Below are 54,414 nucleotides of genomic sequence, written 5' to 3' on the forward strand. Positions count from 1 at the left end.
GCCGACGCCGTCAGTCTGCACGTATGCTGGAGGGATACTAATGTCTCGTGGTATCTGGGTTTCACCAACAGAATTTATTAACTTTTCCGAATCAAAGCAGTCGTTCACTGAACAAATTGCATCGCGTAGCCGTTCCATTGACTTCTACAGTCTGGGGACATATCTACCTAACCCTGATCCTATTCTCAAAGCTCAAGGGCGGGATATTCGTATCTATCGTGAATTACGTACTGATCCTTTGGTTGGTGGATGTATTCGCCGCCGCAAGGCCGGAGTGAAAGCACTAGAACGTGGTGTAGAACGTAGTAATGCCCCTGTACGAGTCTTTAACTTTATTCGTGACATGCTTGCAGATTTGGATATGTCACGCATCATTGGCGAAATGCATGAAGCGGTTCTGTACGGTTATCAGCCTTGTGAATTGATGTGGAGTCAGCATCAATCATGGTCAGTGACGGATATCGTTAGCAAGCCACCTGACTGGTTCCACTATGACCGTGATAACCAACTGCGTTTTCGTGCTCGTGATGCAGGCGTTGAGGGAGAACGGGTTCCTCTCTATAAATTTGTAACGCCACGTCAAGACGCCACTTATGACAACCCTTACGGATTTCCAGACTTATCAATGTGCTTCTGGCCCGTCACCTTTAAGAAAGGCGGCATGAAGTTTTGGGTACGCTTTGCCGAGAAGTATGGTTCACCGTGGGTAATTGGAAAGCATCCACGAGGTACGCCACAAAGTGAAATTGATCTGTTATTGGATTCGATGGAAGCGATGATTGATGATGCAGTTGCCGCCATTCCTGATGATTCCTCTGTTGAGATTAAAGAGGCAGCAGGTAAATCAGACAGCAGTGATATTTATCAGAACTTAATTACCGTTGCTCGCAGTGAGATCTCCATTGCGTTACTGGGACAAAACCAAACGACCGAAGCAAACAGCAATAAAGCCTCTGCACAAGCAGGATTGGAGGTAACGGATGATATTCGTGATGCTGATGTTGACGTTATCACCAGCGCCATTAATCAGGCTATACGCTGGGTCGTAGAATTGAACTTCGGTAACGTTGAATGTCCGGTCTATCGTCTTTGGGAACAGCGGTCGGTTGATGAAACACAGGCTAATCGTGACGTTAAGTTGAGTCAGGCTGGTGTCAGATTTACTCCGCAATACTGGAAACGCGAATATCAATTTCAGGATGGGGATATTGATGAAACAACCCTGTCAACCACGCCTATTCCACCACTCCCACTGGCGTTTTCTGAAGCTGTGAACGCAGATTTAGCAGCACAGGACACCTTAGATGAAGCGCTGGATATTTTGATGAATGAAGGATCATTGAATGAATCGTTGAAATCTCTACTGGCTCCTTTATTCCATCGTGTTCAAAACGGTGCTAATCCCAGCGATCTTATAGGAGAGTTAGCCGAGCTTTATCCACAAATGGACGCAGATGGCTTGCAAGAGCGGCTAGCGCGGGTTTTGTTTGTGTCTAACATTTGGGGGCGCTTGCATGAGCATAACCACGCCTGAACTGGCGTATTGCATGACATTACCTCCCAAGAGAGCCATTGGTTATCTGCAATCTAAGGGCTACAAGATAACGTGGGATTGGGAAGAACTTTGGCAAGAGACTCATTCCCGTGCATTCACGGTGGCGAAAGTCACGCGTCTGGATATTCTGGAAGATATGCGCCAGGCGCTACAGCAGGCACTGGATGAAGGCAAGACTGATCGTTGGTTTCGTCAGGAGCTGGAGCCAACATTAAGACGTAAGGGATGGTGGGGAACGAAAGAAACCGATGACCTCGTTACAGGGGAACGTGTCACTGTTCAACAAGGTAGCCCGTGGCGCCTTGATACTATCTTTCGTACCAACATGTCAGTGTTGTACAGTGCAGGCCGTTGGGCCGAACAAATGGAAAATGTTGATGACCGACCGTACTGGATGTATACAGGGATCAGTGATAACCATACACGCAAGGGCCATCTCGCATTGCATGGTTTGGTATTTCGCTCTGACGACCCATTTTGGCAAGCTTTCTATCCTCCTAATGGTTGGCGTTGCCGTTGCAGTGTGATTGCTCTCAGTCATGATGACGTTCGTGCCAGAGGGATGAAAGTTATGAATTCAGGTAAAGCAATGGGCTGGGAGTTGAAATTGGTTTCACAAAAAACAGGTGAGATGCAGCCCGTTGCTACATTCAACACAGGTATAACAAAAGTGGCGACTGATGTAGGTTGGTCATATTTGCCGGGGACAGCATATCGTCCCGATTTGACCAGATATCAGGGAGAGCTCTCTGGACTGGCCCGCCGCGAACTGAGAGGACAGAATGAGTAATCTTACTATCACCATTAATGATGAAGACCTAAGACGTGGATTACGGGCATTAGAATTGGCTGCTAATGATCTGACACCTGCCATGCGTAAAATTGCTGGGACATTGTCAGCAGAAACCGCCTTTAACTTTGAAGCTGAAGGGCGCCCGGCATGGATACCCTCTGTAGCTGCAAAGGAACGTGGTGGTCAAACGCTGCAAAAAACTGCTCGTTTGATGAGTTCAGTCAGTACCCGCTATGATTCCCATACGGCAGTTGTCGGTACAAACTTAGTCTACGGACGTATTCATCAATTGGGAGGTAAAACTGGCCGTAATCAATCTTTATTGCTACCAGCCCGGCCTTATCTGCCCGTAACAGAACAAGGCGAATTATCACCAGATGCAGCAAGAGCTGTATTAAGCACCATTCAACGACATCTTGAATCAGCGGCGCATCGTTAAACTTTCCCTCCCTATGCGGGTGATTTATCATTGTCATTCGTAAGAGACTTTATAAAGCGTTTACAGACTCAAATTTTCGATATCTAATTGCATGCAGTTCCACTTTCTTATTTCCTTCCCAAGTTTTTTCTAAAGCAGATTAAAAGTCGTTTTTTCTGATCGTGGAGAAACTGCCTCTATTAACGTAATAGAGGCAGTGAAATGAAGTCACTTCACATTTTCAAATCCGGTACACATACCGATATGAATGGCAAACAATTGCCGTTCAGCCCTGCAGATTTGCAAGCTTGTGCAAAGGCTTATGACTCATCGTTGCATGAAGCACCGATTGTGATTGGTCATCCAAAAGACAATTTACCCGCCTATGGTTGGGTTAAATCGCTGACGTCTTCCAGTGATGACTTGATTGCAGAGCCTCAACAGGTTGATGTTCAGTTCGCTGAACTGGTCAATGCAGGCCGCTATAAAAAAATTTCTGCTTCTTTCTATTTACCTGATTCCCCAAACAACCCTAAACCCGGCGTGCTCTATTTGCGTCATGTCGGCTTTTTGGGCGCACAGCCACCCGCCATTAAAGGACTGAAACAGGTTGAATTCAGCGAGCAAGAACATGGTGTCGTGGAGTTCTCTGATTGGAGTGACATCACTAACGCTTCACTTTGGGGGCGTCTGCGAGAATTTTTGATCAGTAAATTCGGTATGGACGAAGCAGACAAAGCGCTTCCTTCTTGGCAAGTGGATTCATTACGTGAAGAAGTTTATAGCGCAACTCAGCCTGCTCCTGCCTTTCATGAACCCAATAACACACATCAACGTGAGGAAAACATCGTGATAAATGAAGAAAAAAAGGCGCTCAAAGATGAAAACACCCGCCTGAAAGAACAGCTTGTTGCCCGTGATGCTGCCGACGCAAAGCGCAAACAAACTGAGCAACAGGCCGGAAACGTGGCATTTGCCGAAAAGCTGGTCGCAGACGGCAAATTGGCGCCTGCTGCCCAATCTGTCGTGGTCGCCTTGCTGGACGCTGTAACTCAAGGAAATTCCCCTGTCGAGTTTGCTGAAGGTGATGTGAAAAAGCCACTGGCTACCGCGTTTAAAGATCTGCTGAGTTCTGCCCAGCCGGTTATTGATTTTGGCGAACATGCAACAAAAGACCGGGTTGACCAAAACACGTCATCAGATATTGCTGAGTTTTCTGATGCAGATCCTGAGCGTCTGGCGCTGCATCAAAAAGCCGTCGCTCTGGCGAAGAAAGAAGGTATCAGTTACGACGTAGCCGTTGCCCGCTGTCTGTAACACTGCGACCGTAACTATTAAGGAGAGATAAATGTCTGATTATTTGAAAGGCAAACGTATTGTTGACCCTGTGCTAACCAGTGTTGCACGTGGTTATAAAAATGCGGCATTCATTGGCGAACATCTTTTCCCTGTCGTCGAAATGGAGAAAGAAGGTGCTAGTGTGCCGACATTTGGTAAAAGTGCTTTTGTGGAATATGACACCAAGCGTGCTGTTGGTGCCAACAGTAACGTTTTGATCCGTGAGAAAGGTTCTTCGTTAGATATCGTGCTCAACGAGCATGATCTAGCTACACCTGTTGATTATCGCGAGAAATCAGAATCTTTATTTAATGAAGAAGCAAAGGCAATCCGTCGTTCCACCAATGGCGTGAATCTCAAACGCGAACTGTATGCAGCTCGATTGGCACAAGACCCTGCGGTTTACCTCAGTGACTCAGTGAAGAGTCTGACAGTTAATGAACGTTGGGTTGGCGGCAAAGGTAGTCCAATCAAAGTCATTGAAGCTGGAATTGATGTTGTTCGTACTGCCATTGGTGTACGTCCAAACCTCATGACTATGTGGGCTAGCGTGATGTCACTGTTGAAGTTTCATCCTGAAATTCAGGCAGCTATTGGAGCCAACGAACGTAAACGTATCACAATAGAAATACTCAAAGATCTTTTCCAAATCCAGAACGTTGTCGTTGGTGAACCAGTTTCTACCCCAAGCATTAAAGAAAATCCCGTTGATATCTGGGCTGATAATTTGATGTTGCATTACGTATCACTTCCGCAGGCAGGAGCAGAAAGCGCCGATGAGTATGAGCCTTCATTTGGTTATATGTTTCGCCGCAAAGGAATGCCTGTAGCGGATAAATATCCGGGTGTTGGCGGCAAGGTGAATTACTGCCGTTATACCGATATTTATAAAGTTGCGGTTGTTGGAGGTGATGCTGGCTATCTGATTACCAATATTGTGAAGTAAGAGGAACAATCATGGCAGTAACACAACAACCCGTATTGACCACGACCATCATCGCCACGGCTAATATCGTACAGCATCGTTTGGTGGGTGCCGATAATGCCCCTTGTCAGGCTGGAGCCGTTGCACTTGGTATAGCGGAAATGGATGCGAAAGCAGGTGATGCTATTCCAGTCAATGTCTTGGGTATTATTGCTGTTGAAGCAGGTGGGCCAATAGCTCGTGGGCAAGTCGTACAGTCGGATAAGAATGCTTGCGCAGTACCACTAAGTTCTGCGGAGAATGCTGCCGGAACATCTATCGGATTTGCGCTGGATGAGGCCACGGCTGCTGGCAATGTTATTCGCATCTTACGTGGTGTATGACATGTATTGCTCATTGGCAGATCTGCAAGGACAGATACCAACGCAATCATTGATATGGCTGTCTAACGAAGAGCCTAATGCCCAGACGATCAATGAAACTGTGGTTAACAGTGTCATTCGCTATGCCGATGAACTTATTGATGCCCATTTACGCGGGCGTTACATCCTGCCTCTGGCGGAGGTTCCCACGGTATTACGCGATGCTGCTATTACGTTAACACGCTATCGGTTGTATGCCCGCCGTCCAGAAGGCTCTGTTCCTGAAGCCGTGATAGATGATTACAAAATTGTTTTGCGCCAACTGGCTGACATTCGTGATGCCAAACTGACACTGGGCCTGATTTCCACAGGAAAAGATGCTCCTGAGCCGGGAGAGTTTCGTGTTCGAGCGCGTCATCCCACCTTTGGGGGAAGTCAAGGGATGTTGGAGAAATACTAATGGATGTTTCGCCGATCATTGATGCCATCGTCATGAGGCTAAAAGAAAAGCTACCTAGCTTACAGGTGGAGTATTTCCCTGAAAAGCCGACTGAATTCAGGCTGAACCATCCCGTGGGAGCCATTTTAATCAGCTATCCCGGCTCTCGCTTTGATAAGCCTGAAGATGTTGGGGCAGTATTGCAGACACAAACTGTCATGCTCAATGCCACTATCGTTTTTCGTCAACTTAATGGACGTCACGGAGCCGTTGCCACACTGGATGATGTACGCCGGGTTCTCGGTGGATTCCAACCACCGAACTGCCAACGTAAATGTTGGCTGGTACGGGATACATTTCTCGGTGAGATAGCTGGCTTGTGGCAATACACGCTGGATTTTGCGACTGAAAGTGTATTTATCGAAGATAGTGAGTCACCGGATGGCCCGCCGTTAGCCCAAATCAATTATGAGGAAACTAAACAATGAAATACCTCTATACAGGCCCAGCAAGCGGCGTCACTTTAGCAGATGGCACAGAAGTCTTGCTCTGGTCAGAAAAAACTGTTGATTTACCAGAACAGCATGATTATGTGAAGACATTGATCGCACTGCGATATCTTCATCCACTATCAGAACAGCAAAAAAGTATCCTGAAGAAAAAAGAAAAGTCTGAGGGGGTCACTGATGGCCACTAATTATTTACATGGCGTCGAAACTATCGAAGTCGAACAAGGCTCCCGTCCGGTCAAGACAGTGAAATCCGCCGTGATCGGCTTAATTGGTACTGCACCGATAGGGCCAGTAAACGCAGTGACACTTTGTCTGTCAGAAAAAGATACAGCTCAATTTGGTGCTCAAATGAATGGTTTTACCATCCCACAAGCACTGGATGCTATTTATGATCATGGTGCGGGTACTGTGCTGGTCATTAATGTTCTTGATCCTGAAATACATAAAGCCAATGTTGCCAGTGAAAGCATTATCTTTGATAAAACCACAGGAACAGCAAAACTGGCTAACCCCGTGGTCAGTAATGTCTTGCTAAAAGCCAACTCTGATAGTGCGCCTTATATAGAAGGACAAGATTATTCTCTGGATGTTCAAACAGGTAGGCTCAAGAACATCGGTAAAAACATCATTGCTGGTACAACCGTAATGGCCAGTTATGACTTTACCGATCCCACGTTGGTAACACCCGCTGACATTATTGGCAGCATCAGTGCAGCGGGTAACCGTACAGGTATGAAGTTGCTGAATGATACTTATAACCTGTATGGATTCTTTGCCAAGATCTTGCTGGCTCCTGTTTACTGTACCCAGCTAAGTGTGGCGACAGAACTGATTGCCCTTGCAACTAAATTGGGTGCCATGACTTATATTGATGCCCCGATAGGTACCACTTTTGCTCAGGCTATCAGTGGCCGAGGCCCGTCTGGCACAATCAATTTTAATACCAGTTCTGATCGTGCCCGGCTGTGTTACCCACATGTCAAAGTCTATGATGCGGAAAGCAATAGCGAGCGCTTGGAACCATTGTCATCTCGTGCAGCAGGGCTGCGTGCCAATATTGATGCAGACAAAGGTTTTTGGTGGTCATCCTCCAATCAAGAAATTAGGGGGATCACCGGGATTGAGCGTCAGCTATCCGCCATGATTGACGATCCACAAAGTGAAGTGAACCAGCTCAATGAACAAGGGATTACTACAGTGTTCAATAATTATGGCTCTGGTTTGCGCTTATGGGGCAACCGTACCGCCGCGTGGCCAACTGTGACACACATGCGTAACTTCGAGAATGTGCGCAGAACAGGAGACGTGATTAATGAATCCCTGCGTTACTTCAGTCAGCAATATATTGATATGCCGATCACGCCGGCTCTGGTAGATGCCCTGACAGAATCTGTGAATGCCTATGGTCGTAAATTGATTGCTGATGGTGCTTTGTTAGGATTCAAATGCTGGTTTGATCCGACCCATAACGAAGAAACAGAGCTGGCATCAGGTCATCTGTTACTCAGTTATAAGTACACACCGCCGCCACCACTGGAACGGCTGACATTTGAGACCGAAATTACCTCTGAATATTTGCTGAATTTAAAGGGGAATAATTAATGGCTGGAAAAATAGAAATTAACCGCATCACCAATGCCAATATTTATATTGACGGCAATAACCTGTTGGGACGGGCGGAGGAAGTGAAACTGCCAGACGTTTCCATGACTATGCAGGAGCATAAGGCGCTGGGGATGGTCGGTAAGGTGGAATTACCGGCAGGCTTCGATAAGCTGGAAGGCGAGATCAAATGGAACAGTTTCTACCGTGACGCTATGTTATCCGCTGCCAATCCCTATAAGTCTCTGGCATTACAGTGCCGTTCCAACGTCCAGAAATTCAGTTCACAGGGGCGCATTGATGAAGTGCCATTGGTGACGTATCTGACCATCTTATTTAAGAAAAATCCGCTGGGCACATTTAAACAACATGAAAATGCTGATTTTTCCAGTAGCTTTACCAGTACCTATATTAAGCAGGTACTGGATGGGGAGGAGCTGTTAGAATTGGATTATCTGGCCAATATCTTCCGTGTTGGCGGCGTTGATCAATTGACCGATTATCGCATCAATATCGGAGGTTAAACTAAATAATGACGGTAGAATTAGTGGATAAAGACCAGAATATTCCCAGTCTTGGATTACCTAATGGTACATGGTTTGCTGTCTTAAACATTCCAGGTGTGGAGACTTTGTTTTCTACTCAGAAAACCAATGATCCTATTGACTGCTCTCGTTCCAAAGCCAGAAAGCTCGCCGACTTGATTGATAGGTGGATTCCACCGGAAGGTTGGTTTTCCGATATCGGTGCAGAGAAAGGGAAAGAATATCTGATAGATTTTTTCTGTAACTGTAAAGGCTTTCGCACTCACTAATGACAGGGGCATCAGCCCCTTTCTTCTTTAATCCCCTTTAATATCTCCGTTTCCATACATGAATGATACTGAATGAAACTTACAGAGGAGTATCATCATGTCAACTACGACTTACCATCTTCAATTTCCCTATACCACGGCTGCTGGCGTTCGCATTGAAGAGCTCCAGCTATCACGTTTGAGAGTTAAAGATATCAAAGCTGTCCGGCGAGCCAGCGAAAACCCTGCTGACTGGGATGATATTTTGTTAGCGCGTTCTACAGGGTTGTTACCGGAAGATATCGAACAGATGGATGTCGCTGATTATCTGGCATTGCAGCAACGATTTCAGCAAGTCATCGGATTGGATCAGGGAAATAAAAACAGTGTGGCAAGCATCGGCGATGTTAGCACGATGGTTCCGGTTCCAGCCGAGCGAGATTGATAATCTGGCACTGGATGAATTTGAATGTTGGCTGGATGAGGCCAACACCCAAATCAAACGCGAGAATGGAGACGGTTAATTGATGCAGGCAAATATTGTCCCTAATAGTGTCTGGAATACTGGAAGTGAATTTTCCATTTTATTTCCCATTTAATGAGAGCTTAATTCGTGTCAGCAAAATTTTCCATTGGTGTCATTATTGGTGGGGCCATCAGTGGTGCGTTCAGTTCTGCCATGTCCGGTACACGTCGTACACTGGGAGCGCTGGGAGAAACGACACGGCGACTTGAGAACAGACAACAAGTACTGAACCGTGCTATTGAACGTTACGGTCAGCTTGGTTCCCGCAGTGCTCAGAGTTTGAATAGTGATCTGTAACGTGTTAGCCGAACGCTGGAGCAGTTGAACCGTCAGCAACAGCGCTTACAGTCTGCTGCTATCATGAGTGATGCAGCCAAAGCGAATCGTATGGCGCTATATGCACAGGGAGCCGAAACTTATGCATTAACTCGCACGATATCCTCTCCCGTTGTTCAGTCCGTAACAAAGTATGCCTCTTTTGAATCAGGATTAAGGGATATAGCTGTCACAGGCAATCTGTCTCCGAAAGAAGAGCAAAAAATCGGAATCATCTTGCGCCAGAACGCCAAGCAAACAAACCAATTACAAGAAACCCTGCTGGAAGGTGTTGGTACATTGGTTGCTGCCGGAAAATCTCCCATGAAATCGACCGATATGAGTGGATTATTGGGCCGCGTCGCCACGGCATCCAAAGCTAATATTAATGACTTAGCCAAAATGGCTCTATCCTTTGAGTCCCTGAAAATTGAAGGTGATCAAGCGCTAAAAGAAGCCTTTAACCGAGCCGTTTTCGGCGCTAAATCGGGTCGTTTTGAATTAAAAGATCTCGCCCAATACTTTCCAGAAATGACGCAGCAATTTGCTGGTAAGGGAATATACGGTCAGGAGGCAGTTTCACAGATTATTGCCAGCTTGGAAGTTGGTCGTGAAGGTGCAGGAACGGAAGGTGAAGCAGCTACCAATATGAGGAACTGGCTAGCTTCAATGGGACGTGGTGATATTGCCAAAAGATACGCTGAAGCTGACGTCGATTATCAAACCTCAATGAGCAGATATGTTTCTTCGGGGTACTCACAATATGAAGCCTCAATCATGATCGCAGACCGCTTTATCAAGAGTAAAGGAGCCGATCTCATGAAAGAGTGGAAAAAAGCGGGAGCCAGAGGTGATGAAGATGCACAGCGTATGCTCATGGAATCCTTCGGGCTATCCTCTATTTTCACCGACGTACAGACAGTCAACCATCTCTTGGCCATGCGGCAACGTTGGGGCGATTATCAGCGTATCAAAACAGGCATGGGGACTGATTCGGCACAAAAATCTGTTGATACCGACTTTGATAAACAGAACGATACCTTAGAAGCGCAATGGCGGCGTACTCAAATTGGGTTTAATGATTCGGCTATTAGCATTGGTCAGTCGCTGCGTCCAGCATTAATACAGTTAGCCGAAACCTTTATTCCATTGATGGACAAGACCGGAAAATGGCTGGCCGCTAATCCTGAACTCATCAGTAATGTTGTCATGCTGGTTGGTGGGTTCCTAGCACTCAAAGCCGCTTCAATCGGTGTAAGATTAGGTCTTAATCTTTTGCTTTCCCCTATAACTGATATCTGGAAAGGCGCAATGTTAATGCGCACACGGTGGTTATTGTTTCGAATGGCTATCGGTAGTGGTGGTAGATTCGGTGTCGTTGCAAATATCTTGGGAAAAATAGCCGGATCAGCTCTCTGGTTGGGCAGAATCCTCGGTAGTGCTCTCTATAAGGGCTTGATGTTAGCTGGCAGAGCTATTTTGTGGATTGGACGCGTACTATTAATGAATCCTATCGGATTGATCATCGCCGGTATTGCAGTGGCCGCTTATCTTATCTATCGCTATTGGAAGCCCATCAGTAATTTCTTTAAACGGCTTTGGGTTTTAGTAAAATTCGCTTTCCAAATGGGATGGCAGGGAATCAAAAATATTTGGTCTAGCGTCAAAGGTTGGTTTACAGCTCGATGGAATGACATTACTAATGCGTTTGATGGCGGAATATTTGAGGTCAGTAAATTAATTTTAAACTGGTCGCCATTGGGGTTGTTTTATAAAACATTTGCTGGCGTTATGAAATGGTTTGGCATTGGTATGCCCAATAATTTTACTAACTTTGGTAAAAACATCGTTAATGGGTTGGTTAATGGTATTTCTAATATGCTGACTACGGCTAAGGACATCATTAAAAACTTTGGCGGCAAAGTTTCTAGCTGGTTTAAAGAAGCGTTAGGTATTCAATCCCCCAGTCAGGTATTTATGGGATTTGGCGATAATATTGATAATATTGTGCAAGGTGTGGTTGTTGGTGTTGATCGTACTACGCCGTTGGCTGCTCGTGCCACTCAACGTCTGGCAGAGGGAATGACGCCTGATGTCCCACAAATCTCACCTCCTGAGATGATGTTGGGCAATCCAGCCAGACGAACAGGTTATAAAGATATCAGCAACAGCAATAATGGTTTTTCTATCTCTTTCGCACCGCAAATATATATTGGCGGTAAACTGCAAACGGCTACATCCGATATTAATAAAGCCTTAAACCTGAGTGTGCGTGAATTAGAGAAACTGCTGGAGCGTATTGTCATTCAGAGAGAACGCCGGAGATACGGATAATGTTTGCGGTATTAGGTGATATTGAATTTGAGCTGATCACATATTGGGATGGTTTTGATGTAACTTTTGGTGTTAATTATGCCGAACATGCACGAATTCAAGGTAAACCCGGCTTGCAGTTCGTGGGGGAAAAACTGGATGAAATTCAAATTAGTCTGGTCTTTCATCAACATTATTGTGCGCCGGATGTTGAATTGAATCGGTTACGTGAAGCAATGCGGAAGCATCAAGCACTCGCGCTAGTATTCGGAAATGGTGATTACCGTGGCTGGTTTGTTATTACTGATGTGACAGCTACCAGTGAACAAACGGATTCAGTAGGTAATATATTTGCCCTCAATGCCTCGGTGACATTACTTGAATATATCGGTGATCCTAAAAAACCGCTGAAACCGCCTGCCATTAAATCTCATGTCCTGAATACAAAGGCGTTGTCTAATGCAATACCGAAACCATCAGGTATGGCTAAAAAAGTCAGGGATGGCGTGAATTATGTCAAACAAGCACAGTCAGCACTGCAAACGACTATCAGTGCGGTACGTATTGCACAGAAGATGAAAGACAAACCGACCGTAGCGTTAACCCGCGTACCAAGTCTTCTTACCGGACTCAACAATATTGCTGGTCCATTAGGGAAAAGCTATCCGGCGTTTCAATCACTCGGTAATTCATTGCCAGATGCGATTCAATTGACCAGAGCAACGGGACAAGCAGCAACATTTGTTAACAATGCTCAATTGTCATTAAGCCGTGCAGATAGCCGTAATATCGCGGCTGCATTGGATTCTGTATCAACTCAACTTGAATCAGCAAGTTCAACATTTACATCAATATCACCCGCGCTCAGTAAGATGGCAGCGCAAATTACCACAAGGACTCTTTGATCATGTTTCTTGAACACATAACGAAAGAGGGAGATAGATGGGATTTATTGGCTCACCATTATTATGGTGACCCTTTAGGTTACGCTCGCATAATTGCTGCCAATCCGCACGTTGCAGTTACACCTGTATTGCCATCTGGGATCGTATTGTTGATCCCTATCATTGACGCTGACAATAATGTAGTAACTGAAGAGGATACACCACCGTGGCTGAGATAATAGATTCCAAGCAAACACCATCTATAACGGGTGTCTCAGAGGTTTTAAGTCCGACATTCACGTTACGATATTTGCAAAAAGATATCACAAATGACATCACTCCTTATGTCACTCGTGTCAGCTATACCGACAACATCAAAAGCGAATCCGATGAAATAGAGGTAGAGTTGGATGATACTGATGGTCGCTGGCTGGATAAATGGTATCCGGGCAAAGGTGATACGTTGACATTGAAGTTGGGCTATTTCGGCGAACGGTTACTGAATTGTGGCTCATTCTATATTGATGAAATTGAAGTCAGCATCCCTCCTTCTATTGTATCTGTTCGAGGTGTAGCAACGTCTATCAATACAGCATTGCGTACCAAATCTAACCGTGGATTTGAGAATACAACTCTAGCAGCTATTGCTAATCGCATTGCCAAGAAACATCAGTTAAAGCTGATCGGCAGTATCGAAATCATCAAGATTGACAGGGTGACGCAATATTCGGAAACCGATGTGGCGTTCCTGAAACGACTGGCCAGTGAATATGGTTATGCCGTTAAGGTTGTCAGTGAACAGCTAATTTTCTCCCACTTAGCCACTTTGCGCAGCCAAGAACCGATAAAAAAATTACACCCTCGCGATGTTGCCCAATTTTCACTGCGGGACACAATTAATAAAGTCTATAAAAAAGCTAAAGTGAAACATCAAAAGGCTGATGATAAAAAATTGATTGTCTATGAAGCTGATGGCACGACCAGTGCAAGTAATCAGTCCAATTCAAAAGGCAAGAGTAGCGGTCAAGAAACCAGCGCAGATACCTTAAAAGTGAACAGCCGAGCTGCTAACAAGGATAGCGCTGAAATAAAGGCCAAATCAGCACTGGATTCACATAATGAGTACCAGCAGCACGGCTCACTTTCATTGATGGGAGCCCCTCAGTTAACCGCCGGAAATAAAATTGAGTTGATTGAATTTGGCAAGTTATCTGGGCAATGGTTAATTACTTCAGCTCACCACTCTTTTGATCGCAACAGCGGATATATGACCGAGCTTGAGATTGCTCGTGGCCCTGTTACATCGGGTAAATCCGAGAAAGGTAAAAAGGGTAAGACTCATAAATGGGTTGTATATAAGCCCGATGGTTCTTCCGACACGATCATCAAGGAGAAATCCAAATGAGCAGTGTAACTCGTCAAGTCGGCACAATTAGCGCCGTAGATCCTGCTACTGTTCGTGCCCGCGTGCGATTGCCTGAATGCGATAATATGCGTACTAACTGGCTGAATGTGTTGCAGCGCAATACCCAGAATAACAAAGACTATTGGTTGCCCGATGTTGGGGAACAGGTTGAAGTGCTATTGGATGCCAATGGTGAAGATGGTGTTATTTTAGGTGCTGTCTATTCCAGTGTTGATAAACCGTCAGCTAACAATAAAGACGTCCGTGGTATGACTTATGCAGATGATGCAGCTTTTTACTATGATCGTACCTCACACACCCTGACTATTAATGGCGGCATTCAGCACATTAAGATCGCGGTGGGAGTCAATGTTGTTATTCAGACACATCAGGCAACTATTGATGCGCCGGAAACAATCGTAACCGGAAATATGTTAGTGAAAGGCCAATTAACTTACCAAAATGGACTGTCGGGCTCTGGTGGTAATGGAGCTGCTGCGACCATTCAGGGCAATGTCAGCGTTAATGGCAACATCCATGCAACGGGCAGCATCATGGATGAAGGTGGTAACTCAAATCATCATCCTCATTAGTTTCTTTAAAAACCTTTAATATCAGATATGCCTACAGGGGATGATACTGTTCCCCATGAATACGAACTCACACTCTGTTTTTTGGCAACCCGCTCTCCAGAACTCAGGCAAAATTGCCTGTGGGCTGGATGACATCTCCCAAGCAATACTCATTATTCTACGTACACCACGTGGTAGTGATCCACATCGACCAGAATTCGGCAGTCACTTGCACCTTTATATTGATTACCCAATAGACCGCGCGATTCCCCACGTTGTCAGGGAATCTGTTGATGCTATTACACGTTGGGAACCTCGTTGCCAGTTGCTCTCCGTGAAACCAACTGTCAATGGAGAACACCTAACTCTGCGTGTGAATTGGACAGCAGTTGATGGCATTACACAATCTATGGAGTTGCTATGGCGCTGACAGAACCTGATTTTATCGAGCGTGATGTAGAGAAAATCACAACCGAAATGATTGCAAAGTATGAGGCTGATGTAGGTAAGACTTTGTACCCAGCACAGGCAGAGCGCCTGCTGATCAATTTATTTGCATATCGTGAAGCACTAACCAGAATGCAAGTTCAGGAAGCCGCCAAGCAGAATCTGGTCGAGTTTGCCCATGCGCCCATTTTGGACTACTTAGGGGAATTGGTCGGAGTATATCGGCTACCCGCCCAACCGGCGCATACAACACTGCAATTTAGTATTGATGATGCGTTAGAGCGAGATGTGCTCATTCCTGTGGGGACGCGTGTTAATGCATCGGACAGTATTACTTTTGCTACTAATACAGATGCTGTTCTGAATGCAGGTACACGTTTCGTTAATGTCACAGCTACTTGTACAGATGCTGGATTATCAGGGAATAGCTGGCAACCAGCACAAGTCAGTACATTGTTGGATGAAATCGACGACATTGACCTGCAAGTGACCAACACAATAGTGAGTAGTGGTGGTTCGGCAGAGGAAAGTGACGAGAGGCTACGTGTACGAATCAAGATGGCCCCTGAATCGTTTACTAATGCGGGCAGTCGTCAGGCTTATCGCTTTCATGCCATGCGTGCTCACCCTAATATTGTTGATGTCGCAGTCAGGTCTCCCATTCCGGGTGTTGTTGAACTGTTTCCACTATTGGCGACGGGGTTGCCAGATGAAAGCATTTTAACGCTGGTGAAAAGTTTTTGTTCTGACGAAAAAATCCGCCCGTTGACTGACACTGTACATGCAAAACCTCCCGTGAAGATTGATTATACCATCAAGGCTAAACTGACCTTGTACAGTGGCGTTAATGCACCCGGTATTCAATCAGCAGCAGAACAGGCCATACAAACATGGGTAGCTGAACGAGCAACAACGTTAGGGAAAGATATTGTTCCCAGCCAAATCATCTCAACATTGTCTGTTTCTGGCGTCTATCAAGTCGTACTGGAGTCTCCTATGTTTCAGATTGTAGGTGAAAATGAATGGGCGAACTGTATCGGTATCACTGTTGTGGTCACTGGATTCGCTGATGGTTAAGTTACATCTACCACCTCCACTGGAAGCTGATATCAGTATGCGTGTATTAGGTCAGTTGGCCTCCCGTTTTGATGATATCGATTTAACCCAATTAATGGTTTATCTCATTGATACTGTTGATAGCAGCGCGTTGCATTGGCTTGCAAATCAATTCTCCCTATTTGGCGATGGCTGGGAGCTTGTCGAATCAGACAAGGCTCGCCGCACGTTACTCAAGTCAGCTATAGAATTGCATCGGTATAAAGGTACACCGTGGTCAATTCGTGAAATTATCCGTCGTTTTGGGTTTGGTGAAATTGATTTAATTGAAGGCACTGGTCAAATTAATTATGACGGTCATGCCAGCCATAACGGTAATTATGTTCATGGAGATTCAACATCCTGGGCAGATTATCGCGTCATACTTCAACAACCTATTACCAATGATCAAGCTTCGCTACTGCGTACCACACTGGCCGCGTTTGCGCCTGCACGCTGCCACCTTGCCAGCTTGGAATATCAGTCTGTATCAATTCGTTACAACAATACTGTCAATTATGACGGTAGTTACAATTATGGGAGCAGTTAAAATGGCTAATTTACCGGAAACCCCACAGTGGTCAGAGGGAGTGTATCAGATAGAAACCTCAGACCCCGTGTTAGGCGGGCCTGATGGTATTTCCAATCGGCAGGCTAAACAGTTGGTCAACCGCACAAGCTATCTTAAACAGAAACTAGAACAAAATGGGAATGAGTTGAGGGAACATTCTGAGGTGCAAGACCCACATACTCAATATGCACCGAAAGCCAGTCCCATTTTCACAGGAACGCCAATTGCCCCCACACCTGCTAAAAACGCTAATAATACTCAGATTGCAACAACAGCATTTGTGCAATCACTGACGAATACGGCGAATCAAAGTGCTGTAGCTGCAAATAACAACGCTAATAGCCGAGTACCATCTATTCGTAAAGTGAATGGAAAAGCGTTGTCATCTGATATTTCATTAAATGCCGGGGATGTGGGAAGTTATACTAAATCTGAGAGCGATAATACTTTCTTGTGCATTTCTAGCGATAAAACTGCAACCGTTGGTAGTTTATTGATTGATAGTAAAACGCCTTTTCCTGAGCTGCGTTTCAAATCGAAAGATGGGTATGTGGTAGGAATTAATGGTTCGGAAGGAAAATTGTTACATGTTTATTCTAACGATCCGAGCAATCAGCGACGTTATAATATATTAATACCTGAGCGAAGCGGTACACTCGCATTACAAAATGCAGCTATAAAATCTGAAAATGGCTGGTGGCAATGTGGGGATACGGGAATCATTATTCAATGGGTTAAAGTGGCATCAAACCAACAGTCATGGGTAAAAATCAATTATCCAATTTCTTTTAAAAATCAGTTTATTGGCTATGTCGCAAGCATGTCGAGTATAAATACATCAACAGGTCACACATTAGTACGTAATGCAACATTATCGACGTTTGAATATCAGGCTGGCACTCCCAACAACAATGAGAATCCAAGCAAAGTTGTTCATATATTATTTTGGGGGGTATAAATGGTTTATTTCTCCAGAAAAGAAGGCGCTTTTTATAGTGAAGCTCATGAAGAATGCATTGAAATAACAGCAGAGAAACACAATGAATTACTTACAGGGCAGTCACACGGTTTGTCAATTGTTAGTAATAAAGAGGGTTATCCAGTGCTTACTGAACGCGCTCCGTCCGTTTATCATAAATACGATGGTGAAAAGTGGATAATATCAGAAAGCAGTGTGATAAAACTCAGGCAGGAACAACAGCAACAAGCAGAACATAAGAAACAGCAACTTATGTTCACTGTAAGTAAACAGATAGCTCCGTTACAAGATGCGGTAGATTTGGGGATGGCGAGTGATGAGGAAAACTCTCGGTTGACCGCTTTGAAAAAATATAGGGTATTGCTAAACCGTGTTGATGCTAGCTTAGCGCCAGATATTTATTGGCCTGAAAAACCCAGAATTACGGAATAAGGGATTAATGGCCCTATTCTTATTTCTGATACGGTAACCAATTCCGTGCAGTTACGGACTATATCGGGGATGATTCCAAAGCAGTATAAGATGTACGTGGATGGCATCCACTTGTAGATCATGGGATTACAAGTGGAAGCGATTAGCATAATGAGCGCTTAGGCTATTTCAGAGTTAAAGGCTGCGTAGCTGAGTTTCTTTATTGGTTTTCTGATACAGAGTAAATAACATCGGCAATAGTGAGCTGATAGCAACCAGACAATGGCCTAACTGACAAAGACTTTCTGGGGTGAATTCTACCACGTCATTAGCGGCAAAAGTAATAAGAGTATCTCCCAGAAAATGTAACCCATGACAGAGCCCAGCACTGTTAGCTTCGCAGGCTTCTTCCAGTAGTTCAATATCTTGCTCACTCATATCCGCCGTATCCAGTACTGACACAACATTCGCCATGTCGGAATAGAAGATATCGCAGTAGTTCTCAATGTCCGAAGTATTCTTAATATTCTTAGTATTAAGCATGGTTCAGTTCCCCTAGTGGTTTGCATGAGGCAAATACCAAAGGAAAGCCTGCTAGCAGAGTACAAACTTCTATTTCCGTGGTAGCTAATATTGAAATCATGCGTAATGGGGGAAGTTTGATTATCAGTCGGTTAGAACGGGCGTTAATAAATATATAGGGCTTTGAATGTGCGCGTATGTTACTATTAGCGTTAGCCATAGCATTAGCTCCAATAATGTTGTGGTCAGAAGCCCGGTTAGTGGTGAGACACTACCGGGCTCCGTTGTTTTTGAAACCCTTTGAATATACACTGGTGTATACAATATACATTAAATCATGGGGTATATACCTTGTCAATGCCAAATAAAAGATCTCCTCAATTTCCGATGAGATTAACAGAGGAATTTCGTCTCCAGCTTGAAGCGGAAATGAAGAAAGATGGTGATACGTCTTTGGCAACATGGATAAAACGAATTTTGCGTAAAGAGCTGCTGGCACGTGGTATTGAACCGAAAGGTTGAATCATTTTGAAATACCAAGAGGCACCCATTCTAAGTGCCTCTTATTTTAAATTATCCTAATAACTTTAATATGCGCGTCTTAACCTACCGTAATCTGAACAGGTTTCCCTATACGGGTTAACATATTAACCAATGCGTCAATGGTGAATTTATTTACTTTTTTATTCACAACATCAGATACTCTTGGACGAGAAATGTGCAATACTGTTGCTACATCAGTTTTTTTTATTTTTTTATCTACAATCCATAGGGTAATTTCTCCTATTAACCGTTCTTTGATTTGCAGTGTGTTTTCTATTTCTCGTAAAGAAGTTGTATGAAGTTGCTGAGCTTCTTGCTCAGTAAAACCTAATTCAGAAAATATATTATGTCCGGCTGGAGTTGCCCTACGAATTTCAGTGTCAATTTTAGTGGTCATTTGATATTTCTCCGTTGCTGGATAACTGCGTTGTATCGCACTTTAGCGATATCCTTGTCCTGTTTATTCGTTTGTTGAGTTTTCTTCTGAAAACTATGTAATACGTAAATAGCTTCATCAAATTTAGCAACATACATAATGCGATAAATACCTGTACTGTCTCTTAGCCGTATTTCTTTTACGCCAAAACCGATGTCAGAAAAGGGTTTCCAGTCTTCAGGATCTATTCCACGCTGTATTCTGTGAAGCTGATAGCCTGCGTCTTTACGTGTGTCTATAGGAAAGGCTAACAAGTCTTCATAAGAAGAACCAATCCAGGCAATTTCTTTCTCTGTACCGCTCCTGATTTTCGTCATAGTTTTCCTTCCTTATTTAATTGTATGCAATGCTGAAATCATGTGTAATGGGCGAAGTTCGATTATCAATCGATAAGAAAGGTACGTTATAAATGTATAGCGTTTTGAATGCGTGCGTATGTTACTATTAGCGTTAGCCATAGCATTAGCTCCAATAATGTTGTGGTTAGAAACCCGATTAGTGGTGAGACACTACCAAGCTCCGTTGTTTTTGAAACTCTTTGAATATACACTGGTATATACAGTAGCATTAAATCATAGGGTATATACCTTGTCAATACAAAATAAAAGATCTCCTCAATTTCCTATGAGGTTAACAGAGGAATTTCGTCTCCAGCTTGAAGCAGAAATGAAGAAAGATGGTGATACATCTTTAGCAACATGGATAAAACGAATTTTGCGCAAAGAGCTGCTGGCACGTGGTATTGAACCGAAAGGTTGAATCATTTTGAAATACCAAGAGGCACCTATTCTAAGTGCCTCCTATTTTGAATTGTTAATATATGTGCTTTAACCCACCGTAATCTGAACAGGTTTCCCTATACGGATTAACATATTAACCAATGCGTCAATGGTGAATTTATTTACTTTTTTATTCACAACGTCAGACACTCTTGGACGAGAAATGTGTAACATCTCTGCTACTTCAGCTTGTTTCATTTTTTCATCCACAATCCATAAAGTAATTTCTTCCATTAACCGTTCTTTAATTTGCAGTGTGTTTTCTATTTCTTGTAAAGAAGTTGTATGAAGTTGTTGAGCCTCTTGCTCAGTAAAACCTAATTCAGAAAATATATTACGTCCGGCTGGAGTTACCCTACGAATTTCAGTGTCAATTTTAGTGGTCATTTGATATTTCCCCGATGCTGGATAACTACGTTGTATCGCACTTTAGCGATATCCTTGTCCTGTTTATTCGTTTGTTAAGTTTTCTTCTAAAAACTATGTAATATGTAAAATAGCTTCATCAAATTTAACAATATACATAATACGATAAATACCTGTACTGTCTCTTAGCCGCATTTCTTTTACACCAGAACCGATGCCAAAAAAGGGTTTCCAGTCTTCAGGATCTATTCCATGCTGTATTCTATGAAACTGATAGCCTGCGTCTTTACGTGCGATCTGTAAGGAAAGGCTAACAAATCTTCACAAGAAGGGCCAATACAGACAATTTCTTTCTCTAGTACCGCTCCTGATTTTTATCATAGTTTCCTTCCTTATTTGGATGTATAAAATTTTATACCATTCCGTAAAAAATTGCAAATGCAGAATTGAAGGAGTTTGAAGCCTGACGAGGAGAAAATGTACGATAGGTATGTTCAGGCCGCTGACAAACTTGGCTATTTCAAACATTACATTGAGATGACTGGTAGCAAGTCGCGTCTCGATATCAAGTTGCCCAACGGTTCGTACTACAGATTCAGAGGAAAAATGGGTAAATTGGATAAACTACAGTCATATCTATAACGATTAGTTATGTAAAAACTTTTCAATAGATGAAACGCAATTACCGCTTCATTTATTGCGCGAATGAGGGAAATTTATCGCGCGCGGCATCATTCTCAGGGCAGCAGGTTGATTGTGTACTACTCACCACTATAATTCAATACTCGTGATTAATAAGGTAACGAGTGCTACGACCACCAGCACCAGTACTTTCTAAACAACCTAGCTCAACCAAATGTGTCAGGTGTCTGGTTGCAGTGGCGCGACTGACCTTCGCTACCTTTTGATATTGGCTGCTACTAATGCCTTGCTCAAAATTGCCATCCAGCATACGGTTTAGCACCTTCGTTTGCTCTGCTGTAAGTTGAATCTGGTCTATCCGGCGCCAAAATTTAGCTTTTTGCACAACCTGATTAATTTCTTTCAATTTATTTGTTAAGGTCTCATTCAGTATTTTCAAAAACCAAACCAACCAATCAGTAATATCCAAACCGCCACGTTGAGTACTTTCAAGGATTTCGTAATACGCTTTACGATGATGACAAATACTTACCGACATTGCATAGAAACGAATTGAACGGTTTTCGGCTTGGGCAAGTGCAAGGTCTGTTAAAAATCGGGTAATGCGCCCGTTTCCGTCGTCTAAAGGATGGATTGTTACAAACCATAAATGGACAATTGCTGCTCTGATGATGGGATCGAGACTAGTATCTGTTCTGGATTGATTGAACCACGTTATAAATTGGGGTACTTCATCGACCATTTTTTCTGGTGGTGGTGCCTCAAGGTGAACGGTTGGCTTATCCAAACGACCGGATACCACTTCTATCATCCCTTCGCGTAATTTGCCTCCTTGTATCGGATTGAACAGGGTATAGCTTTCGGGGAATATCAACTGATGCCACTTGAGTATGCGTTCAAGGGTTAAATCGGAGTGGTTATTTTCTATCACATCAAGAGCAACCTTTGTAATGCCGTCACTCTTTTCTACGATTGGATAAGGTTTTTCTTCCGTAATACCTAATCTGTTTGCCAATGATGAACGTATCGAAGCTGCATTCAGTCTTTCTCCTTCAATTTCACTTGAATAGAGTATGCTAGATAGAAGGCTATCAAGTGTTGCCTGCTTGGTGTCTTCATAATCAGATTTGCCTAATAACAGTCCCTGATTGAAATGCACATCTCGCAGTAATGGTGCAATAGTATTGACATTCCAATGGAATTCCGGCCATTTCGGTTGTTCCCATATCCACATTTGCTTCACCCGTGAGTCAAATAAGGCTTCTATTCTACTCACCAAATGAGGCGAATAGTAATGTTATTTGACTCTTTCTGGGCTTTTTGCCTTGTATCTTGGCCGACATTGGGTGAGTTTTTACCAATCACAAATGTCGAGTAATAAACCCGTTGGAAACCAATTCAGTGCGATTAGTCACTTTTGTTTTGGCAAAGATATTGCGCAGGTGGGTTTTGACGGTAGATAGGGAAATATTAAGTATCTGTGCAATACGTTTGTTACTTGATCCTTCTCTTATTAAATTAATAATTTCTTGCTCTTTAGCTGTCAAAATAGTGGGGGTTTCAGGAAGCAAGTCTCTGACAGCTAATTCAATTAATGGCAGAATAGCACTGAGGCGGTTAAAGTCTTTTGGTGTAAATGGGGTATCTCGTAATAAAGAGACGCCGGCAATAATTCGGTTGTGTTGACGGATAAATATTTCGGCGATGTCCTGTATATTATTTGGCTGCATAAATTCATGATAATATTTGTTATGTTTAGTTAGTGTTTTCTGATCCATGCCAACCATATTGATATCATTTTGTTGATAATTAGCCGGTTTTAATGGATCTAAGTGCTGAAAATGAGTCAGATAATTCTGGTGAGTTTCGTCGGAAATACCATATAGAATGTAATTCTCAGGGCGTAATTCATTATTCACCAAATAGAATGCTGCGGCTGAGATAGGAATCAGATGCGCAATGGTGTTTAAGCAGCTGTGGATTAGAGCATTTTCACGGCTATTCGGTAGTACAGTAGACAAGAAAGTTCTCCCTTTAGAATAATGTCTAACTGGATAAATCAATTCTGACGATTAATCAAATGCTAATTAAAATCCAGAGTCAACACAAAATAAACATATTAATAACGTGATATAGATTGCAATAATTGAAATTTCTCACCGTGATGATCACCTGTTGAGAATAGAGGTTTTGGTATATATCTGAAATAATTTCTTAATGCATTGATTAAGTAATCTATTTTTTATTGATTGATATTTAAGTGATTATTTTTGATTTTTGTTTTTTTCTGGTATTTTTCGTCACACCTTTTCGGCTATGAATCCCCCTTTAGGTATCGTTCTTTAGGACGATAGCCGGTATTCCGTTTCACTTTCTATAGTGTATTTATCCTCAATAAAGTTTACAAAAAATTCACAAATAAATCGCTGTGAGCGTTATTTCTATGACCGGAAGTAAAAGGGAAGATAAATGAAGATGTCAACACGACTGACTTCGCATATTGAAAAGGGAGTGGTGGGGTTTCCTACCACACTGGCAAGTTCTGTCGGGGTGATCATGGCAAGCCCGGTTATTCTGACCGTGACCAGTGGCTTTGGGATTGGCGGTGACACTTTCGTACTGGCAATGCTGATCAGTTTTATCATGATGCAGGCCCAAGTGACGACGTTTGCTGAGGCGGCAGCTATTTTGCCTACCTCCGGCTCTGTCTATGATTATATCTCTTGTGGCATGGGACGGTTCTGGGCAATTACCGGCGCACTTTCGGCTTATTTGATTGTTCATATTTTTGCGGGTACAGCAGAAACGATCCTCTCCGGTATTATGGCATTGGTGAATTTTGACAGCCTTAATACGATGGTGGAAAGTCATAACGCTTCATGGATGGTTGGTGTTGGGCTTGTTATTACGTTCGGATTACTTAATGCGTTGGGTATTGAAGCGTTCGGTAAAGTCGAAATTGTGCTGACATTCTGCATGTGGAGTACTTTGGTTATTTTCAGTATTTGCGGATTATTAATGCCATTTGCTGTGCCGCTGGAGAGTTGGTTTGGTGAAGGGCTTAATCTCGGCGATCCCTTGGCGGTGCTGAGTTTAGTAGGAATGGCAATGTTTATGTTTGTCGGCTGTGAACTAGTGACGCCAATGGCGCCGGAAATTAAAAATTCTGCCAAAGTTTTGCCGCGAGCAATGGTGACGGGCCTGTGTGGGGTGGCGTTCTGTATGGGTCTATATGGAGCGTCAATCAGCCATCAGGTAGAAAATGTGCTGGTGGATGTAGAAAATAACGTTCGCTTACTGGAAACACCAATGGCCATTCCTGCTTTTGCCGGCCAGGTGATGGGGGATTTTGGTAAATATTGGATTGGTATCGGGTTATTACTGGCGGGAGCGGCAACAATTAATACCCTGATGGCGGCGGTACCGCGTATTCTCTATGGTATGGCATTGGATGGCGCATTACCGCGTATTTTTGCTTATTTACATCCACGTTTTAAAACGCCAATATTTGGGATTTTGGTTGCGGTAATGCTCCCCTGTTTACATACCTTTATTATTCAGGGTGACTTGAACCGGATTATGCCTTTGGTATTAGCAGCGGTATGTGCCTGGTGTGTCGCTTATTTGCTGGTGACATGTTCTGTGATATTGCTGCGTATCCGCAGACCTGATTTACATCGTGCTTATAAATCCCCTTTTTTCCCATTACCTCAAATTGTCTCTAGTGTAGGAATTATTTTGGCGATCATTCACATTACACCTCCGGGAATGAATCCCGGTGATGTGTATATTCCATTCGCCATCATGTTGGGCTTGACCGCCAGCTATGCCCTGTTTTGGACGCTCTGTGTGCAACGGGTGAATCCGTTTAAACCCGTACCCGTTGAACAGGTACTTTCACATACTTTCACTAAGGGTGAATTGCCGGAGGTACAACTTGAGCCACTTCGTTCCCTTAATTGATGGTATTTGGCGGCGGTTAAATAAACCCCGCTATCCTACTGGCTATCAGGCAGGTATAACGCTAAGCCGGTTGAAACAGAATTTATCGCCTTATTGTTGTGAGCGTTTATCAGCAGAAAGTTTGCAAGTGACATTACCTGATGGATTGCAGATTGAAGTTTGTGAAAAGCCGAAGACGCTGTTTCTGGCTTATATTGTCAGTTGTTGTTTTCGTTTGCAGGGAATCACGTCACTCAAGGAAAAAATCGTTATTAAAGCCAAGGTAAAGGGGATATTTCGGCGAAAAACCGTGACTTATTACTGTTGTCATGGTGCAGAGTTTGGGCAACAGATTATTGATTTACTTAATCAGTATCCATTAATTGGCGAAACGTTAGCGGAACTGGATTTTCGGGATCTCGTTTTGAATATTCATCAGGGGCAATGGCAATTTGAGGTGGAACATTTTGCCGCTTCTGAGGTTGTTAGTCGATTGCCGGCCAGTCGTCGTTATTTACGTTTGACTTCTGAGCAGCGCCATTTGTTGCTCAGTACGTTGCTGATGTTTAAGCAACTCATGGAAAAGATTTAATATTTTACAGCGCGAGATGTCGTTTGTTTGCTAGTAAAAATGTCGTATGTTTGCTACGCTTATCGATCATGATTTCTGGAGAGTCCCTCATGATTATTAAAGAACGTATTCAGGCGCGTTTGAAGCGATCAAAACGTTATGTGTTCATCCGTGACGACTTTAAAGATATTGCCGGTTACGATCAGGTAGGAAGGATACTGCGTAATTTAGTCAAAGAAGGTCAATTGCTGAAAGTAGGATACGGTGTTTACACCAAGGCTCGGAAAAACAGTATTACTGGGAAAATAATGCCTGCTTCTCCGGGAGGTTCTGATGCGGTTATTCTTGAAGCACTAGAGCGTTTAAAGGTGAAATACCGTTTGGATGGAGCTTCTGCTGCTTATACTGGCGGTAAATCAACACAGATTCCCGCTTATATCCAAATCAAAACCACACTCCGTTTCAAACGAGTGCTATCGGTGGGGAACAGCCGATTAAATGGATGATTTATCAGGTTTATTCGCAGATGTTGCTGATGTGCTAGGTATCGGTGCTGTTTCTATAGTGGAAAGAGATTGCTATTATGGATCGCAAATTAGACTTAAAAAAACCACCGATCTTTATTCAAGAGTCGGTGGTGATGTGAGCGTAATAGACATTTACATTGGCACAGCATTTCTCGCCATATTTAAAGTATCGATAAGCTGATCAATATCTGACTTACTGGATCTAAAGCTGGATATACAAAGGCGCAGGGCTTTTGTATTGGCAAAGGTGGTTATTGAGATCCAACATTTGTTCATCTCTAATACTTTTTCTAAGATTTTATTAACATCAAAATCCCCATTATCGCGGATGCAAATAACAGGTAACGCAGAGGGATTTAATATCTGCCAATCGTTTTTCGCCAGTTGCGATCTTAAATAATCAGCAAGATTGATCTGGTAATCGATCATATTGCTAAATCCAGTTCGGCCCAGGATAGCCAGCGGCATAAATAATTTTAAGCCGTTAAAACGTCGTGACCACTGAATAGAATGGATGTAAGGATCGGAATTAATATCATCACTGATCGGCATATAATTGGTGGAGACAGCAAAAGGTATTGTCAGAATCTGTTTATCTGCACATATAAACATGCCGGTACCCATTGGCGCGGAAAGCCATTTATGAGCATCAATGGTAATAGAATCAGCGTGTTCAATACCCTTGAGATGATGGGAATATTGCTCACTTAACAGGATTGCGCCAGCCCATGCTGCATCAATATGGAAGAATAGCTGATATTTATTTGCTACAGCAGCAAGTTCTGGCAGCGGATCAATAATACCAGCGTTTGTCGTTCCGGCGGTTCCAACAATCATGAAAGGTTTATTGCCATTCGCTATATCATTATCAATAGCTTCGGTTAAACCTGAAATATCTATTCTTCCTGTATCATCGACTGCGATTAATCTTACCGCGTTGTGCCCTAAACCAGATTGTAATGCTATTTTTAACCAGGCAAGATGGCTATCGGAAGAGATATAAAAAACAGGTTGTCCCTTTATTGACTGCAAACCCTGTTGGGCATAATCGGGAAAATGTTTTGTCAGGGCACAAATAAGTGCCGTACAATTTGCTTCTGCACCGCCAGTAGTGAATGCCCCTCCACTATTATCAGGATTAAACCCGGCGAGCACGCCAAAATATTTAATTAACTTTTCCTCTATTTCAACGCAGGCCGGGGCGTGACTCCAGACCGCTAATTGTGGATTATATAGCGCAGTGATGAAATCTGAAATCACGCCCCAGAAAGTTGATGATGGATTAAATAGCCCAAAATAATGTGGGCTGGTGACATGGACAATACCTTTTCCCATAAGGTGTAATACATCATTTAAAACCTCTGTTGGTGAAAAATTGCCATCAAAGGTGTATTTTGATAAAGCATGGTAAATATCGACTTTGGAAAGTGAAGGATTAACTGCCATTGTTGGTAATTCAGTAATATGATTGTTAATTGAATTCTTTAAAAATTCAATAATATCATTACGTTGATGCATATCAGGAAATAGTGTAGAGATGATTTCCTGGCTGATATCCCATTTGTCATTTGTACCTATCATTTAATTCTCCCCTGTAAAGATTAAATAGCGTAATCATCAGTTGTTTTGGTATTTGCTTTAATAGACTCATATATTCTTTCTGCTCTTATCGCGACCGCAGAAAAAGATTGAGCATCGCTAATGCCATGAGTTCGTTCTGAAAGGCCATTGACATAAAGATGAGCGTCACCACAATTTTTTAATTTCACTTTATAGTCATTATCGATGGTAAGCCCATCTGCAAAATCTTTTACTAAAAATTGATCGAATTTTGCCAGTAGATCAGGCAGAGGATTCTGATAATATCCTGTACCTAGTACGATAGCATCACAAATATGGGTAGTCTCTTCGCCAGTAAAAATGTCTTTAATAACAACCTGGTATTCTCCGTGAGAGTAGTTAATAGTCATCATTTCTGAATTGACCATCATGCGGAGACGCTCTTTGCCAATCACTTCATCTTCATACATAATTGAAAATAGCGATTGGCTTTCATCAACATCAATGCCTGAATAGTTGGTGCTTTTAATATGTTCGAAGAATACTTTTTTATTCTCTGGGCTTAAGGATTTAAAGTACTCAATTTTTTCCGGTAAAAATACCAGATTGGGAAATTGGCCTAGTTGTGCGATTTTAAAGCCGATTGAACGATGCAGAGAGAGAATTTCAATATCCTCTTTTTTATTGATTAAATCAGCAATCACTTCGCCGGCGCTTTGACCAGAACCAATAACTATCCATCTTTTAGGTATATTACTCTGGAAATTATTTATTTTTTCTAAATATGCTGAGGTATGAAAAACATGATCACTCAGGAATTTATCAAACATTTTGGGTGTAAATGGCGTTGAGCCACTGGATAATATCAGTTTATTGGTAATATATTCAAAGTTTTCCCCGGAGACACTAAAACCATCCAGTAACCCATTATTGATAACTGGGGATATATGAGTCACGTTTTTTCTATATTGCACATAACTTTCCATTTTATGTGCAACCCAGATCATATAATCTGACCATTCAAAGCGACTTGCGGGACGACCTAATAAGCCAAATTTGAACAAGCGATTTTTGTCTTTCAAATACATGGCAAAACTATAAGGGCTTTGTGGGTTTCTGGGAGTCACTAAATCTCGATAAACATGATGATTAATGTCTGTTCCTGGTAATAATAAATTAGGATGCCAGGCGCAAGAATCTGCTTTTTCAAGCGCTAAGAAATTATGTTGCCATTGAGAATGATGTTCAGTCTTATGTTCATCAAATACGCAAGCCAGTGCGAGGCCGGCGGGGCCAAAGCCAATACTGAGTACATCTATAAATTTTTTATTATTTGAATTCATTGTTAAGCTCTCGAATTAATAGGTAAAATATAGCGTGGCTTCATCGTGGAATTCTCATTCGTCCATAAACATAATTTAGCGGCTGAACACTCCCCTTTAATGAACTTAATGTGGCCGAGGGTTGTCTGAAATGTTTCTCTTTGCAAACGATGCAATAAGTTATCGGACGTCGCTAATTGATGAGCAATCTCCAATGCGGCAAAAGTTTCAAGAAAGAAGATATTAGGGAATTGATCGTATTGTTGGATATAGCGTTGGATACAGGATTCCAGTGGGTTAATGAATTCGACGGGAGCAAACCCGATACCGGTAATTTGTCCATTTTCCACATTTTCTGGCAAATGAAGTTGTTTGCATGCAGCATCATCAGTAAGGATGATTTTTCCATCTCTCTTTTCAGAGAAATAGCTATGAAGAAATTTTTCACTTTTATCGATGGTGCCAATGAAAATAACTTGATCGATATTGTCATTGGATTTTATCTCGGTGTCATTTCTGCCCAACATTCTGAGAATATTTTCTGCCAGATTATTACTATATTTTGAGCCATCGGTTTTTATCTCATAATAGCGATTTTCATCTTCTTTGATTAGTGCAGCGAGTGCATGGGCAATATTTTTATTATTAAAGCAAAGTCTGAATATATTGCTATTTTTTATGGTTAAAGTAGTTTCGGTTGCAGTAGGTAACATAACTGGAATATTATGGTGTGAATAGACTTCCGCCGCACCTATTGCCGCGTTACTTGAGAAATGACCGATGACCATATCGACATTGTTCTCGATATTATAGTGTGCCGCTTTAGCGCCTCCTTCAATTGAGCCATAATCTTCGCTGAAGATAAATTCAAGTGTGCTATTGTTATGTAGATCTTTAAATATCTCAATAGCACGTATGACAGTTAACGCATGTATTGATCTCTTAGGATCTAAAATGGCGGAAATGCCACAAATAAGCTTACTATTCATTTTATTTATCTTAATTGGTGAATCGTGAATAGGAAAAAGTCTGATTTTTCTGTTTGAGAAAATTAGCCGAAAGCTCAGTTGGCAATAAATTTGATGTAATAATCTCAGATACAGCTAAAGCAATTTTATATCCTATGCCACAAAAGCCCGTTGCCACAAAACATTTTTTTTCTTCATCTATAAAGTCGAGAATAGGTCGTTCATCGGGAGTATATGAATCATATCCTTTAATTATAGAGAGAATGTTTTCAGGTTGATGTTTAAAATTAGATTTTATAAGCCTTTCGCTGATATCGTTTTCAATAATATTATCATTGTATTCTATGTTTTCTGGTATCTCGGCGGCATTTCTAATCTTAGAACCTGCTTGATAGTAATATTCATTAAGTGGCACGATGTGTGTGCCGGTTTCGGTATCTATAATTGGCATATTGGTACTGTAGGGGGTACGAATATTTGCCAGAGGAATACTTTTAGCATTAACTGGCAGTTTATATGCCAGTGTTTTTGTCCATGCGCCGATAGCTAAAACAATATAGTCCGCTTCAATGGTTGAGTGAGAAAGCTGAACGATGGCTTTGCCATTTTCGGTTGTTATTGCGTGTACTTTGGTGTTTTCTAATACTAGATTCCTCGTATCTCTAACGATTTGTGCTAAATTTGAGGCGGTATTTCTAATATAGCCAAATCCGCCTTTTGGCTCAAAAAGGATAATTCGGTTGTTATGTTTGGAATAACAGCCATTGGTTAATTCGAAAGCTTTCTCGGCGGATATCAGCTCTAAAGGATAGAGGCTATCGCTATAATCCCTGATACTTGTTTTGATTAATTCAATATTCTTCTGATTGAGTTCGGCGGCATAAATAATTCCTGTCTGTTTGAACGTTTTTTTAAATATTTTTCCGACCTGACTCTCTTGCATTAGCTCGACACTTCTCCGTGTGAGCTTAGCAATTTCATGATCAGGATCATGTACGCGGAATAATGCACCGGAGAATTTAGTTGCCCCATTACCGCCAATAGTTTCTTGCTCAATGAGGGAGACATTGAGTCCTTTCAATGCCAAGTTTGCAGCAACTGTTGCGCCAACTATTCCCCCTCCTATGACAATAATTTGTGTGGTTTTATCTGCTTGCATAATCAAACACCTGGTCTTGACAAATTTAATAATGAACAGAAAGCCTCAATATCATGGTGAGTAATATATTCTTTTAATTTTTGGGATGTTTTTGGTATTATCGGTTCAGACAAAATTGTGAATAAAACCGCAAGATTTTTGTCCAAAATATTGTAATTTAATTTTGCGTTTAATAAATCTAACATTTCCATTAATTCAGCCGCAATTTCCTTAATCGAAAAATTATCGTATCTGGAATAGGTTTGCCATCTTTCGATAATTTTTGTTTCTGATTCTGATAATACGATGGGGTTGGTGATATTATCCGAATCCATTTTTTCCAGATGATCAATTATTTTAGGCAGCAGATAATTAAAGATATGATTTCGCCATGTCCAGAACTCTTCTACGACAAAGTTCTCAGAAGATTGTTCTGGCGATATAAGAGAGATATAGAACCTGACACTATCAGAACAGGCATTTTTGACGATATCTTTTACCCAAATAGCATGATTGCGGCTGGTTGAAAAATCTTTTCCATCCAGTTTTAAGAAGAAGTTGGTATAGAAAGCATGTTTAAAGCGTAATTCCTCGTTCAATAATATTTGGGCCGGGTACGCAAGAATGTGGCTATAAGAACAATCCATGCCTAAAAAATTGACCATACAAGTATTATCATCATAAATAAGGTTATAAGGATTATCCGCATCGGCATTTTTTCCGGAAAGTTCTTTCAATGTTGCTAAATATCCGGCTAACCCCATAAACCAGGTATGAATACGATGATTTTCATCAGAATGGAGCTTCAGCCCTGATTCATAGGGGCGAGTCACGCCCCACTCTTTTATACCATGCGCAAAAACTTCCTCGACCCATTCTGTTAATTGTGGCCTCATAGGAGAACTAAGAATTTTCTCTTTCAGTTTTTCGGCAATCGCCGGCAATAATAGAAATTGACGCTCAACATGCTTATAAACGACTTTTTCATTGCACCAAACGCAGCGCAAATTTGTCATTTCAGATGCGTCCGGCGCCATTGCACAGGATTCACACTGACTTGGATCTGAGCTTTCGCCACAATGGTTACATCCACCTCTGGCGAAGGCTTCATAGCCCCATTTTGCGCACTTTTCACAATAAGGTTCTAAACTCACCTTTGGTGCAATAATGCCTTGGTCTAAACAAGAGTGATAAAGCATCTTGACGGCATCTTCAAAATAGCGGTTACCGTATGACTCCAGCCAATGATCCAGTTTTATATCAATTAAGCTTAATGATTCCTGTATTTTTTCTGAATTCTCTTTCGCCAGAGCCGGTGCGCTTGTACCTGTTTCTTCCGCTTTGCGTTGTAAATAAGATTGATAATCATCTGAATAGGATATCAGGTAACACTTTTCACCTTTTAAACGTTGAGCGCGAGTAAATATATCTGCACTTAGAAATGGTCCGGCTATATGCCCAACATGCAGATCGCCATTTGGCGTTGGTGGTGTGATGGTGACAATATATTTATTCATTATTAAACCTGCTTTAACCTGGTAAGAAAATTCAATGCACTTTCCTTGTCCCACCATATGGTATAAAAGTGGAAATCTTCCTGAGTGTTATTTATTACATGATGTTCAGAGTCTAACGGAATAAGAATTAAATCCCCTTTGGCGACCGGGAAGTCTTCATCATTTATTCTTATAATGGCATTACCTTGGATAACAATAAATAATTCATATTCATTGTGGGAATGGTGGAAACTTTTAGTTTCTGGTCGTACAATACACCATGCACCACCAAATGGCGCATTTAGCCCCTCCCACGGCAACAGCCTTGAACCGTCTAGATCATATTCATGAACCATTGAATTCCAATCCATTTTTCGAATAATAGTCATTGCACACCTTCCTCTAACAGTTGAAATTCATTCATATAGGCTAAAAATGTATTTCGAAGAATCTCTGTGGCTTCTTCAATGGTATCACTACTAACATTGAGTGGCGGAAGAATGCGTAATACCGTATCGTTTCTTCCACCTAACTCTGTTATTAGCCCTTTATTTAAAGCGATTTTTTGAATATGTTTGGCTGTTATTTCACATGCTTTACCTGTTCTGGCGTTAAGAATTTCAACACCGAGCATTAAGCCTTTGCCACGAATTTCACCAATGATATTAAAGTCATTTTTCAATTCGGAAAGATGGTTTTTGATTTGTATTGATCTCTGCTTAACGTTCTCCAGTAAATTATCACGCTTTATTATTTCAATGGCTTTTGCACCGGAGGCGAATGCCAGTTGATTTCCTCTAAAGGTGCCAATGTGAATACCCGGCGTCCAGTTATTGAAATCTTTCTTATAGAACATCAGGGAAGAGGGTAATCCGATTCCACTGGTGCCTTTTGAGGTAACAAATATATCAGGCTCAATACTATACTGTTCAAAAGCATACCAGGTTCCGGTCCTGCCGCAGCCAGTTTGAATTTCGTCAATAATAACCGGAATAGAATGGGCTTTTGAGACACGGATAATACTGTCTACGAATGATTTTTGTGCGGGATAAACGCCACCTTCACCTTGAATAAGTTCCAGAATGATTGCGGCAATATTCCCTAATCCAGAATTTGCATCATTTAAGGCGGATTCAAGATATAACCCGGCATCAATGTGATCTGAATTGAGTACCCAACTTTCTGAGGATTGAGATTCTGAACCATAGGGAAAGAAATGGACGCCAGGCATTCTTCCTAATATATTTTTCTTCATACTTCTATTGCCAGTAACGGCAATGGCGCCATTAGTACATCCATGATAGCCGCCTCTGAAACTAATAATTTCTTCAGCTCCGGTGGATATTTTTGCCAGCTTAATGGCGGCTTCAATGGCATCCGCACCTGTTGGTCCACAAAAATGTATTTTATATTTGTTGCGCAGGTTTTCAGGTAACATACATAAATGCGCTTCGGTAAAAAATTCTTTGGCGGGCGTGGGGAAATCCAAGCCCAGGCAGAGTTTTGATACTTGCGCATTAACTTCGGCAATTAATTCAGGATGAGAGTGCCCCAATGGTAAAGAGCCTGCGCCGGATAAAAAATCGATAAATACATTGCCATCGATATCCTGAACATAACAGCCGTCGCCTTTCTCTAATGAAAACTGAATCCTTTTAGGGTATGACACAGCGCTTGATTCTTGCTCTAATTGTTTTTCCAACGCGACTTTTGAAAATGGGCCTGGTATTGTGGTGTGAATATTAACTTTATTCATTTTAAGCCTCGATTTTATTTTTATTATGAATAGATTTTTGAGTTTTTATATTTTTTTCAATAGAGTCAATAATGTGCTTAGATCTAATAGAAACTAAGCTCAATGATCCAGCATCACCTAAACCGTGTGAAGATTCACATAATCCGTTTAGATAAATGCCTATATTGGTAGAATGAATCAGATTTATCTTGTAATCCCTATTTATTATGATTCCGTTATGGTTATTTTTACTCATTAATGGATAGAGTTCTGCAAGAAGAGGAGGACAGATTTCCTGATATTCTTCTATGCCAATGTCTTTAAAACCTGTGGCGGAGACAACCATATCGACATCTATTTGATATGTTTCTTCTAACCCATGATTTTTTACTATCTGTAATGAAACAATGGAATCTTTCACGCTAGATTCAACAATATCTGCTGAATTATGAATTTTTATCTTATGCTGACCAAAATATTTATCTCTATAGATAGTCCGATAAAGTTCGTCGAGAACATCACCATCGGAAGCAGAGTAGTTTGTCAGATTTAGATCTCTTTTTAATCTCGCTTTATGTTCCTCTTTACTGTTGAAAAATGTATCTACAAATTCAGGAAAATAAACTTCGCCTGTAAATGGAGAGGTATCTTTAAGCCGGTAACCAAATTTCCTTGATACACCGTGAATTTCAAGGTGAGGAAATTTTTCTGCTAAAAATATCATTATTTCGATGGCAGATTGACTGCCTCCGACGACAGCAATACTTTTTATTTTTCCGCTGGAAATATTACCGATAATTTTGTTGAATTCTGCACCATGAATTAAATGGTCATGGCCAAGTTGTCGAAGAGATAAAGGAATATAAGGTGTTCTTCCTGTTCCGACGACCAGATTTTTACATTGATAGGTTTCTCCTCCGTTTGTTTGGACTTCAATGATTTTATTTTCTCCATGATAATTATCAATAATTTTAACGGATGTTATTGATGTTGAATAGCGAACGACTTTATCAAAATGTTTGGCCGCCCATTTGATATAATCACGGTATTCATAACGATATGGAAAATATAACCCTAAGTTTAAATGTTCAAATAACCTGTTATTTTCAAACAGGTAATTGATGAATGAATAGTGACTTTTCGGGTTTCTTGGCGTCGCAAGATCCCGTAAGGGGTGGTTTTGAATATCAGAATTTGCTAATAACAACCCGGCTTGCCATTCGCATGATGGCTCTTTTTCAAAGAACAACACTTTTTTGTTGGGTGATTCTTCCTCCAATGTTATGGCTAATGAGATATTGGATGGCCCAAATCCTACGCCTATAATATCGTATTCCACCTGGTTCATGTAAACTTCCTTAAATATTTAAATTTTTATTAGTAATAATTTTTTTATTTTTTTAAACAAAAGCTGGTAATACTTCTTCGCCGATTTCTTGAATAACCTCTTTAGAGGGCCTTTTGCCATATTGAATTCCAAGAGCCGCGTGATTAACCCCGACTTCTTGCCACTCTTCCAACAATTCAATCAGTCCCAGTCGACCGGTTTTCAGGATAAACCCGCCATTCGTGGGTGTTCTGGGATAATGTTTATCCTCAACTAAATCAATCCATTCATTAGTTAAGTGCGGTTTGAACATATTTCCCGGGATATTTTGTCTAAATTCGCTAATATTCTTACCGAGTCTGGCGACGCCCTCTTTATTATGGGTTTGAATAGGATAGGTAAACCATCCATCCGAATTTTCCGCGATCCATTTGATATCTTGTTGCCCACGCCCGGTGACTATCAGAGGGATAAAATCATTGACCGCTTTGGGTATTAGGCGTAGATTCCCATCAATATAACCTAATGGGCTGTTAATGGTGCGATGGTTGTTATCTAACAGCGCTCTGAACATATTGATTGATTCGACAAACCGCATCCCTTTTTCATTATAAGGTATGTTGTAGGCAGGAAATTCTGACATTCTGTCTCCTGCGGCGACACCCAGTATTAATCGGCCATTTGATAATTGATCAATAGACGTTGCTTTCTTAGCTAAATCAATGGGGTGTCGCAATGTAAATATGGCGCTGCCGAAACCGATGGCGATTTTACTGGTTAATGCGGCTAGCCAGGCGGCATAGATAAATGGATCGAAGCCTTGGCCGATGTCGCCAAAATTGGGATCGAACAGCGGAATATCTCTCAGCCAAATGGCGGAAAAATTTTGTTGTTCGATTTCACGAATAAGATCGATTTCAGGTGTAATATCAGATTCTTGGTTTAATGCTCTGAGAGGTAAAAACATGCCGATACTGATTTTATTCTCTTTGAACAAATTGGTATACGTCTTATGCTTTGAATAATTGAACATGACAAATCCTCAATGTTATTTTAACTTTTAGCTAACTTGAATAATTATTTCAGTTATGAATAATTATCAAGAAACTAGCATTAAAAGTAAGTGAATTAAAGCTATATTATTTAAACGGTTACCGTAGTTTTTCTAAATTTGCGTGTCTTATTCTGTTTACATTTACTATTTTTTCACAAAGGGATTGAAGTTCAGTTTTATATATTGATATCTGTAGTTAGCATGGTAGTATCTTTGTCATATAGAGGATATACAGTGCACACTGGAGAATAAATATGAGCTCTATTTTGCCTCTGTTAGCTCTGAGGGCTTTTACTGAAGTTGGTCGGCGGGGAAGCGTTAAAGCTGCGGCGGCTGCAATGGGTGTATCACCTGGGGCGGTCAGCCAACAGATTCGTATTTTGGAAGATAGAATTGGTTTTGCGCTGTTTTTAAGAACGGCTAAAGGGATAAAGCTTACCGCTAAAGCCGGTCGAGTTTATGAGACATTATTACTTTCGTTTGACAATATCGATAAATCGATTAAGTCTCTTAAGGCCATGCAGTTCGAACATAAAGTTTCTATAAATACGACTTCGTCATTCGCTGCATCCTGGCTTATTCCCAGATTAAGAGATTTCAATAAGAAATATCCTAATATTGAAGTAAATATAGAAGCTTCTAATGAATTGGTCGATCTGAAAAGAAGTTCTACTGATATTGCTGTGCGGCATGGGCTTGGTAATTACCCAGGTTTAATCTCTACCAGATTAATTGCGCCGGTATTAATTCCAGTGGGTACGCCGGAACTTTTAGAATCGGGGCCGCCGATAAAAAATGTTGAAGATTGTCTGAGTTATCCTTTATTACAGGATTCAGATCGATCTGATTGGCATTTGTGGTTAAAAGTGCACGGAATTAACGAAGAGACGAAAGCAAGACAGGGCTCCAGTTTCGAAGATGATTTTTTACTGGCTCGCGCCGCTTTAACCGGTCAGGGTTTAGCATTGGTGCCCGAATTTTGCGTTGAAGAGGAATTGCATTCCGGCCGGCTTAAAATAGCACTAGAAAAGAAATGGCCTTCCCGATTTGCTTATTATGCGGTGACATTACCAGAAACCCTGTTTCGACCTGAAATTGTTAATATTATTGATTGGCTTGTCGAGCAGTCTGCTCTGTCTGATGACTGCGTGGAACCATGTTCATTGGCTTGTAACTAATTTGAATTGTTGTGATATGTCACTGTGGTTTTCTACTATTAATTGACCGCAAGAAGATCAATGGCTTTCTTGCGTACTTTGATGTTCACTTCCTTTACCGACAACGCAATAAATCAATAAAATTTATTTATGCGTGTAGAAAGGGACACCGTGATATTTATTTTAAATTTCTGAAAATTGATGATATTTTCATTTATTTATCAGTATAGAGAGAAATTAAATTTTGATTCTCTATAACAGGGCAATATTTTAAATGCGAGTGATATTTTAGCAATTAAATTATTAAGCATTTGTCTTGAGGGGAGATATAGCGAGATGATCTACTTGTACACTGATAGTTCTCCAAATGGATATAAGATTACAATTGCTTTGGAAGAATTGGGATTGCCATATGTATTAAAGCATGTGCGAATTGATCAGGGTGAAAATAGACAGTCTGAGTTTTTACAGTTAAATCCCCACGGGCGTATACCTGTACTTGTTGATGAAAGTACGGATGTAACGCTTTTTGAATCGTCGGCGATTCTGCTTTATCTGGCTTCTAAAACTAACCAATTATTGCCGGAAGAATTTAAAAGCCGTTGGGAGGCGATTATGTGGTTAACGTTTCATTCTTCCAGCGTCGGGCCGATATTGGGACAACGGGTTCATTTTGAAATATTCGCGACTGAAAAAAATCATACGGCTATACAGCGCTATCGTCGCTTAACGGAAGAGGCTTTCTCTACGCTGAATAAACGGCTTAGTGATCGTCCCTTTTTGGCCGGAGATGAATATTCCATTGCTGATATTGCCAATTTTGGCTGGACCCATATTGCCAGAATTATTGATTTTGATTTTAGTCACCATGAATATCTAAGTGCATGGCATGAACGTATTGCCTTAAGGCCCGCCGTGCAACGTGGGATTATAATACCGGAGCCGGCGACCGGTCCTTAATGAGTTGATGGTTAAGAGAGAGATCACAGATACTCAGGCAAATTTACTGAAATCTTTTATTGGATCTTTGTTATTCAATCTATATTGACTATGCGGAAAATAAAAATGTTAGGTAGAAGCTCTGACCATGTTTCTTCTGGTATTACTGGAATGATGACTCATCTGGAAGTATTTGAGGAATATTCCAAGGACAGGGCTGAGGCGTTAAAAAATTACTATTCATATGTCCGCGATAACGATATTTATTTGGCTTTCACATTAATCAATCCGCAAGGTGATCGATCCAAAACACCCAGTGAGCATGTAAAAAACGTATTTTATACTCTTGGTGTATTGGAAGAAAAACCGCAAGGAATAATTGTTCGTGATGAGTACTATATTCCCAATCGATTACAACTATATGCTTGCCAGGTCTTATTACAATCAACTTATCCAAAGGTGATAGAAAACATCAGAAAACTCTCAGGGGGTGGTGTGATTATGTTACCGTCAAGCTATATTGACTTAGCAAATCCAGAAATTCGTGACTTGATAGAAAAAACGCAATATTCAACTTTGTTGGCACCCATTGAACGAGTAAAATTACTGAAATTAGTGTGGGATGCTATTGGTTCTGAGTTTGCATCACGTCATACTCAATATGAAATGTTTTATTCAGGTGCGCCTTTTATTGCTTTGTCTCGTGTTTATGAAAAATATGATTGGGATTTTGCTAAAAGTATGAGCAGAGGGATTTTAGACTCTATTGATGTGAGTTGAATTCTGTATTTAATTCGAATTCAGTTAATCAGTTTTATTTTTATCGAATGTGAAGAAGCGGGATAGATTATATCCCGTTTTTTGTTATTTAATCGTTTAAAAGATGAGGTGACTTGATTGATAGCATATTGAAATATTAAATTTTTTATGTGTCCATCTATAAATTATTTCATCTTGTTAGAGAGTTATTTTGCTGAAATATTTTGACATATTTATATCTTGTTTTTGAAAGTTAATACACAAATTATTCTATTAATAATAGTAATTGTTCTTATGCTTAAATAAAAATTTAGTGCATGATTTGCCGCGTCAAAAAATCGAATACCAACAATCAACAGTCAAAAAAGAGAATAAAATGAAAGTAAACATAATGATATGTGCTCTTATGGCTTCCTTTAATGTCTTTGCCTCTCAGTGCCACAAAATAAACTTTCAGGAAGATCAGCAAATAATAACCGGGAATTTTAATTCTCAAGGGGGAGCGTGTATTGAGTTTAATATTCAGCCTGAACATTATGTACGTGGATCGGCATTGGGTATGCGGAAGTTAGTCGCGCAGAAGGGTAATCAACAACATATTCGTACGCTTTTCACTGATAACCCGGTGGATGCTCGTCAGTCAATTGGCTTTACTGTTCCTCTGGCGGGAAAATACCGGTTGGCAGCTAGGGGCAACGCAGGAGAACCGTGGCAGCTTACATTGTCATTTCCATCTTATACTCCCAAGGATAATGATTATAGGCAGCAGCCAGAAAGCCTGCGTCTGAAACAACTTCAAACTGAAATTGCACAAGGAAAAGGCCCCGATGCCTTCTGGCGGGAAATAACTCGCAAGGGTGCGCCGTTGATTGAAGATTATGATGATAAAAATAAGCGCGTCACTTTCCTGTGGCGCGGCGCAAAAGCGAATGTCTTTATTCTGGGTGCACCGAGTGGCGATCATGATCCGATGTCACATTTAGCAGGTACTGATGTTTGGTTTCGTAGCTATATCGTTCCGTCAGACACCTTGATGCAATATAAATTGGCCCCGGATTTGCCGCGGATTGAAGGCTCGGCTGACGAACAGCGTAGGTCGATTTTGATTACTGCACAGGCCGATCCATTGAATAAAAATGTAGTACCGGTTGTATCCGAAGATGTGTTTAATCATGATTCATTGCTGGCATTAAGGCCGACTCTGTGTGATATCGCACAATTCAAGCAATTACCTTTTCAGGGAGCGACTAAACTTCATCAGCTTGAGAGCAGGATTTTAGGTAATAGTCGGGAAATTGCGATTTATCAACCGGTTACTCCGATGAAACAGCCTGCTATGTTGGTGCTATTTGATGGGCGGATTTACCGCAAACAGTATTATATTGATAGATTTTTCGATTCCCTGATTGAACAGGGCAAGATCCCGCCTATGTATGTGGTGTTTATTGATAGCTTGGATAGTGTACGTCGAGGTCAGGAATTACCACCTAATCCTAATTTTGCTGAATTCATGGCGAGTGAGTTGATGCCGTGGCTGGCGGCTCAGGGTATTAAAGCGCCGGCAGAACGCACCATTATTTCAGGTTCCAGTTATGGTGGATTAGCATCTGCATGGGTGGCATTTAATCATCCTGAGTTGTTTGGCAATGTTCTCAGTATGTCTGGTTCATATTGGTGGGCTCCTCAGGGAGAAAAGCCTGAATGGTTAATCCGTGAATTTGCCAAAGCAGAGAAAAAACCCTTGCGTTTTTACTTACAGGCGGGATTGTTCGAAACCCATGTGGGGGAATTGGAGGGCATTTTATATAATAATCGCCGCATGAAAGAGACATTATTACAGAAAGGTTATCCAGTTGAATCCAGTGAGGTTTCTAGTGGCCACAATTATATTTCGTGGTGTGAAACCTTGTACCATGGAACCCGATCATTGGTGGCGAAATGGTGAGTTAATTCTATTTTCTTCACATAATTGTCACATAGTTTATTTAGTATCCCTTTATCAGATAACGATGATTTTTATTCCGATTGCGTTTTAATAAGGAAACCTTAATGTCGAACAAGTATACGAAAAGTTTGGTTGTAGTCATGGTCTCAGCCTTAATTTCAGGTGTCAGCTTACCGGTATTGGCGACTGATGATCAAAATGCTAATCAAATTATGGCGGAAGGTCGGGCGGTGAAAGGTAATATTACGGAATTTGGTGGGGCTCGCCGTATGACTCAAAACCAGACTGAGGCATTAAAAGCAGCGATAAATAACCATAAAGCTAAGAACGTTATTTTGTTTATTGGTGATGGTATGGGGGATTCTGAGATTACTATTGCTCGTAACTATGCGGAAGGCGCGGGTGGGTTTTTCAAAGGAATTGATGCTTTGCCATTTACTGGTCAATACACTCACTATTCTCTGGATAAAAAGAGTCGTAAACCCAACTATGCGACTGACTCAGCGGCTTCTGCCACCGCTTGGGCTTCTGGTGTAAAAACCTATAATGGCGCGTTGGGTGTTGATGTATTTGGTAAAGATCACCAAACTCTGCTTGAGCTGGCAAAAGCGAATGGTAAAGCGACAGGCAACGTAACGACGGCTAGAGTGCAGGATGCCACGCCAGCGGCACAGTATGCGCATATCACTGACCGTAAGTGTTATGGCCCGCAAGAGACGGTAAAAGGATGTCCAACGGATGCGCTAGAAAATGGCGGGCGTGGTTCGATCACCGAGCAATTATTGGTGGCTCGTGCTGATATCACATTAGGTGGAGGCGCCAAAATTTTCTCCCAGAAATCGGTTGCCGGAGCTGGTAAGGATAAAACTCTGGAACAGCAGGCACAGGAACAGGGTTATCAGTTGGTCAGGGATGCTAAATCACTGGCATCCGTTACTAGAGCGAATCAGAAAAAACCGCTATTGGGCCTGTTCCATGAAGACAATATGGACATTGCTTGGGAAGGACCTAAAGCAGTTTATCACGGTAATATTGATAATCCTCCGGTGACTTGTAAAGTCAATTCGAAACGGAATCCTGATGCGCCGACGTTGGCACAGATGACGGAGAAAGCCATTGATCTGTTAAAAGAGAATAAAAATGGTTTCTTCTTACAAGTGGAGAGCGCTTCAATTGATAAGCAGGATCACAAAGCTAATCCTTGTGGGCAGATTGGAGAAACCGTTGTATTAGATGAGGCGGTGCAAGTTGGCTTGAAATATGCACGTAAACACGGTGATACATTAGTCATCGTCACCGCTGATCATGCTCACTCCAGCCAGATTATTGAAGCTCATATAAAATCTCCGGGGCTGACTCAGGCATTAATCACGAAAGATGGTGGGGTGATGGCGGTTAACTATGGTACTTCTGAGGGCAAAGAACAGGAGCATACAGGTACTCAGCTACGAGTGGCTGCTTATGGCCCTCAGGCAGCCAATGTTGTAGGTCTGACTGACCAGACAGATCTATTCTTCACGATACGTGATGCGATGAGGTTAAAATAATTCAGTCAGGTGGTGTTTTGAATAGTTGAGGAATAAAGAATTAAGGCCGGATATTCTCTGGCCTTAATTTGCCTTAGCAATTGCAACTGACTTGTACTTCACACTTTTTTGTATATGATATTGGTAATCATTATCATTTGACTGGGTGCAACTTATGATCAGGATTAAAGACAGAGAGAGATCGCTTTTCTGGCAGGGTATCACCAGTTTGTGGGGAATAGGTTTATCTAGCTTAGCAGGCATGCTATTCGTCCTCGTCAATCCTGGAATTGAGCAATTCAGAATTGGGGTAGTATTCGCGATGTTGCTGACGCTATTTATGCTGCTAAACCAGAAGTCACGCCATTTTCTATTAATACCATCTGGGTTTGCTGTGTTATGTGCCTTATTGGCTGGGCTACATCGGTTTGGCTGTTTTTGACGTTTTATAGCAGAATAAATGGAGAGAAGTTCGATAAGGAGAATAGACAGATTGGTGCGAAAGGAGGGACTTGAACCCTCACGTCCGTAAGGACACTAACACCTGAAGCTAGCGCGTCTACCAATTCCGCCACCCTCGCAGGTACTGTCATTTTACTTTTTATTGCCTAATTTAATATTGGCCGAATTCAATCAGCGGCTGTCTGATTTGGTGCGAAGGGGGGGACTTGAACCCCCACGTCCGTAAGAACACTAACACCTGAAGCTAGCGCGTCTACCAATTCCGCCACCCTCGCAAATTCAGACGCTATCAATCTGTTGATTGATAGCACGGAGGCGAATTCTAGAGATTTTGTAGCAGACGTCAATCATTATTTATTATATACCCGTTATTTTTCAAGTTGCCTCTTTGTTGGCTGCACTCGGTCACTCCGGTCACTCCGGTCACATAGTTACCTATGCTCCCGGGGATTCACTTCCCTTGCCGTCGCGATGCATCTTGAAATCCATAGGGTAGAGCGTTGCATGATTGACGTAAAAATCATCATCATTCTATTATTTTGTTATCCTATTATTTTGTTATCAAAAATGGCCTGCCCTTGAATCAAGGACAGGCTGAGTCAATTAGAATTTTTTTGTTGCCTGATAAACCTTGAATTTCCCCGTCTGAGCAATGACTTCATGAGTACCAAAAGTTTTATCCAGTAAATCGGGATAAGGTAGGAATGCATTGGCAACAATCCGCAATTTTCCGCCAGGTTTGAGGTGCTTGGGCGCTTGGCGGATCAGATCATCGGTTGCCAGTAAACTGGTTTTTAATCCTTCATGGAAAGGAGGATTAGAGATAATCCAGTCAAATTTATCTTCAAGATTGGAATAAACGTTACTGACAACAACATGACCTTCCAGTTTATTGGCTTTTAAGGTTGCTTTACTGGAGGCAATCGATGCTGCATTAACATCACTGAGAGTCAGTGCTAACTCAGGGTTTTTCTTACCCAGTACCGCTGCCAGAACACCCGCACCGCATGCGATATCCAGTAAATTGCCGGAGAGAGGTTTGTCAAAGGTAGAAAGCAATAAACGGCTACCAACATCTAGTTCATCCTGGCTAAATACCCCCGGTAACGTATTCACTATGACGTTTTCCACCTGATAACTGTTCCACCAGTTATCTTGTTCGAACTGCACTTCATGTTCTAACTGGCCGTAGAACAGGCTGCAACGACGGGCGCTATCGATTTTTCGAAACGTTGCCATGCCGTCCATCAGTTTGTCTACACTACGTACTCCGCTACGGTTTTCACCGACAATGAAAATATTGATGCCTTTTGGCAAAACAGAGAACAGGCTGCGTAATTGAAAGCGAGCTTCCTGCTTACTTTTAGGCCAGTAGTAGATCAGGGTGTCACAACCTTGGGTAAATGCTTTCTCGGCTACTAAGCCAAACCAGGCATGATCATCCAGAGTGCGGATCAGTGATTGCCAGTGATGATATTGGTTAGTGTGCACTCGTACACTGGCCGCATCAATTTGGGTTGCCAGTGTATCCTGAATATCACCGGCGAAGAGCAGGTGATGAGAGCTAAATTGCTCACGGTGACGTAAAATAACTTCACTGGCGGGGGTTAACGCAGACATTTGTCTATAAGCTCCTTCAATGGTTCTGTGCTCAAGTATCAGATAGTGATAAATCTCAACCCAATATTGGCGCAGATCGTGGCCTCTGATAACATGTTACCGATTATTTTTTACAGCAGGTAAATAGATATGGTAACCCGGCGCGACAGGTTATTAGCTCAATTGGGGATTACCCAATGGACCTTACGTAACCCAGCGGTTTTGCAAGGTGAATTAGCTGTTCACTTACCTGATACCACCCGTCTGCTGATTATTACCAATGACCACATTGATTTAACTAATTCATTATTAATGGATATTTTCACCGCTATGGGGTTGGATAAATCCTCTGTTTACTGCATTACAACAAATAATGTTGCGATGTTACTGGAACAGGTTAAGTGCCCATATTGGTTGTTAGGTGTGGATATTACACTATCATGGCCGGGAATTTCTTTGAGAAGCCCGGCATTAAATGATTTATATTGTGATGGACAGGCAAAACGTGCTCTCTGGCAACAGATTTTTCAACATGAACAACATTTCTCTATTAACTCCCGCTGATCTCCCGTCCGCTTTTCTGGTTGAGAAAGCCAGTCATGTGTTCCCGTGGAGTGAAAAAACATTTTTCGGTAATCAGGGGGAGCGGTATTTGAATTATAAGATAGTGATTAATGAACAATTTATTGGTTTTGCAATAACCCAATTGATATTAGATGAAGCAACCCTATTTAATATTGCTATTCATCCTGACTACCAAGGTAAAGGTTATGGTAAGGCATTATTAGCGTATTTAATATCAATTTTGCCGGGTAAAGGCGTGCATACCTTATGGCTTGAAGTCAGACAATCGAATCATTCTGCTATTAGGTTGTATGAACAATCAGGGTTTAACCAAGTCTCTGTTCGTCGGCATTACTATCCTACTGCGACAGGTAAAGAAGATGCCATCATCATGGCGTTGCCGCTGTTTTGCTAAATAAGTGCTATAAAATTGATTGATTGTTTATAACACCAATTTCAGCGAAAATGAGCGCCAATTTTTCATTCACCTACGGGTTTGGCAACGGTTCTCCTTGCGGGGACGCGTCTGATGTTGAGTACAAGCCCGTATATAAAGCAGAAGATTGTTATTGATGTCAAATTCCCCTTTTCAGCAGGAAGTCGCTAAACGGCGAACTTTTGCTATCATTTCTCACCCTGATGCAGGGAAAACGACGATTACTGAAAAAGTATTGCTGTTTGGGCAGGCGATTCAGAAAGCCGGTACGGTGAAAGGTCGTGGTTCAAACCAGCACGCGAAATCTGACTGGATGGAAATGGAGAAACAGCGTGGTATTTCCATTACCACTTCTGTGATGCAGTTTCCTTATCAAGATTGCCTGGTTAATCTGTTGGATACACCAGGGCATGAAGATTTCTCCGAAGATACTTATCGTACATTGACGGCGGTTGACTGTTGCTTGATGGTCATTGATGCCGCTAAAGGGGTTGAGGAGCGGACACGTAAATTGATGGAAGTGACCCGTCTGCGCGATACCCCGATTCTAACATTCATGAACAAGCTTGACCGCGATATCCGTGATCCGATGGAACTGATGGATGAAGTGGAAAATGAGTTGAATATCGCTTGTTGCCCGATCACCTGGCCGATTGGGTGCGGTAAGTCTTTTAAAGGGGTTTATCACCTCTATCTTGATGAAACTTACCTGTATCAGACCGGAAAGGGGCACACTATTCAGGAAGTCCGCGCAATTAAGGGGCTGAATAATCCTGAATTGGATGCCGCGATTGGTGAAGATCTGGTTGAACAGTTGCGTCAGGAGCTGGAACTGGTGCAGGGGGCTTCTCATGAGTTTGATCATCAGGCATTTTTGCAAGGTGAACTAACACCTGTATTTTTCGGTACTGCACTGGGTAACTTCGGCGTTAATCACATGTTGGATGGTTTGGTTAAATGGGCGCCTGCGCCGATGCCGCGTCAGACAGATGTTCGCGAAGTCTCCGCTCAGGAAGATAAATTTACCGGGTTTATCTTTAAGATTCAGGCCAATATGGACCCTAAACACCGTGACCGTGTGGCTTTCTTGCGTGTTGTGTCAGGTAAATATGAAAAAGGCATGAAGCTGCATCAGGTAAGAATTAAGAAAGATGTGGTGATTGCTGATGCGCTGACATTTATGGCGGGTGATCGCTCTCATGTGGATCATGCCTATCCGGGAGATATTATCGGTTTGCATAACCACGGGACAATTCAGATTGGTGATACCTTTACTCAGGGGGAAGATCTGAAATTTACCGGTATTCCTAACTTTGCTCCGGAATTATTCCGTCGTATTCGCTTGCGTGATCCTCTGAAACAGAAACAGCTCCTGAAAGGGTTGGTTCAATTATCTGAGGAAGGTGCTGTACAGGTATTTCGTCCACTGGCAAATAACGATTTGATTGTGGGAGCCGTTGGTATTCTCCAGTTTGATGTGGTTGTTGCCCGTTTAAAAAGTGAATACAACGTTGAAGCTTTATATGAGCCGGTGAACGTCTCAACAGCGCGTTGGGTTGAGTGTCATGATGCTAAGAAGCTGGAAGAGTTTAAGCGTAAGAGTGAGCAAAATCTAGCGCTCGATGGTGGTGATAATCTGACCTATATTGCCCCAACGATGGTTAACCTAAATTTGACCAGTGAACGTTATCCTGACATCAAATTCCGTAAAACACGGGAACATTAATATTTTTAAGGCTAACAACAAGTTAGCCTTTTTCTTTACAAAAATATATGTAACACAAGAATAATTTATAATTTAGTCGGGTAAGATCCATCTTATTTTATAGCGCTTTGCTTTATTTTCCTGTTACTATTTCCTTGGTCTTTGCTGTATTGATGTGCTTATTTCCCGATTTAGCCTCTCAGCTATTGGGAGTGATAACCTGTTTTTAATTCTAATGTAGATTGTGATTCTGCTTAGATTACGATTCTACTTAGGTACAGTACATTGTGTAAAAACACTTGTGTAAAAATGCCTTGTGTAAAAACGGTTTGAATGGCTTTATAGATTCAGAAATCTAACCGGCAATTAAGGAAGGTATAGGATGAAGAATGTTAAATTGGCTCACTTGTTGGTGGCTGTTGCCTTGGGTACTGCTGTAGTTAGCAATAGTGTACTGGCGGAGGAGTCTTTTAAAAATAAAGCGACACAAGCACTCGACAGTGCTGGTCAGAAAATCGATGATTCAATGAAAAACATCGATGGTTATATGGGTGATAGTGCTACCACAGCGAAGATTAAAAGTGAGTTGTTGGCAGCAAAAGGGATCAACAGTAGTGATATCTCGGTAAAAACAGAGAGGAGAGTCGTTTATATTTCTGGTTTTGTGAAAAGCGAGGAACAATCCAGAGAAATTATAGAGATTATCTCTAAAGTGAAAGGGGTCAAGTCGATCCAAAACGGTCTGACCATAAAAAAATAATATATTTTGTTATGAGTGGTTTTTTTCCATTCAGATAATTTTACGTTGTACTAACCGGATATGCGCCCTCACCAGGGGTACTTTTATCAAAATATTGACTACGTAGCACCATAATATAATGACGGATAATAACTTTCCAAGTTATGCTCTCTATCCGTCATTTATTTTCTTGGGGGCTGTGTGGGGAAACGTATACCGATAACGTTGGGAAATATTGATCTATTATCCTATAAATATAAGTCGTCTATTAAATCTGGAAAGGTTGCACTTGTTTGTGAAGGTGGGGGGCAACGCGGCATTTTTACTGCGGGTGTGCTGGATGAATTTATGCGTGTTGAATTCAACCCATTTGATCTACTGCTTGGCACTTCGGCAGGTGCTCAGAACCTTTCAGCTTATATCTGTGGACAGCGTGGATATGCCCGGCGAGCTATCAGTCGATATACAACTAATCCAGCCTTCTTTAACCCTTTGCGTTTTGTACGTGGCGGTCATTTAGTTGATTTAGATTGGTTTGTGCAGACCGCTTCGCAGGAACTGCCATTGGATATCCCGACAGCTTTACGCAAATTTGAGGCTGGATGTGAGTTTTATATGTGCGCATGTCGTTCAGATAATTTTGAACCTACCTATTTCCAGCCTGATGAGAATAACTGGCTGGAAGTGATTAAGGCATCAAGCGCCATTCCTGGGTTTTATCGCAATGGTGTGACTATCAATGATGTTGTTTATTATGATGGTGGTATCAGTGATGCTATTCCAGTAGAGGAGGCGTATCGGCGTGGTGCAGATACCATCGTGGTGATTCGTACGGTCCCTTCACAGCTCTATTACACGCCTGATTGGATGCAACGAATGGAACGTTGGTTGGGAGATAGCGGTCTGCAAAAGATGGTACGGATGCTACAACAACATGCGAAAAGCTACCACCGCACTCAGAAATTTATTGAAAATCCCCCTGATGATGTGCAGATTTTTGAAATTTATCCGCCTGCACCATTAACTGCCAGTGCATTAGGCAGCCGTTTGCCAGCACTTAGTCGGGATTATCACCTTGGGCGTCGTTGTGGTCGCTATTTCCTGGCGACAGTGGGTCACTTATTTGTTGGTAATAAGTTTAATCTTGGTGACTGCTCCTCATCCTATCGGGAGAGGCTTCCCACTTCAAAGGCAGTAGCTCGTGCATGACAAGTCTTACGCTGGCCTCGATGGGGTAACAACGTTGGACATTTCGCCCGCAACTTCGGATTAAAGAAGTTATCGAACGCGGTATTCCCGCCTGTTGCAGCGCGATAGAATCGTATTCTTCATCCCTCAGCCGGGCATCGAGCCCGGCGATAGAAAAGTTGAAGGCATACTGAATATCGATACTATTTTTGATGAAAATTATGTAGATACTTATGCCGCATTGGGCGAGCATTTGTCTTGAGCGATAAAGTGAATTGTTATTACCGCATCTTACGCCACAATGGCATGATATTGGTCAACACATCAGGGGGAGGGCAAGGATCATTCACCTTTGCCATTTTCCACAAACCGGTATGGCTTTTACGGGCAGCATTATTGGACATGAAGACTTGATATAACGAGCCTGTATCGCCGGCATGATTATGGGTATCAAGAAAACCTTTATTTCCCCATCGATTATAGAGGGAGATACTATCGCCTTCTCTGATGTTTTCATTTGGTGATGTGGTTTCACAATAAATAGCCCATTCTAATGTCGCTCTTTTGCGGATATCTGAGGTATAGACTTGATGTATTTCGGTTAATTGTTCATTTTGATCCACCACATCATAATATCGTAAATAACCGCCATCACAGTAATACAGGTTGTGAAGTAAAATAATATCATTATTGATTATTTCACTGCCGACAGATTTTCCTGTTGCTGATTCAATTCTCCAGGCGCCGCCATAAATAGCTAAAGAAGCATCTACGGTTACCACGCTATATTTTGTACCCGGCTTATTACCGTTGCCAAATACACTGAGATACCCGCCGCTCCAGTTCTTGTAGCTGTTTAATATTGTCACGGTATCGCCATATTTAAGTACATTATCCATCATTTCCTCGGAAAATATGTTATACCCGTCATCTTTCAAGTTGCCTCTTTGTTGGCTGCACTCGCTCACCCCGGTCACATAGTTATCTATGCTCCCGGGGATTCACTCCCTTGCCGTCGCGATGCATCTTGAAATCCATAGGGTATATTGCCTTTCAAACAACGGGTATTTACCCTGAAATGACTTTCCCTCCGATTATGCTATATGCTATTAGTGCATAACTTCTGGCATTATTTCAGGGTTAGGTTATTGTCATGAACAGGTTATCTCGCCTTTTATCTGATCCCTTGTGGACCTAAAATAGGGTTGAATTCCTGCACTGTTGAATATTCATAGCAATGGGAGATAGGAAAAGAAAAGATCAAAAAATTAATTTTTATCGGATAGGGATTATTTTGATAATGGTCTGGTTTGGCCTGTTTATTATGTTACTTGCAGATTGAAATCGTGTTTTATCTGTTTTTAGCTTTGTGCCATATCAATAAGGCCTGTATCGCCTTTACGATATATCTGCCGTGGCATACAGAAAAAAGCGGCATATTACCGCTTTAATTTACTGATAGATGTTATCTCTACAGGTGTTGCCAGAGTGGTATATTTTGGCTTTTGATTCACGCTTGTGACCAAATTAACACGACTATGCTGTCATCGTAATTATTATTGCCCCCATTGCTGGCGCCGATAATGGCTGTTCCCGGCTTTTCGTCAAGGGTGTTATAGGCGTAACGGAGTTTGCAGGGTTTGCCGTCGCCTATAATTTCAATGCAGACTTTTCCTGTGCTTGATGAGTAACTTTTAAAGCCCAACACACTACTGACACTTTGGTTGATTAATGTATCGACTAATTGATCGTCAATATACACTTTTATTGTCTGCTGATGAGCCGTATTACCATAGGCTGACAGGCTAAGCTTTATATTGTGAGGTAACTGGAAACAGTGTTTACCTTTGTTATTACTGCCACATATTCCGCCACAGCTTCTATACTCACTACCTAACGAATCGATATCAACCGATATGGCGGCTTGAATTTTTTTGAAGGTGACTCCGTTCCAGTAAGCTTGAATAAAGGAGGGTCCACTATCGATAACCTGAGATTTTGTATTGTATTGGATGTAATAACTATCTTTGAAAAAGTAAATAATAGAACCGGCGGTATTCTTCCATAAAATAACAGCATCGAGGTCTTCACTAAATCCTGCATATTTCCCGGTAGTGCCCCATCGGTCTGAAATAGTTTTTTTATTGATTGTGTGTGAACTGACGGTGTAATCGATGCAATCTTTGCCTTTAAAGAAACAGACAACATCTTGTTTTGTATCCACCCATTCTGTGGCTGCATCTATACCATTTTCAAATCCAGTGCCTTTCAATCCCGGCCATTCGTCAATGATGGGTTTTGGCCCATCAATCACCAAGGCTTTGGCTATATCGAATTTAAGGTATTGAGAGCCTTTAAAAAAATATAATGAGCCATTTAAATTAATCACATCGTCAATATCTTTTTGAAACTCGATAGGGAGACCAGGCCAATCGTTGCTGATAGATTGGGGATAGTCAGTGTCTGCTTTATCGTCTGAGTCGTTATATCTAATGTTTTCTGAGTTAAGAAATAGATAGGTCTTTGAATTCATTTTTTACATCCTTAATAATGGTTAATTTGAATGTCATTTTAATGTGTTTACTCGATTTTCTATTTTCAGATATCACAGCGATATATTTTTTCTCATGATAATGGCCAATTCAACACTACCACACTATCATCATAATTGTCATTGGAACCATTGTTAGCGCCGATAATGGCTGATCCTGGTTTTGTTTCGAGCGTGTTATAGGCATAACGGAGTTTGCAGGGTTTACCCTCTCCTATAATCTCGATGCAGACTTTGCCTGTACCTGATGTGTAGGTCTTAACATCTGTTATGTGACTTATTCCCTTACCGGTTAAGGTATCGACCAATCGGTCGTCGATATAGACATTGATTGTTTGTTGATGAACATCACTATTTACATAGGCGGTCAGGCCAAATCGAATACTTTGGGGTAATTGGAAACAGTGTTTACCGGTGTTATTAATCCCACATGCTCCACGGCATTTTATATTGATATCACTACCTAATACATTTGGATCAACTGACGATATAAGGTGATGATTGATAATTTTATATTTAATAATGTATTGATTTTAATTATATTTCTTGCAATTGATTAGATCGAAAAAATTGGACTGAATTCCCTCCAAGTGAGATCTACTATTTTGAAAATTTATTTAATACGTTGAATGGGGATTTCGAAAAATCTAAATTTTAATAACCAGTATATGGATAAATTAATAGGTTACTGGAAAGATAGTCATTTTTAATATAAATTTATATTATATATTGACACATTTAAACATATACAAAATTGAAATTCTATCATATAAAATAAAATTGATCACTGTTTTATGAATTGATAAAAATTATATTTCTGAGGCTAAGCCACCACTGATTTTTTCATTTATGAATATAAAATGTCGGTAGCGGCTTAACTCTAAGTTAATTCTACACACTGTGTATGACGCAGCATCTAATCATTGAAATTAATTAAACCAAGTGATTGCACTGAATAACCGCAGAGATAGACGCGTATGAATCGATATGTACTGTGCTACCACGTACACTACTCCATTGAGCTTTTATAATAGAGACATTAGACGCAAGAGAACAACGGGTGACCAGTGTGAATGGCATACGTCCATAGGATTCTGGACTCTTATTATTGTAAGTAAATCCACCGAAAGCCAATTGTTCGCCTTTATCAGTTACAATAATAAAGTTACCTCCAGGAAAATTGTTACCTGAAGCGTAGGGAGTTGGTATATTTAATGTGATTAATGCTGTTAAGCATGGTGAATTCGAATACTTTGAAACATTAAGTTCCAAACCAGGTATATCAACATAATTTTGGCTTGATGTTTGCAGGGGATTGCTACGTGGATCTATTGATGTAAAAACAATTGCCATAATTAATACTCCTAGGTTAGTTATTTTCGTTTTTTCTTATTTAGATCCCTCTATAATGCTTATCCTAATTTTTAATTTATACAAATCACCTTATCATAGGATTCTATTATTTATCTCTTTAAAAATTAAACAAACATCACTGTTTTTTATTAATAAAGTTCATGGCTCAATTAAATAGATAGGCAGATTCGACTAATAAGTGCAATTTTTCAGAAGGGCGGTCAGTTGCTATAGTAGGCATCTTTCTCGCCAAAGGAAAATGCACTATGGCCTATACACAACTGACCGAAACAGAAAGATACCAGATT

Annotated in this window: 59 protein-coding genes, 2 tRNA genes and 3 pseudogenes; 40 read left to right on the top strand and 24 right to left on the bottom strand. The window is 41.5% G+C overall.

Annotated features, from left to right (window positions below):
- Positions 1–40 precede the first annotated feature (40 nt).
- The 24 genes and pseudogenes from AACQ83_RS16275 (at position 41) to AACQ83_RS16390 (ending at position 18,276) form a co-directional block, all read left to right on the top strand.
- Positions 41–1,534, top strand: coding sequence for a DUF935 domain-containing protein (locus tag AACQ83_RS16275; protein ID WP_112886947.1), 1,494 nt, complete (start codon positions 41–43; stop codon positions 1,532–1,534).
- The gene (locus AACQ83_RS16280; RefSeq protein ID WP_112878809.1) at positions 1,515–2,345 is read left to right on the top strand and encodes a phage head morphogenesis protein; all 831 of its coding nucleotides are present in this window, start codon (positions 1,515–1,517) and stop codon (positions 2,343–2,345) included. Before AACQ83_RS16275 ends, AACQ83_RS16280 begins: the two co-directional genes overlap by 20 nt.
- Positions 2,338–2,787, top strand: a complete 450-nt coding sequence (locus AACQ83_RS16285; RefSeq protein WP_112878810.1) for a phage virion morphogenesis protein — start codon at positions 2,338–2,340, stop codon at positions 2,785–2,787. Before AACQ83_RS16280 ends, AACQ83_RS16285 begins: the two co-directional genes overlap by 8 nt.
- Positions 2,788–2,988: 201 nt before the next feature.
- Positions 2,989–4,083 (top strand): peptidase, encoded by a 1,095-nt coding sequence (locus tag AACQ83_RS16290; protein ID WP_112886948.1) that lies wholly within the window; start codon positions 2,989–2,991, stop codon positions 4,081–4,083.
- A 31-nt stretch (positions 4,084–4,114) separates the two neighbouring features.
- Positions 4,115–5,050 carry a hypothetical protein gene (locus tag AACQ83_RS16295; RefSeq protein WP_112878812.1) on the top strand — a complete coding sequence of 312 codons (936 nt, stop codon included), beginning with the start codon at positions 4,115–4,117 and terminating at the stop codon, positions 5,048–5,050.
- Positions 5,051–5,061: 11 nt separating this feature from the next.
- Positions 5,062–5,412, top strand: coding sequence for a DUF2190 family protein (locus AACQ83_RS16300; protein WP_036843636.1), 351 nt, complete (start codon positions 5,062–5,064; stop codon positions 5,410–5,412).
- A 1-nt stretch (position 5,413) separates the two neighbouring features.
- Positions 5,414–5,851 (top strand): gp436 family protein, encoded by a 438-nt coding sequence (locus tag AACQ83_RS16305; protein ID WP_112878813.1) that lies wholly within the window; start codon positions 5,414–5,416, stop codon positions 5,849–5,851.
- Positions 5,851–6,318 carry a Gp37 family protein gene (locus AACQ83_RS16310; RefSeq protein WP_112878814.1) on the top strand — a complete coding sequence of 156 codons (468 nt, stop codon included), beginning with the start codon at positions 5,851–5,853 and terminating at the stop codon, positions 6,316–6,318. The genes AACQ83_RS16305 and AACQ83_RS16310 overlap by 1 nt, the downstream gene beginning before the upstream one ends.
- Positions 6,315–6,527, top strand: coding sequence for a hypothetical protein (locus AACQ83_RS16315; RefSeq protein WP_112878815.1), 213 nt, complete (start codon positions 6,315–6,317; stop codon positions 6,525–6,527). Before AACQ83_RS16310 ends, AACQ83_RS16315 begins: the two co-directional genes overlap by 4 nt.
- A complete protein-coding gene (locus AACQ83_RS16320) occupies positions 6,517–7,944 on the top strand; it encodes a phage tail sheath subtilisin-like domain-containing protein (RefSeq protein WP_112878816.1) in 1,428 nt (475 codons plus the stop codon). The genes AACQ83_RS16315 and AACQ83_RS16320 overlap by 11 nt, the downstream gene beginning before the upstream one ends.
- Positions 7,944–8,468 carry a phage major tail tube protein gene (locus AACQ83_RS16325; protein WP_036843626.1) on the top strand — a complete coding sequence of 175 codons (525 nt, stop codon included), beginning with the start codon at positions 7,944–7,946 and terminating at the stop codon, positions 8,466–8,468. The genes AACQ83_RS16320 and AACQ83_RS16325 overlap by 1 nt, the downstream gene beginning before the upstream one ends.
- An 8-nt stretch (positions 8,469–8,476) precedes the next feature.
- A complete protein-coding gene (locus AACQ83_RS16330; protein ID WP_036843625.1) occupies positions 8,477–8,758 on the top strand; it encodes a hypothetical protein in 282 nt (93 codons plus the stop codon).
- Positions 8,759–8,855: 97 nt separating this feature from the next.
- Positions 8,856–9,182, top strand: coding sequence for a phage tail assembly protein (locus AACQ83_RS16335; protein ID WP_112878817.1), 327 nt, complete (start codon positions 8,856–8,858; stop codon positions 9,180–9,182).
- A complete protein-coding gene (locus tag AACQ83_RS16340; RefSeq protein WP_110742787.1) occupies positions 9,142–9,261 on the top strand; it encodes a GpE family phage tail protein in 120 nt (39 codons plus the stop codon). Before AACQ83_RS16335 ends, AACQ83_RS16340 begins: the two co-directional genes overlap by 41 nt.
- A gap of 89 nt (positions 9,262–9,350) precedes the next feature.
- Positions 9,351–11,912, top strand: a pseudogene (locus tag AACQ83_RS16345) (phage tail tape measure protein).
- Positions 11,912–12,796, top strand: a complete 885-nt coding sequence (locus AACQ83_RS16350) for a phage tail protein (RefSeq protein WP_112878818.1) — start codon at positions 11,912–11,914, stop codon at positions 12,794–12,796. Before AACQ83_RS16345 ends, AACQ83_RS16350 begins: the two are co-directional and overlap by 1 nt.
- Positions 12,797–12,798: 2 nt before the next feature.
- Positions 12,799–13,014: a tail protein X gene (locus AACQ83_RS16355; protein ID WP_105395091.1), complete on the top strand. Its 216-nt coding sequence runs from the start codon at positions 12,799–12,801 to the stop codon at positions 13,012–13,014.
- Positions 13,002–14,180 (top strand): phage late control D family protein, encoded by a 1,179-nt coding sequence (locus tag AACQ83_RS16360; protein WP_112878819.1) that lies wholly within the window; start codon positions 13,002–13,004, stop codon positions 14,178–14,180. The genes AACQ83_RS16355 and AACQ83_RS16360 overlap by 13 nt, the downstream gene beginning before the upstream one ends.
- On the top strand, positions 14,177–14,773 hold the full coding sequence (locus AACQ83_RS16365; RefSeq protein ID WP_036843618.1) for a phage baseplate assembly protein V: 597 nt from the start codon (positions 14,177–14,179) through the stop codon (positions 14,771–14,773). The genes AACQ83_RS16360 and AACQ83_RS16365 overlap by 4 nt, the downstream gene beginning before the upstream one ends.
- A 55-nt stretch (positions 14,774–14,828) precedes the next feature.
- Complete coding sequence (locus AACQ83_RS16370; RefSeq protein ID WP_112878820.1) at positions 14,829–15,182, top strand: GPW/gp25 family protein; 354 nt, start codon at positions 14,829–14,831, stop codon at positions 15,180–15,182.
- Complete coding sequence (locus AACQ83_RS16375) at positions 15,173–16,276, top strand: baseplate assembly protein (RefSeq protein WP_112878821.1); 1,104 nt, start codon at positions 15,173–15,175, stop codon at positions 16,274–16,276. The genes AACQ83_RS16370 and AACQ83_RS16375 overlap by 10 nt, the downstream gene beginning before the upstream one ends.
- Positions 16,269–16,844 (top strand): phage tail protein I, encoded by a 576-nt coding sequence (locus AACQ83_RS16380; RefSeq protein WP_370446071.1) that lies wholly within the window; start codon positions 16,269–16,271, stop codon positions 16,842–16,844. Before AACQ83_RS16375 ends, AACQ83_RS16380 begins: the two co-directional genes overlap by 8 nt.
- Before the next feature lies 1 nt (position 16,845).
- Positions 16,846–17,823, top strand: coding sequence for a gp53-like domain-containing protein (locus AACQ83_RS16385; RefSeq protein WP_240000835.1), 978 nt, complete (start codon positions 16,846–16,848; stop codon positions 17,821–17,823).
- Positions 17,824–18,276 carry a tail fiber assembly protein gene (locus tag AACQ83_RS16390; protein WP_036843610.1) on the top strand — a complete coding sequence of 151 codons (453 nt, stop codon included), beginning with the start codon at positions 17,824–17,826 and terminating at the stop codon, positions 18,274–18,276.
- 174 nt (positions 18,277–18,450) lie between these two features.
- On the opposite strand, the gene AACQ83_RS16395 is transcribed toward AACQ83_RS16390, so the two are convergent.
- Both AACQ83_RS16395 and AACQ83_RS16400 read right to left on the bottom strand, forming a co-directional pair.
- Positions 18,451–18,798, bottom strand: coding sequence for a hypothetical protein (locus AACQ83_RS16395; protein ID WP_036843609.1), 348 nt, complete (start codon positions 18,796–18,798; stop codon positions 18,451–18,453).
- Complete coding sequence (locus tag AACQ83_RS16400; protein WP_071992938.1) at positions 18,791–18,997, bottom strand: hypothetical protein; 207 nt, start codon at positions 18,995–18,997, stop codon at positions 18,791–18,793. Before AACQ83_RS16400 ends, AACQ83_RS16395 begins: the two co-directional genes overlap by 8 nt.
- A 137-nt stretch (positions 18,998–19,134) precedes the next feature.
- On the opposite strand from AACQ83_RS16400, the gene AACQ83_RS16405 reads away from it, so the two are divergent.
- A complete protein-coding gene (locus AACQ83_RS16405; RefSeq protein ID WP_152963025.1) occupies positions 19,135–19,299 on the top strand; it encodes a hypothetical protein in 165 nt (54 codons plus the stop codon).
- 79 nt (positions 19,300–19,378) lie between these two features.
- Here the strand turns inward: AACQ83_RS16405 and AACQ83_RS16410 are convergent, their stop codons facing one another.
- Positions 19,379–19,717, bottom strand: a complete 339-nt coding sequence (locus tag AACQ83_RS16410) for a helix-turn-helix domain-containing protein (RefSeq protein WP_036843606.1) — start codon at positions 19,715–19,717, stop codon at positions 19,379–19,381.
- On the bottom strand, positions 19,714–20,073 hold the full coding sequence (locus tag AACQ83_RS16415) for a type II toxin-antitoxin system RelE/ParE family toxin (RefSeq protein WP_036843604.1): 360 nt from the start codon (positions 20,071–20,073) through the stop codon (positions 19,714–19,716). Before AACQ83_RS16415 ends, AACQ83_RS16410 begins: the two co-directional genes overlap by 4 nt.
- Before the next feature lie 118 nt (positions 20,074–20,191).
- On the opposite strand from AACQ83_RS16415, the gene AACQ83_RS16420 reads away from it, so the two are divergent.
- Complete coding sequence (locus AACQ83_RS16420; protein ID WP_036843602.1) at positions 20,192–20,515, top strand: hypothetical protein; 324 nt, start codon at positions 20,192–20,194, stop codon at positions 20,513–20,515.
- Positions 20,516–20,583: 68 nt separating this feature from the next.
- Here the strand turns inward: AACQ83_RS16420 and AACQ83_RS16425 are convergent, their stop codons facing one another.
- The 4 genes from AACQ83_RS16425 to AACQ83_RS16440 form a co-directional block, all read right to left on the bottom strand.
- Positions 20,584–20,922 (bottom strand): helix-turn-helix domain-containing protein, encoded by a 339-nt coding sequence (locus AACQ83_RS16425; protein ID WP_036843600.1) that lies wholly within the window; start codon positions 20,920–20,922, stop codon positions 20,584–20,586.
- A gap of 93 nt (positions 20,923–21,015) precedes the next feature.
- Positions 21,016–21,198, bottom strand: coding sequence for a type II toxin-antitoxin system RelE/ParE family toxin (locus tag AACQ83_RS24685; RefSeq protein ID WP_370446072.1), 183 nt, complete (start codon positions 21,196–21,198; stop codon positions 21,016–21,018).
- Between the two features lie 481 nt (positions 21,199–21,679).
- Entirely contained in the window at positions 21,680–22,777 is a 1,098-nt protein-coding gene (locus AACQ83_RS16435; RefSeq protein ID WP_112878822.1) for a Fic family protein, read from the bottom strand.
- Between the two features lie 127 nt (positions 22,778–22,904).
- On the bottom strand, positions 22,905–23,564 hold the full coding sequence (locus AACQ83_RS16440) for a response regulator transcription factor (RefSeq protein WP_112878823.1): 660 nt from the start codon (positions 23,562–23,564) through the stop codon (positions 22,905–22,907).
- Between the two features lie 448 nt (positions 23,565–24,012).
- Here AACQ83_RS16440 and AACQ83_RS16445 point away from each other — a divergent pair, with 448 nt between their 5' ends.
- The 3 genes from AACQ83_RS16445 (at position 24,013) to AACQ83_RS16455 (ending at position 26,562) form a co-directional block, all read left to right on the top strand.
- Positions 24,013–25,506 (top strand): APC family permease, encoded by a 1,494-nt coding sequence (locus AACQ83_RS16445; protein ID WP_112878824.1) that lies wholly within the window; start codon positions 24,013–24,015, stop codon positions 25,504–25,506.
- Entirely contained in the window at positions 25,481–26,077 is a 597-nt protein-coding gene (locus AACQ83_RS16450) for a DUF3156 family protein (RefSeq protein WP_192881041.1), read from the top strand. The genes AACQ83_RS16445 and AACQ83_RS16450 overlap by 26 nt, the downstream gene beginning before the upstream one ends.
- Positions 26,078–26,166: 89 nt before the next feature.
- Positions 26,167–26,562, top strand: a complete 396-nt coding sequence (locus AACQ83_RS16455) for a DUF6088 family protein (RefSeq protein ID WP_112878825.1) — start codon at positions 26,167–26,169, stop codon at positions 26,560–26,562.
- 153 nt (positions 26,563–26,715) lie between these two features.
- Here AACQ83_RS16455 and AACQ83_RS16460 read toward each other — a convergent pair whose 3' ends face one another.
- From AACQ83_RS16460 to AACQ83_RS16500, 9 genes are read right to left on the bottom strand one after another with little or no spacing between them, the layout of a single operon-like run.
- Positions 26,716–28,164: a pyridoxal phosphate-dependent decarboxylase family protein gene (locus tag AACQ83_RS16460; RefSeq protein ID WP_112878827.1), complete on the bottom strand. Its 1,449-nt coding sequence runs from the start codon at positions 28,162–28,164 to the stop codon at positions 26,716–26,718.
- A 20-nt stretch (positions 28,165–28,184) separates the two neighbouring features.
- Complete coding sequence (locus tag AACQ83_RS16465) at positions 28,185–29,486, bottom strand: SidA/IucD/PvdA family monooxygenase (protein ID WP_112878828.1); 1,302 nt, start codon at positions 29,484–29,486, stop codon at positions 28,185–28,187.
- Positions 29,487–29,488: 2 nt separating this feature from the next.
- Positions 29,489–30,454 carry an ABC transporter substrate-binding protein gene (locus AACQ83_RS16470; RefSeq protein ID WP_112878829.1) on the bottom strand — a complete coding sequence of 322 codons (966 nt, stop codon included), beginning with the start codon at positions 30,452–30,454 and terminating at the stop codon, positions 29,489–29,491.
- A 10-nt stretch (positions 30,455–30,464) separates the two neighbouring features.
- Complete coding sequence (locus AACQ83_RS16475) at positions 30,465–31,592, bottom strand: NAD(P)/FAD-dependent oxidoreductase (RefSeq protein WP_112878830.1); 1,128 nt, start codon at positions 31,590–31,592, stop codon at positions 30,465–30,467.
- 2 nt (positions 31,593–31,594) lie between these two features.
- Entirely contained in the window at positions 31,595–33,088 is a 1,494-nt protein-coding gene (locus AACQ83_RS16480; RefSeq protein ID WP_158537792.1) for a methionine--tRNA ligase, read from the bottom strand.
- Positions 33,089–33,090: 2 nt separating this feature from the next.
- Positions 33,091–33,456 carry a cupin domain-containing protein gene (locus AACQ83_RS16485; RefSeq protein WP_112878832.1) on the bottom strand — a complete coding sequence of 122 codons (366 nt, stop codon included), beginning with the start codon at positions 33,454–33,456 and terminating at the stop codon, positions 33,091–33,093.
- Positions 33,453–34,823, bottom strand: a complete 1,371-nt coding sequence (locus AACQ83_RS16490) for an aspartate aminotransferase family protein (protein ID WP_112878833.1) — start codon at positions 34,821–34,823, stop codon at positions 33,453–33,455. The genes AACQ83_RS16485 and AACQ83_RS16490 overlap by 4 nt, the downstream gene beginning before the upstream one ends.
- 1 nt (position 34,824) lies before the next feature.
- Positions 34,825–36,150 (bottom strand): lysine N(6)-hydroxylase/L-ornithine N(5)-oxygenase family protein, encoded by a 1,326-nt coding sequence (locus tag AACQ83_RS16495; protein WP_112878834.1) that lies wholly within the window; start codon positions 36,148–36,150, stop codon positions 34,825–34,827.
- Between the two features lie 52 nt (positions 36,151–36,202).
- On the bottom strand, positions 36,203–37,162 hold the full coding sequence (locus AACQ83_RS16500; protein WP_112878835.1) for an LLM class oxidoreductase: 960 nt from the start codon (positions 37,160–37,162) through the stop codon (positions 36,203–36,205).
- 275 nt (positions 37,163–37,437) lie between these two features.
- On the opposite strand from AACQ83_RS16500, the gene AACQ83_RS16505 reads away from it, so the two are divergent.
- From AACQ83_RS16505 to AACQ83_RS16530, 6 genes are all read left to right on the top strand, one after another.
- Positions 37,438–38,361: a LysR substrate-binding domain-containing protein gene (locus AACQ83_RS16505; protein ID WP_112878836.1), complete on the top strand. Its 924-nt coding sequence runs from the start codon at positions 37,438–37,440 to the stop codon at positions 38,359–38,361.
- Between the two features lie 315 nt (positions 38,362–38,676).
- Positions 38,677–39,300, top strand: coding sequence for a glutathione S-transferase family protein (locus AACQ83_RS16510; RefSeq protein WP_112878837.1), 624 nt, complete (start codon positions 38,677–38,679; stop codon positions 39,298–39,300).
- 90 nt (positions 39,301–39,390) lie between these two features.
- Entirely contained in the window at positions 39,391–40,059 is a 669-nt protein-coding gene (locus tag AACQ83_RS16515) for a 4-hydroxyphenylacetate 3-hydroxylase C-terminal domain-containing protein (protein ID WP_275658146.1), read from the top strand.
- Positions 40,060–40,414: 355 nt separating this feature from the next.
- Positions 40,415–41,983, top strand: coding sequence for an alpha/beta hydrolase-fold protein (locus tag AACQ83_RS16520; RefSeq protein WP_240000836.1), 1,569 nt, complete (start codon positions 40,415–40,417; stop codon positions 41,981–41,983).
- A gap of 104 nt (positions 41,984–42,087) precedes the next feature.
- Positions 42,088–43,530, top strand: coding sequence for an alkaline phosphatase (gene phoA, locus AACQ83_RS16525; RefSeq protein WP_112878838.1), 1,443 nt, complete (start codon positions 42,088–42,090; stop codon positions 43,528–43,530).
- A 154-nt stretch (positions 43,531–43,684) separates the two neighbouring features.
- The gene (locus AACQ83_RS16530) at positions 43,685–43,951 is read left to right on the top strand and encodes a DUF1435 family protein (protein WP_112878839.1); all 267 of its coding nucleotides are present in this window, start codon (positions 43,685–43,687) and stop codon (positions 43,949–43,951) included.
- 52 nt (positions 43,952–44,003) lie between these two features.
- Here the strand turns inward: AACQ83_RS16530 and AACQ83_RS16535 are convergent.
- From AACQ83_RS16535 to rsmC, 3 genes are all read right to left on the bottom strand, one after another.
- Positions 44,004–44,090, bottom strand: a tRNA-Leu gene (locus AACQ83_RS16535).
- 69 nt (positions 44,091–44,159) lie between these two features.
- Positions 44,160–44,246: transfer RNA gene (locus AACQ83_RS16540), tRNA-Leu, on the bottom strand.
- A gap of 328 nt (positions 44,247–44,574) precedes the next feature.
- Positions 44,575–45,591: a 16S rRNA (guanine(1207)-N(2))-methyltransferase RsmC gene (rsmC, locus tag AACQ83_RS16545; protein WP_112878840.1), complete on the bottom strand. Its 1,017-nt coding sequence runs from the start codon at positions 45,589–45,591 to the stop codon at positions 44,575–44,577.
- Between the two features lie 129 nt (positions 45,592–45,720).
- On the opposite strand from rsmC, the gene AACQ83_RS16550 reads away from it, so the two are divergent.
- The 5 genes and pseudogenes from AACQ83_RS16550 to AACQ83_RS16570 all read left to right on the top strand — a co-directional run.
- Positions 45,721–46,134, top strand: coding sequence for a DNA polymerase III subunit psi (locus tag AACQ83_RS16550; RefSeq protein WP_112878841.1), 414 nt, complete (start codon positions 45,721–45,723; stop codon positions 46,132–46,134).
- On the top strand, positions 46,103–46,549 hold the full coding sequence (gene rimI, locus AACQ83_RS16555; protein ID WP_112878842.1) for a ribosomal protein S18-alanine N-acetyltransferase: 447 nt from the start codon (positions 46,103–46,105) through the stop codon (positions 46,547–46,549). The genes AACQ83_RS16550 and rimI overlap by 32 nt, the downstream gene beginning before the upstream one ends.
- A 157-nt stretch (positions 46,550–46,706) precedes the next feature.
- Positions 46,707–48,296, top strand: coding sequence for a peptide chain release factor 3 (gene prfC, locus AACQ83_RS16560; RefSeq protein WP_112878843.1), 1,590 nt, complete (start codon positions 46,707–46,709; stop codon positions 48,294–48,296).
- Positions 48,297–48,657: 361 nt separating this feature from the next.
- The gene (locus tag AACQ83_RS16565) at positions 48,658–49,035 is read left to right on the top strand and encodes a BON domain-containing protein (RefSeq protein WP_112878844.1); all 378 of its coding nucleotides are present in this window, start codon (positions 48,658–48,660) and stop codon (positions 49,033–49,035) included.
- A 180-nt stretch (positions 49,036–49,215) separates the two neighbouring features.
- Positions 49,216–50,133: pseudogene (locus AACQ83_RS16570) on the top strand (patatin-like phospholipase family protein); the annotation flags it as partial.
- Positions 50,134–50,483: 350 nt separating this feature from the next.
- Here the strand turns inward: AACQ83_RS16570 and AACQ83_RS16575 are convergent.
- From AACQ83_RS16575 to AACQ83_RS16590, 4 genes and pseudogenes are all read right to left on the bottom strand, one after another.
- A complete protein-coding gene (locus tag AACQ83_RS16575; RefSeq protein WP_240000837.1) occupies positions 50,484–51,170 on the bottom strand; it encodes a hypothetical protein in 687 nt (228 codons plus the stop codon).
- A gap of 542 nt (positions 51,171–51,712) precedes the next feature.
- Positions 51,713–52,735: a photopexin PpxB gene (gene ppxB / locus AACQ83_RS16580; protein ID WP_112878847.1), complete on the bottom strand. Its 1,023-nt coding sequence runs from the start codon at positions 52,733–52,735 to the stop codon at positions 51,713–51,715.
- Between the two features lie 92 nt (positions 52,736–52,827).
- Positions 52,828–53,238 (bottom strand): annotated as a pseudogene (locus AACQ83_RS16585) (fucose-binding lectin II); the annotation flags it as partial.
- 448 nt (positions 53,239–53,686) lie between these two features.
- Entirely contained in the window at positions 53,687–54,106 is a 420-nt protein-coding gene (locus AACQ83_RS16590; protein ID WP_112878849.1) for a hypothetical protein, read from the bottom strand.
- Positions 54,107–54,414 lie beyond the last annotated feature (308 nt).

Source organism: Photorhabdus sp. S10-54 (assembly GCF_963878145.1).
GTDB lineage: Bacteria > Pseudomonadota > Gammaproteobacteria > Enterobacterales > Enterobacteriaceae > Photorhabdus > Photorhabdus kayaii.

Coding starts and splice junctions, on each gene's coding strand:
- AACQ83_RS16330 (WP_036843625.1), top strand. CDS start 8,477: ATGACGGTAGAATTAGTGGATAAAGACCAGAATATTCCCAGTCTTGGA.
- AACQ83_RS16275 (WP_112886947.1), top strand. CDS start 41: ATGTCTCGTGGTATCTGGGTTTCACCAACAGAATTTATTAACTTTTCC.
- rimI (WP_112878842.1), top strand. CDS start 46,103: ATGAACAACATTTCTCTATTAACTCCCGCTGATCTCCCGTCCGCTTTT.
- AACQ83_RS16505 (WP_112878836.1), top strand. CDS start 37,438: ATGAGCTCTATTTTGCCTCTGTTAGCTCTGAGGGCTTTTACTGAAGTT.
- AACQ83_RS16415 (WP_036843604.1), bottom strand. CDS start 20,073: ATGACGAAAATCAGGAGCGGTACAGAGAAAGAAATTGCCTGGATTGGT.
- AACQ83_RS16510 (WP_112878837.1), top strand. CDS start 38,677: ATGATCTACTTGTACACTGATAGTTCTCCAAATGGATATAAGATTACA.
- AACQ83_RS16420 (WP_036843602.1), top strand. CDS start 20,192: ATGTTACTATTAGCGTTAGCCATAGCATTAGCTCCAATAATGTTGTGG.
- AACQ83_RS16400 (WP_071992938.1), bottom strand. CDS start 18,997: ATGGCTAACGCTAATAGTAACATACGCGCACATTCAAAGCCCTATATA.
- AACQ83_RS16315 (WP_112878815.1), top strand. CDS start 6,315: ATGAAATACCTCTATACAGGCCCAGCAAGCGGCGTCACTTTAGCAGAT.
- AACQ83_RS16280 (WP_112878809.1), top strand. CDS start 1,515: ATGAGCATAACCACGCCTGAACTGGCGTATTGCATGACATTACCTCCC.
- AACQ83_RS16340 (WP_110742787.1), top strand. CDS start 9,142: ATGTTAGCACGATGGTTCCGGTTCCAGCCGAGCGAGATTGATAATCTG.
- AACQ83_RS16410 (WP_036843606.1), bottom strand. CDS start 19,717: ATGACCACTAAAATTGACACTGAAATTCGTAGGGCAACTCCAGCCGGA.
- AACQ83_RS16385 (WP_240000835.1), top strand. CDS start 16,846: ATGGCTAATTTACCGGAAACCCCACAGTGGTCAGAGGGAGTGTATCAG.
- AACQ83_RS16480 (WP_158537792.1), bottom strand. CDS start 33,088: ATGAATAAATATATTGTCACCATCACACCACCAACGCCAAATGGCGAT.
- AACQ83_RS16355 (WP_105395091.1), top strand. CDS start 12,799: ATGTTTCTTGAACACATAACGAAAGAGGGAGATAGATGGGATTTATTG.
- AACQ83_RS16520 (WP_240000836.1), top strand. CDS start 40,415: ATGAAAGTAAACATAATGATATGTGCTCTTATGGCTTCCTTTAATGTC.
- rsmC (WP_112878840.1), bottom strand. CDS start 45,591: ATGTCTGCGTTAACCCCCGCCAGTGAAGTTATTTTACGTCACCGTGAG.
- AACQ83_RS16515 (WP_275658146.1), top strand. CDS start 39,391: ATGCGGAAAATAAAAATGTTAGGTAGAAGCTCTGACCATGTTTCTTCT.
- AACQ83_RS16350 (WP_112878818.1), top strand. CDS start 11,912: ATGTTTGCGGTATTAGGTGATATTGAATTTGAGCTGATCACATATTGG.
- AACQ83_RS16290 (WP_112886948.1), top strand. CDS start 2,989: ATGAAGTCACTTCACATTTTCAAATCCGGTACACATACCGATATGAAT.
- AACQ83_RS16565 (WP_112878844.1), top strand. CDS start 48,658: ATGAAGAATGTTAAATTGGCTCACTTGTTGGTGGCTGTTGCCTTGGGT.
- AACQ83_RS16500 (WP_112878835.1), bottom strand. CDS start 37,162: ATGTTCAATTATTCAAAGCATAAGACGTATACCAATTTGTTCAAAGAG.
- phoA (WP_112878838.1), top strand. CDS start 42,088: ATGTCGAACAAGTATACGAAAAGTTTGGTTGTAGTCATGGTCTCAGCC.
- AACQ83_RS16285 (WP_112878810.1), top strand. CDS start 2,338: ATGAGTAATCTTACTATCACCATTAATGATGAAGACCTAAGACGTGGA.
- AACQ83_RS16590 (WP_112878849.1), bottom strand. CDS start 54,106: ATGGCAATTGTTTTTACATCAATAGATCCACGTAGCAATCCCCTGCAA.
- AACQ83_RS16395 (WP_036843609.1), bottom strand. CDS start 18,798: ATGCTTAATACTAAGAATATTAAGAATACTTCGGACATTGAGAACTAC.
- AACQ83_RS16305 (WP_112878813.1), top strand. CDS start 5,414: ATGTATTGCTCATTGGCAGATCTGCAAGGACAGATACCAACGCAATCA.
- AACQ83_RS16485 (WP_112878832.1), bottom strand. CDS start 33,456: ATGACTATTATTCGAAAAATGGATTGGAATTCAATGGTTCATGAATAT.
- AACQ83_RS16325 (WP_036843626.1), top strand. CDS start 7,944: ATGGCTGGAAAAATAGAAATTAACCGCATCACCAATGCCAATATTTAT.
- AACQ83_RS16320 (WP_112878816.1), top strand. CDS start 6,517: ATGGCCACTAATTATTTACATGGCGTCGAAACTATCGAAGTCGAACAA.
- AACQ83_RS16405 (WP_152963025.1), top strand. CDS start 19,135: ATGCCAAATAAAAGATCTCCTCAATTTCCGATGAGATTAACAGAGGAA.
- AACQ83_RS16295 (WP_112878812.1), top strand. CDS start 4,115: ATGTCTGATTATTTGAAAGGCAAACGTATTGTTGACCCTGTGCTAACC.
- AACQ83_RS16550 (WP_112878841.1), top strand. CDS start 45,721: ATGGTAACCCGGCGCGACAGGTTATTAGCTCAATTGGGGATTACCCAA.
- AACQ83_RS16310 (WP_112878814.1), top strand. CDS start 5,851: ATGGATGTTTCGCCGATCATTGATGCCATCGTCATGAGGCTAAAAGAA.
- AACQ83_RS16375 (WP_112878821.1), top strand. CDS start 15,173: ATGGCGCTGACAGAACCTGATTTTATCGAGCGTGATGTAGAGAAAATC.
- AACQ83_RS16475 (WP_112878830.1), bottom strand. CDS start 31,592: ATGCAAGCAGATAAAACCACACAAATTATTGTCATAGGAGGGGGAATA.
- prfC (WP_112878843.1), top strand. CDS start 46,707: ATGTCAAATTCCCCTTTTCAGCAGGAAGTCGCTAAACGGCGAACTTTT.
- AACQ83_RS16365 (WP_036843618.1), top strand. CDS start 14,177: ATGAGCAGTGTAACTCGTCAAGTCGGCACAATTAGCGCCGTAGATCCT.
- AACQ83_RS16455 (WP_112878825.1), top strand. CDS start 26,167: ATGATTATTAAAGAACGTATTCAGGCGCGTTTGAAGCGATCAAAACGT.
- AACQ83_RS16495 (WP_112878834.1), bottom strand. CDS start 36,150: ATGAACCAGGTGGAATACGATATTATAGGCGTAGGATTTGGGCCATCC.
- AACQ83_RS16335 (WP_112878817.1), top strand. CDS start 8,856: ATGTCAACTACGACTTACCATCTTCAATTTCCCTATACCACGGCTGCT.
- AACQ83_RS16370 (WP_112878820.1), top strand. CDS start 14,829: ATGAATACGAACTCACACTCTGTTTTTTGGCAACCCGCTCTCCAGAAC.
- AACQ83_RS16380 (WP_370446071.1), top strand. CDS start 16,269: ATGGTTAAGTTACATCTACCACCTCCACTGGAAGCTGATATCAGTATG.
- AACQ83_RS16530 (WP_112878839.1), top strand. CDS start 43,685: ATGATCAGGATTAAAGACAGAGAGAGATCGCTTTTCTGGCAGGGTATC.
- AACQ83_RS16435 (WP_112878822.1), bottom strand. CDS start 22,777: ATGTGGATATGGGAACAACCGAAATGGCCGGAATTCCATTGGAATGTC.
- AACQ83_RS16460 (WP_112878827.1), bottom strand. CDS start 28,164: ATGATAGGTACAAATGACAAATGGGATATCAGCCAGGAAATCATCTCT.
- AACQ83_RS16300 (WP_036843636.1), top strand. CDS start 5,062: ATGGCAGTAACACAACAACCCGTATTGACCACGACCATCATCGCCACG.
- ppxB (WP_112878847.1), bottom strand. CDS start 52,735: ATGAATTCAAAGACCTATCTATTTCTTAACTCAGAAAACATTAGATAT.
- AACQ83_RS16465 (WP_112878828.1), bottom strand. CDS start 29,486: ATGAATTCAAATAATAAAAAATTTATAGATGTACTCAGTATTGGCTTT.
- AACQ83_RS16445 (WP_112878824.1), top strand. CDS start 24,013: ATGAAGATGTCAACACGACTGACTTCGCATATTGAAAAGGGAGTGGTG.
- AACQ83_RS16490 (WP_112878833.1), bottom strand. CDS start 34,823: ATGAATAAAGTTAATATTCACACCACAATACCAGGCCCATTTTCAAAA.
- AACQ83_RS16425 (WP_036843600.1), bottom strand. CDS start 20,922: ATGACCACTAAAATTGACACTGAAATTCGTAGGGTAACTCCAGCCGGA.
- AACQ83_RS16390 (WP_036843610.1), top strand. CDS start 17,824: ATGGTTTATTTCTCCAGAAAAGAAGGCGCTTTTTATAGTGAAGCTCAT.
- AACQ83_RS16470 (WP_112878829.1), bottom strand. CDS start 30,454: ATGAATAGTAAGCTTATTTGTGGCATTTCCGCCATTTTAGATCCTAAG.